Source organism: Mesorhizobium sp. M8A.F.Ca.ET.181.01.1.1 (genome assembly GCF_004792025.1).
In the GTDB taxonomy this organism is placed as follows: Bacteria; Pseudomonadota; Alphaproteobacteria; order Rhizobiales; family Rhizobiaceae; genus Mesorhizobium.
Genome location: NZ_SRTV01000001.1, coordinates 1535580 through 1591999, shown reverse-complemented (window position 1 = coordinate 1591999; position 56420 = coordinate 1535580). Strand labels below are relative to the sequence as shown.

Annotated in this window: 59 protein-coding genes (1 of these 59 only partly in view); 42 read left to right on the top strand and 17 right to left on the bottom strand. The window is 62.4% G+C overall.

Going from position 1 to position 56420, the window contains the following annotated elements; all coding sequences use genetic code 11:
* A protein-coding gene (glnA, locus tag EN824_RS07905) for a type I glutamate--ammonia ligase (RefSeq protein ID WP_127279623.1) crosses the window boundary here: on the bottom strand, positions 1–639 show its start. Its footprint begins 771 nt before the window's first position; the window shows 639 of its 1410 coding nt (coding positions 1–639); its start codon is at positions 637–639; its stop codon lies beyond the left edge, outside the window.
* A gap of 67 nt (positions 640–706) precedes the next feature.
* The gene (locus EN824_RS07900) at positions 707–1045 is read right to left on the bottom strand and encodes a P-II family nitrogen regulator (protein WP_006205430.1); all 339 of its coding nucleotides are present in this window, start codon (positions 1043–1045) and stop codon (positions 707–709) included.
* Positions 1046–1401: 356 nt separating this feature from the next.
* Here EN824_RS07900 and EN824_RS07895 point away from each other — a divergent pair, with 356 nt between their 5' ends.
* Positions 1402–2931, top strand: a complete 1530-nt coding sequence (locus EN824_RS07895; RefSeq protein ID WP_135932081.1) for an NAD(P)H-hydrate dehydratase — start codon at positions 1402–1404, stop codon at positions 2929–2931.
* 26 nt (positions 2932–2957) lie between these two features.
* On the opposite strand, the gene EN824_RS07890 is transcribed toward EN824_RS07895, so the two are convergent.
* Positions 2958–4490, bottom strand: coding sequence for an acyl-CoA carboxylase subunit beta (locus EN824_RS07890; protein ID WP_127869351.1), 1533 nt, complete (start codon positions 4488–4490; stop codon positions 2958–2960).
* 411 nt (positions 4491–4901) lie between these two features.
* On the opposite strand from EN824_RS07890, the gene EN824_RS07885 reads away from it, so the two are divergent.
* Positions 4902–6326, top strand: coding sequence for a DEAD/DEAH box helicase (locus EN824_RS07885; protein WP_127869350.1), 1425 nt, complete (start codon positions 4902–4904; stop codon positions 6324–6326).
* Between the two features lie 103 nt (positions 6327–6429).
* On the opposite strand, the gene EN824_RS07880 is transcribed toward EN824_RS07885, so the two are convergent.
* Both EN824_RS07880 and EN824_RS07875 read right to left on the bottom strand, forming a co-directional pair.
* Entirely contained in the window at positions 6430–7404 is a 975-nt protein-coding gene (locus EN824_RS07880; protein ID WP_135932080.1) for an alpha/beta fold hydrolase, read from the bottom strand.
* Between the two features lie 92 nt (positions 7405–7496).
* On the bottom strand, positions 7497–8318 hold the full coding sequence (locus EN824_RS07875; protein WP_127280474.1) for an SDR family oxidoreductase: 822 nt from the start codon (positions 8316–8318) through the stop codon (positions 7497–7499).
* 225 nt (positions 8319–8543) lie between these two features.
* Between EN824_RS07875 and EN824_RS07870 the strand changes: the two genes are divergently transcribed.
* The 6 genes from EN824_RS07870 to EN824_RS07845 all read left to right on the top strand — a co-directional run bounded on the left by EN824_RS07870 (position 8544) and on the right by EN824_RS07845 (position 13103).
* Positions 8544–9578, top strand: a complete 1035-nt coding sequence (locus tag EN824_RS07870; protein WP_135932079.1) for a cysteine synthase A — start codon at positions 8544–8546, stop codon at positions 9576–9578.
* Entirely contained in the window at positions 9578–10321 is a 744-nt protein-coding gene (locus EN824_RS07865) for an alanyl-tRNA editing protein (protein ID WP_127280902.1), read from the top strand. Before EN824_RS07870 ends, EN824_RS07865 begins: the two co-directional genes overlap by 1 nt.
* Positions 10322–10357: 36 nt before the next feature.
* A complete protein-coding gene (sseA, locus tag EN824_RS07860) occupies positions 10358–11224 on the top strand; it encodes a 3-mercaptopyruvate sulfurtransferase (RefSeq protein ID WP_127280901.1) in 867 nt (288 codons plus the stop codon).
* Positions 11225–11228: 4 nt separating this feature from the next.
* Entirely contained in the window at positions 11229–11792 is a 564-nt protein-coding gene (locus EN824_RS07855; protein WP_127280900.1) for a GNAT family N-acetyltransferase, read from the top strand.
* 98 nt (positions 11793–11890) lie between these two features.
* On the top strand, positions 11891–12448 hold the full coding sequence (locus EN824_RS07850) for an OmpA family protein (protein WP_127869346.1): 558 nt from the start codon (positions 11891–11893) through the stop codon (positions 12446–12448).
* A 187-nt stretch (positions 12449–12635) separates the two neighbouring features.
* On the top strand, positions 12636–13103 hold the full coding sequence (locus EN824_RS07845) for a DUF1203 domain-containing protein (protein ID WP_127869345.1): 468 nt from the start codon (positions 12636–12638) through the stop codon (positions 13101–13103).
* Positions 13104–13337: 234 nt separating this feature from the next.
* Here EN824_RS07845 and EN824_RS07840 read toward each other — a convergent pair whose 3' ends face one another.
* Positions 13338–14642, bottom strand: coding sequence for an outer membrane beta-barrel protein (locus tag EN824_RS07840; protein ID WP_127869344.1), 1305 nt, complete (start codon positions 14640–14642; stop codon positions 13338–13340).
* 215 nt (positions 14643–14857) lie between these two features.
* A complete protein-coding gene (gene ald, locus EN824_RS07835) occupies positions 14858–15973 on the bottom strand; it encodes an alanine dehydrogenase (RefSeq protein WP_019858003.1) in 1116 nt (371 codons plus the stop codon).
* A 156-nt stretch (positions 15974–16129) separates the two neighbouring features.
* Between ald and EN824_RS07830 the strand changes: the two genes are divergently transcribed.
* A complete protein-coding gene (locus EN824_RS07830; RefSeq protein ID WP_015317948.1) occupies positions 16130–16603 on the top strand; it encodes an Lrp/AsnC family transcriptional regulator in 474 nt (157 codons plus the stop codon).
* Here EN824_RS07830 and EN824_RS07825 read toward each other — a convergent pair.
* Positions 16600–17022 carry a hypothetical protein gene (locus EN824_RS07825; protein WP_127280884.1) on the bottom strand — a complete coding sequence of 141 codons (423 nt, stop codon included), beginning with the start codon at positions 17020–17022 and terminating at the stop codon, positions 16600–16602. The two genes, EN824_RS07830 and EN824_RS07825, sit on opposite strands and share 4 nt — an antisense overlap.
* A 196-nt stretch (positions 17023–17218) precedes the next feature.
* Positions 17219–17869 carry a 5-formyltetrahydrofolate cyclo-ligase gene (locus tag EN824_RS07820; protein WP_127280883.1) on the bottom strand — a complete coding sequence of 217 codons (651 nt, stop codon included), beginning with the start codon at positions 17867–17869 and terminating at the stop codon, positions 17219–17221.
* Between the two features lie 164 nt (positions 17870–18033).
* Between EN824_RS07820 and EN824_RS07815 the strand changes: the two genes are divergently transcribed.
* Together EN824_RS07815 and EN824_RS07810 are read left to right on the top strand one after the other, a co-directional pair.
* Complete coding sequence (locus tag EN824_RS07815; protein ID WP_135928752.1) at positions 18034–19299, top strand: NAD(P)/FAD-dependent oxidoreductase; 1266 nt, start codon at positions 18034–18036, stop codon at positions 19297–19299.
* Between the two features lie 151 nt (positions 19300–19450).
* Entirely contained in the window at positions 19451–21430 is a 1980-nt protein-coding gene (locus EN824_RS07810; protein WP_135928751.1) for a bifunctional 2',3'-cyclic-nucleotide 2'-phosphodiesterase/3'-nucleotidase, read from the top strand.
* A 181-nt stretch (positions 21431–21611) separates the two neighbouring features.
* Here EN824_RS07810 and EN824_RS07805 read toward each other — a convergent pair whose 3' ends face one another.
* A complete protein-coding gene (locus tag EN824_RS07805; RefSeq protein WP_127280092.1) occupies positions 21612–22868 on the bottom strand; it encodes a cyclopropane-fatty-acyl-phospholipid synthase family protein in 1257 nt (418 codons plus the stop codon).
* Positions 22869–23011: 143 nt separating this feature from the next.
* Positions 23012–23080, bottom strand: coding sequence for a hypothetical protein (locus EN824_RS36635; RefSeq protein WP_348629826.1), 69 nt, complete (start codon positions 23078–23080; stop codon positions 23012–23014).
* Between the two features lie 124 nt (positions 23081–23204).
* Here EN824_RS36635 and EN824_RS36535 point away from each other — a divergent pair, with 124 nt between their 5' ends.
* From EN824_RS36535 to EN824_RS07780, 6 genes are all read left to right on the top strand, one after another.
* Entirely contained in the window at positions 23205–23339 is a 135-nt protein-coding gene (locus tag EN824_RS36535) for a hypothetical protein (RefSeq protein WP_272482999.1), read from the top strand.
* 156 nt (positions 23340–23495) lie between these two features.
* Entirely contained in the window at positions 23496–23786 is a 291-nt protein-coding gene (locus EN824_RS07800; protein WP_127280091.1) for a Dabb family protein, read from the top strand.
* 138 nt (positions 23787–23924) lie between these two features.
* A complete protein-coding gene (locus EN824_RS07795) occupies positions 23925–24812 on the top strand; it encodes a VOC family protein (RefSeq protein ID WP_135928750.1) in 888 nt (295 codons plus the stop codon).
* Complete coding sequence (kdsA, locus tag EN824_RS07790; protein WP_127869339.1) at positions 24809–25669, top strand: 3-deoxy-8-phosphooctulonate synthase; 861 nt, start codon at positions 24809–24811, stop codon at positions 25667–25669. Before EN824_RS07795 ends, kdsA begins: the two co-directional genes overlap by 4 nt.
* Positions 25670–25754: 85 nt before the next feature.
* Positions 25755–25958 carry a dodecin family protein gene (locus tag EN824_RS07785; RefSeq protein WP_127281030.1) on the top strand — a complete coding sequence of 68 codons (204 nt, stop codon included), beginning with the start codon at positions 25755–25757 and terminating at the stop codon, positions 25956–25958.
* Positions 25959–26041: 83 nt separating this feature from the next.
* Entirely contained in the window at positions 26042–26407 is a 366-nt protein-coding gene (locus EN824_RS07780; protein ID WP_127281031.1) for a PRC-barrel domain-containing protein, read from the top strand.
* Between the two features lie 56 nt (positions 26408–26463).
* On the opposite strand, the gene EN824_RS36530 is transcribed toward EN824_RS07780, so the two are convergent.
* Complete coding sequence (locus EN824_RS36530) at positions 26464–26589, bottom strand: hypothetical protein (protein ID WP_127281032.1); 126 nt, start codon at positions 26587–26589, stop codon at positions 26464–26466.
* Between the two features lie 201 nt (positions 26590–26790).
* On the opposite strand from EN824_RS36530, the gene eno reads away from it, so the two are divergent.
* The 12 genes from eno (at position 26791) to EN824_RS07715 (ending at position 37373) form a co-directional block, all read left to right on the top strand.
* Positions 26791–28065 carry a phosphopyruvate hydratase gene (gene eno, locus EN824_RS07770; protein WP_135867754.1) on the top strand — a complete coding sequence of 425 codons (1275 nt, stop codon included), beginning with the start codon at positions 26791–26793 and terminating at the stop codon, positions 28063–28065.
* 152 nt (positions 28066–28217) lie between these two features.
* The gene (locus tag EN824_RS07765; protein ID WP_127280535.1) at positions 28218–28541 is read left to right on the top strand and encodes a septum formation initiator family protein; all 324 of its coding nucleotides are present in this window, start codon (positions 28218–28220) and stop codon (positions 28539–28541) included.
* 191 nt (positions 28542–28732) lie between these two features.
* Positions 28733–29770, top strand: coding sequence for a pyruvate dehydrogenase (acetyl-transferring) E1 component subunit alpha (pdhA, locus tag EN824_RS07760; protein ID WP_127869335.1), 1038 nt, complete (start codon positions 28733–28735; stop codon positions 29768–29770).
* Positions 29771–29784: 14 nt separating this feature from the next.
* Positions 29785–31185 (top strand): pyruvate dehydrogenase complex E1 component subunit beta, encoded by a 1401-nt coding sequence (locus EN824_RS07755; protein WP_127280533.1) that lies wholly within the window; start codon positions 29785–29787, stop codon positions 31183–31185.
* A gap of 12 nt (positions 31186–31197) precedes the next feature.
* Complete coding sequence (locus EN824_RS07750) at positions 31198–31485, top strand: hypothetical protein (protein ID WP_127280532.1); 288 nt, start codon at positions 31198–31200, stop codon at positions 31483–31485.
* 3 nt (positions 31486–31488) lie between these two features.
* A complete protein-coding gene (locus tag EN824_RS07745) occupies positions 31489–32889 on the top strand; it encodes a pyruvate dehydrogenase complex dihydrolipoamide acetyltransferase (protein WP_135932078.1) in 1401 nt (466 codons plus the stop codon).
* Between the two features lie 86 nt (positions 32890–32975).
* On the top strand, positions 32976–33317 hold the full coding sequence (locus EN824_RS07740) for a hypothetical protein (RefSeq protein ID WP_245520694.1): 342 nt from the start codon (positions 32976–32978) through the stop codon (positions 33315–33317).
* A gap of 4 nt (positions 33318–33321) precedes the next feature.
* Positions 33322–33957 (top strand): SGNH/GDSL hydrolase family protein, encoded by a 636-nt coding sequence (locus EN824_RS07735; protein WP_135918542.1) that lies wholly within the window; start codon positions 33322–33324, stop codon positions 33955–33957.
* Between the two features lie 15 nt (positions 33958–33972).
* Positions 33973–35418, top strand: a complete 1446-nt coding sequence (lpdA, locus tag EN824_RS07730; protein ID WP_135928745.1) for a dihydrolipoyl dehydrogenase — start codon at positions 33973–33975, stop codon at positions 35416–35418.
* A gap of 99 nt (positions 35419–35517) precedes the next feature.
* Complete coding sequence (locus tag EN824_RS07725; RefSeq protein WP_027142753.1) at positions 35518–35775, top strand: GlsB/YeaQ/YmgE family stress response membrane protein; 258 nt, start codon at positions 35518–35520, stop codon at positions 35773–35775.
* A 137-nt stretch (positions 35776–35912) separates the two neighbouring features.
* Positions 35913–36878, top strand: coding sequence for a lipoyl synthase (gene lipA / locus EN824_RS07720; protein WP_127872368.1), 966 nt, complete (start codon positions 35913–35915; stop codon positions 36876–36878).
* A gap of 36 nt (positions 36879–36914) precedes the next feature.
* A complete protein-coding gene (locus EN824_RS07715; protein ID WP_135928744.1) occupies positions 36915–37373 on the top strand; it encodes a type II toxin-antitoxin system RatA family toxin in 459 nt (152 codons plus the stop codon).
* Here EN824_RS07715 and EN824_RS07710 read toward each other — a convergent pair.
* Together EN824_RS07710 and EN824_RS07705 are read right to left on the bottom strand one after the other, a co-directional pair.
* Complete coding sequence (locus EN824_RS07710; protein ID WP_135932077.1) at positions 37349–37858, bottom strand: CinA family protein; 510 nt, start codon at positions 37856–37858, stop codon at positions 37349–37351. The genes EN824_RS07715 and EN824_RS07710 overlap by 25 nt on opposite strands.
* Positions 37855–39084: a bifunctional 2-C-methyl-D-erythritol 4-phosphate cytidylyltransferase/2-C-methyl-D-erythritol 2,4-cyclodiphosphate synthase gene (locus tag EN824_RS07705; RefSeq protein WP_135932076.1), complete on the bottom strand. Its 1230-nt coding sequence runs from the start codon at positions 39082–39084 to the stop codon at positions 37855–37857. The genes EN824_RS07710 and EN824_RS07705 overlap by 4 nt, the downstream gene beginning before the upstream one ends.
* Before the next feature lie 141 nt (positions 39085–39225).
* Between EN824_RS07705 and dusB the strand changes: the two genes are divergently transcribed.
* The 8 genes from dusB to hflX all read left to right on the top strand — a co-directional run bounded on the left by dusB (position 39226) and on the right by hflX (position 49355).
* Complete coding sequence (dusB, locus tag EN824_RS07700; protein WP_135932075.1) at positions 39226–40254, top strand: tRNA dihydrouridine synthase DusB; 1029 nt, start codon at positions 39226–39228, stop codon at positions 40252–40254.
* On the top strand, positions 40251–41393 hold the full coding sequence (locus EN824_RS07695; protein ID WP_127872374.1) for a nitrogen regulation protein NR(II): 1143 nt from the start codon (positions 40251–40253) through the stop codon (positions 41391–41393). Before dusB ends, EN824_RS07695 begins: the two co-directional genes overlap by 4 nt.
* Entirely contained in the window at positions 41390–42850 is a 1461-nt protein-coding gene (ntrC, locus tag EN824_RS07690; RefSeq protein ID WP_027142746.1) for a nitrogen regulation protein NR(I), read from the top strand. Before EN824_RS07695 ends, ntrC begins: the two co-directional genes overlap by 4 nt.
* Before the next feature lie 129 nt (positions 42851–42979).
* Positions 42980–45265: a PAS domain-containing sensor histidine kinase gene (locus EN824_RS07685; RefSeq protein ID WP_167531435.1), complete on the top strand. Its 2286-nt coding sequence runs from the start codon at positions 42980–42982 to the stop codon at positions 45263–45265.
* Entirely contained in the window at positions 45255–46616 is a 1362-nt protein-coding gene (locus EN824_RS07680; RefSeq protein ID WP_015317919.1) for a sigma-54 dependent transcriptional regulator, read from the top strand. The genes EN824_RS07685 and EN824_RS07680 overlap by 11 nt, the downstream gene beginning before the upstream one ends.
* A 96-nt stretch (positions 46617–46712) precedes the next feature.
* Positions 46713–47576, top strand: a complete 864-nt coding sequence (locus EN824_RS07675; protein ID WP_135917932.1) for a D-amino-acid transaminase — start codon at positions 46713–46715, stop codon at positions 47574–47576.
* Positions 47577–47720: 144 nt separating this feature from the next.
* Complete coding sequence (gene hfq, locus EN824_RS07670; protein ID WP_006202172.1) at positions 47721–47966, top strand: RNA chaperone Hfq; 246 nt, start codon at positions 47721–47723, stop codon at positions 47964–47966.
* On the top strand, positions 47967–49355 hold the full coding sequence (gene hflX, locus EN824_RS07665; protein ID WP_135932074.1) for a GTPase HflX: 1389 nt from the start codon (positions 47967–47969) through the stop codon (positions 49353–49355). It begins immediately after the preceding gene.
* A 62-nt stretch (positions 49356–49417) separates the two neighbouring features.
* Here the strand turns inward: hflX and mazG are convergent, their stop codons facing one another.
* Together mazG and EN824_RS07655 are read right to left on the bottom strand one after the other, a co-directional pair.
* A complete protein-coding gene (mazG, locus tag EN824_RS07660; protein WP_135932073.1) occupies positions 49418–50242 on the bottom strand; it encodes a nucleoside triphosphate pyrophosphohydrolase in 825 nt (274 codons plus the stop codon).
* 88 nt (positions 50243–50330) lie between these two features.
* Entirely contained in the window at positions 50331–51515 is a 1185-nt protein-coding gene (locus EN824_RS07655; protein ID WP_127872561.1) for an amino acid aminotransferase, read from the bottom strand.
* 129 nt (positions 51516–51644) lie between these two features.
* On the opposite strand from EN824_RS07655, the gene EN824_RS07650 reads away from it, so the two are divergent.
* From EN824_RS07650 to EN824_RS07630, 5 genes are all read left to right on the top strand, one after another.
* Positions 51645–52256: a histidine phosphatase family protein gene (locus tag EN824_RS07650; RefSeq protein WP_127281258.1), complete on the top strand. Its 612-nt coding sequence runs from the start codon at positions 51645–51647 to the stop codon at positions 52254–52256.
* A 102-nt stretch (positions 52257–52358) separates the two neighbouring features.
* On the top strand, positions 52359–52877 hold the full coding sequence (locus tag EN824_RS07645; protein WP_245511781.1) for a sigma-70 family RNA polymerase sigma factor: 519 nt from the start codon (positions 52359–52361) through the stop codon (positions 52875–52877).
* Positions 52874–53647 carry an anti-sigma factor gene (locus EN824_RS07640; protein WP_135932072.1) on the top strand — a complete coding sequence of 258 codons (774 nt, stop codon included), beginning with the start codon at positions 52874–52876 and terminating at the stop codon, positions 53645–53647. The genes EN824_RS07645 and EN824_RS07640 overlap by 4 nt, the downstream gene beginning before the upstream one ends.
* A gap of 24 nt (positions 53648–53671) precedes the next feature.
* Complete coding sequence (locus EN824_RS07635) at positions 53672–54388, top strand: Bax inhibitor-1/YccA family protein (protein ID WP_135932071.1); 717 nt, start codon at positions 53672–53674, stop codon at positions 54386–54388.
* Between the two features lie 190 nt (positions 54389–54578).
* The gene (locus EN824_RS07630) at positions 54579–55463 is read left to right on the top strand and encodes an aldose 1-epimerase family protein (RefSeq protein ID WP_135932070.1); all 885 of its coding nucleotides are present in this window, start codon (positions 54579–54581) and stop codon (positions 55461–55463) included.
* Between the two features lie 50 nt (positions 55464–55513).
* Here the strand turns inward: EN824_RS07630 and EN824_RS07625 are convergent.
* The coding region (locus tag EN824_RS07625; protein WP_245520957.1) for an agmatinase at positions 55514–56420 on the bottom strand (907 nt) is incomplete at its 5' end.

Here is a 56420-nt window from a genome sequence, read left to right as displayed (position 1 = left end):
ATGGTGATGCTTTTCGACGCGCACGCCCATTTCGGCCAGCACCGTCAGCATTTCGGAACGCATGTCCTGCGCCGAATCGATCGGCGGCACCGGAAAATAGCCGCCCTTGATGCGCGGCCGGTGACCGAGGTTGCCGGTTTCGTAGTCGGTGTCGTCGTTCGACGGCAGTTCGGTCGAATCGAGCTTGAAGCCGGTGTTGTAGGGATCGGCCTTGTACTTGACGTCGTCGAACACGAAGAACTCGGCTTCCGGGCCGACGTAGATGGTGTCGCCGATGCCTTCCGCCTTCATGTAGGCCTCGGCCTTCTTGGCCGTGCCGCGCGGATCGCGGTTGTAGGATTCGCCCGAGACCGGGTCGAGGATGTCGCACAGGATAACCATGGTCGACTGCGCGAAGAACGGGTCCATGTGGACCGTGTCCGGATCGGGCATCAACACCATGTCGGACTCGTTGATGGCCTTCCAGCCGGCGATCGAGGAGCCGTCGAACATGACACCGTCGGCGAACATGTCTTCCTCGACCTCGACGACATCCATCGTCACGTGCTGCAGCTTGCCCTTCGGGTCGGTGAAGCGCAGGTCGACGAATTTCACGTCGTTGTCCTTGATCTGCTTCATGATGTCTTTGGCTGTCGTCATGTCATGTATCCCTGTGTGCTGACGTTTTTTTGATGGATGACGTTTCTTAGAGGATGGCCGGGTCGGATCAAACCGCGTCCATGCCGGTTTCGCCGGTGCGGATGCGCACGACTTCCTCGATGTTGGAGACGAAGATCTTGCCGTCGCCGATACGGCCGGTCTGGGCCGCCTTGCGGATGGCCTCGATCGCGCCTTCCACGGCATCGTCGCCGAGCACGACCTCGATCTTCACCTTGGGCAGGAAGTCGACGACATATTCGGCGCCGCGGTAGAGTTCGGTGTGGCCCTTCTGGCGCCCGAAACCCTTGGCTTCGGTCACGGTAATGCCTTGCAGTCCGGCCTCCTGAAGCGCTTCCTTCACTTCGTCCAGCTTGAATGGCTTGATGATCGCTTCGATCTTTTTCATGTAAAAAGTGGCCTCCACTGCCAAAAAAACGGGTTGTGAGCCCCCGCTTGCGCCTCCATCAAGCACGAACTGTGCCAGTCGAAGGGAACTGAAGCGGTGTCATACGATTCCAAAGCCATGTCACCCCCAGATGCAAATTCGCGTCATTCGCTGCATTGGAAGCGGCATGAAGGACAACAGCCTATTCGGCGCCACTGTGCCTGTCTGCCCAATATCTGGGCAAAGTGCTCATATTGCGGGCAGCTTGGTGCCCGTGATCCTTGCGCCGATCGACGTGACCATGACAGCGCTACTCCTCCCCGTTTGCGTCGAGCCGAAAACTGGACAATGCTTGATCGAATGCGGATCGGCAATCCATGAGCCACGAACTTCTTACTTCCGCCGAGATGGGCGAAGCGGATCGGCTGACTATTGCAGCAGGTCCAACCGACGGCATTGGCTTGATGCGCCGTGCCGGGCAAGCCATCGCGGCGCAAGTGCTCAGGCGCTATCCCGCAGCGGCCCACGTCCATGTATTGTGCGGCCCGGGCAACAATGGCGGCGACGGTTATATCGTTGCCCAAGTCCTTGCCGGCAGCGGCGTCGCCACCACGGTCTGGGCGCATGGTCCGCCAAGGCCGGATAGCGACGCGGCACTCGCCGCCGCGGAATGCTCCGTCAGGCCCAGGCCGCTCTCGGACTTTAATGCCGGACCCGGCTCGATCGTGGTCGATGCGCTTTACGGCGCAGGGCTGTCCAAGCCGTTGTCCGGCGAGGCCGCCAGGGCGGTCGATCTCGTGAGCGACCTGCATCTGCCGGTTGTCGCGGTTGACCTGCCTTCCGGTATCTCCGGTGACAGCGGCAAGGTGCTCGGCACATCGTTCTCAGCCGACCTCACCGTGACCTTCGCGCGCAAGAAACCCGGCCATCTGCTCCTGCCCGGCCGGGAACGATGCGGCGAGATCGTGCTTGCCGATATCGGCATCGGCGCGCAGATCATCGCAACGCTCCAGCCCCGGACATTCGAGAACGGACCGGAGCTTTGGTTGCGCGGTTTGCCGGTGCCGGCCGTCGACGCGCACAAATACAAGCGCGGCCATGTCGGTGTCTTTTCCGGTGGACCCAACGCTACCGGCGCGGCGCGGCTCTCGGCGCTTGCCGCCGCCCGAAGCGGGGCAGGGGCGGTGACGCTTCTGTCGCCGGGCAACGCCATGCAGGTCAATGCCGCGCACCTGACCTCGATCATGTTGCGCAGGACCGACGACACTGCCGACATTGAGGCATTTGTCGGGGAACGTCGGCCATCGGCCTTTGTTCTCGGACCCGGCTTTGGCGTCGGTGAAAAAACCAAGGCGTTCGCGCTCGCGCTGCTCGCGTCGGGCAAGCCAGCGGCCGCCTCCACCGGAATTGACGGCCTGGTCTTCGACGCCGACGCGATCACGAGTTTTCGGGAGGCGCCAGACGTTTTGTTCGAAGCCGCCCGTGGGCCGGACGCGCCGGCGCTGGTGATGACACCGCATGAAGGCGAGTTCGCCAGGCTGTTTCCTGGTATCGCCGACGACAATGCCTCCTCGAAGCTGGACAAGGCACGCTCGGCTGCCGCGAATGCCAATGCCGTCATCGTCTACAAGGGCGCCGATACGGTGATCGCCGCTCCGGATGGCAGGGCGGCGATCAATTCCAACGGCGTGGCCTGGCTTGCCACAGCGGGGTCGGGCGATGTGTTGTCCGGCATCGCGGCCGGACTGCTTGCCCAGGGCATGCCGGCATTCGAAGCGGCCTGCGCGGCGGTCTGGATCCATGCCGAGGCGGGCAGTCGGTTTGGGCCGGGGCTGATCGCCGAGGACTTGCCGCTGGCGCTGGTGCCGGTGCTGCGCGACCTGGTGGCTGCAGGAGACGGGCGCTGATCAACCGCGATGCCCGCGACACCAGTTCACAGCGGAATGTTGTCGTGCTTCTTCCAGGGGTTCTGCATGTCCTTGTTGCGCAGCATGCGAAGCGCCCGGGCGATACGGCGGCGGGTCGAGTGCGGCATGATCACCTCGTCGACATAGCCGCGCTCGGCGGCCACGAAAGGCGACAGGAAGCGATCCTCGTAAGCCTTTGTATGGGCAGCGATCTTTTCGCCATCGCCGATGTCCTTGCGGTAGATGATCTCGACCGCGCCTCTGGCGCCCATCACCGCGATCTGCGCCGTCGGCCAGGCATAGTTCATGTCGCCGCGCAGATGTTTTGACGCCATCACGTCATAGGCGCCGCCATAGGCCTTGCGGGTGATGACGGTGATCTTCGGCACGGTCGCCTCGGCATAGGCGAAGAGCAGCTTGGCGCCATGCTTGATCAGGCCGCCATACTCCTGCGCGGTACCCGGCAGAAAACCGGGAACATCGACGAAGGTGACGATCGGGATTGAAAAACAGTCGCAGAAGCGCACGAAGCGTGCCGCCTTGCGGCTGGCGTCGGAATCGAGCACACCCGCCAGCACCATTGGCTGGTTGGCGACAAAGCCGACCGTGCGGCCCTCGACCCGGCCGAAACCGGTGACGATATTCTTCGCAAAGCTCTGCTGGATCTCGAAGAAATCGCCCTCGTCGGCGACCTTCAGGATCAATTCTCTGATGTCATAGGGCTTGTTGGCGTTGTCGGGGATCAGCCGGTCGAGCGACATGTCATGATCGGTGACCGACTGGTAGCATTCGATCTCGGGAATCTCTGATGTGTTGGAAGCCGGTAGCAGGTCGATCAGCCGGCGCATCTGCAGGAGTGCTTCGACGTCATTGTCATAGGCGCCATCGGCGATCGAGGATTTCGTCGTGTGGACGGAAGCACCGCCGAGGCTCTCGGCTGTCACCGTCTCGTTGGTCACGGTCTTCACCACGTCCGGCCCGGTGACGAACATGTAGGAGGTGTCGCGCACCATGAAGATGAAATCGGTCATGGCCGGCGAATAGACGTCACCGCCGGCACAAGGGCCCATGATGACGGAGATCTGCGGTATGACGCCCGAAGCGAGCACGTTGCGCTGGAAGATTTCGGCATAGCCGCCGAGTGCCGCCACGCCTTCCTGGATGCGCGCCCCCCCGGCATCGTAGAGGCCGATGATCGGCGCACGGTTGCGCAGCGCCATCTCCTGCACCTTGATGACCTTTTCGGCATGGGCTTCCGACAGCGAGCCGCCGAACACTGTGAAATCCTTGGCGAAGAGATAGACCGGGCGGCCATTGACCGTACCCCAGCCCGTGACGACGCCATCGCCTGCGATCTTGGTCTTCTCCATGCCAAAATCGGTCGAGCGATGCTCGACATACATGTCGAACTCCTCGAACGAGCCTTCGTCGAGGAACACCTCAATGCGTTCGCGCGCGGTGAGCTTGCCCTTCTTGTGCTGGGCGTCGATGCGGGCCTGGCCGCCACCCATGCGGGCGATGTCGCGCCGCCGCTCGAGTTCCTTCAGCACGTCCTTCATCGCTCGGTCCCCAGAAAACGGAAGCTGCGTTTGTGGTAATGATGCCCGACGGGGAGCGCAAGCGTCGGCTTTTTGGTCCGTTTTTGTTGCGCTGCAACATGGAGCCCTTGCATTTCGGGGCGAACTCAGCCATATGCAGCGGCATAGGCGCTTGGGCCGGACTCACCGGCCTTCTCGACGAATGAGACTGGTTGCGTCTGTTTTCCCTCTTTCCGGTATATCGGCCCCTCTTTCCGGTACATCACAAAGTGGCGAAAAAGCCCCGTGGCATGATGCCTGCGGGCACGACAGCGCAGCCGCGCGGACAATCCTGTCCGCCGCCTTGTCGTTCCATGACAGTTTATCCGACGGCAGGTTGCGCCCTGCCGCCATTGATGTTTGCGGCCAGAGGCCGCGTGAAAGAAGATTATTTTGACCAACGAAAACACTTTGCCCGGCAATGAAACCGCGGAACTCTCCGGTTTCGCGGCGCTGGGAATTACGGGTGCGCTGCTCAAGGCAACCCACAATGCCGGCTTCGCCGAACCGAAGCCGATCCAGATGCAGGCGATCCCGCCGCAGCTGGAAGGCCGTGACATTTTCGGCATCGCGCAGACCGGCTCCGGCAAGACCGCGGCCTTCGCGCTGCCGATCCTGTCGAAGATCATCGCGCTCGGCACCAAGCGGCGCGCCAAGACGACCCGTGCGCTGATCCTGGCGCCGACCCGTGAACTCGCCGTGCAGATCGAGGACACGATCAAGATCCTCGCCAAGGGCGCGCATGTCTCGACGGCACTCGTACTGGGCGGCGTCTCGCGCTTCAGCCAGGTGAAGAAGGTTGCTCCCGGCGTCGATATCCTCATCGCCACGCCCGGCCGCTTGACCGACCTCGTGCGCGAGGGCGACCTCATCCTCTCGGACACCAAATGGCTGGTGCTGGATGAGGGCGATCGCATGCTCGACATGGGCTTCATCAATGACGTCAAGCGCATTGCCAAGGCGACCGCGCCCGACCGCCAGACGGCACTGTTCTCGGCCACCATGCCGGACGAGATCGCCGAGCTCGCCAAGGGCCTCCTGAAGAACCCGGTCCGCATTGAAGTTTCGCCGCAAAGCACCGCGGCGGCCGAGATCGTGCAGGGCGTCGTCTTCGCCCGCACCAAGCAGAAGCGCCAGGTTCTGTCGACGATGCTCGCTGACGCGGCGATGAAGTCCGTCATCATCTTTTCGCGCACCAAGCATGGTGCGGACCGGGTGACCAAGGACCTCGAGCGCGACGGCTTCAAGGCCGCCGTCATCCATGGCAACAAGTCGCAGAATGCTCGTCAGAAGGCGCTGAATGACTTCCGTGACGGCTCGGTGCGCATTCTGGTCGCGACCGACATCGCGGCGCGTGGCATCGACGTGCCCGGCATCAGCCATGTCGTGAATTTCGACCTTCCGGATGAGGCGGAAAGCTACGTCCACCGTATCGGCCGCACCGGCCGCAACGGCATGGATGGCATCGCGATCACGCTTTGCGATCCTTCGGAGAACAGCAAGCTGCGCCAGGTCGAGCGGATCATCCGCACCAAGCTGCCTGTTGTTGCCGACCATCTCGGCAGCCCCGATCCGGCACGCAATCCGGCTGAGAAGAACGAGCGCTTCGAACCCGCCAACGATCGCAGCGACCGTAACGGCCGTCGCGACGGCCGGCGGCCGGGCGGCGAGAAGAAGCAGAACAACGGCTTCGGCAAGAAGCGCTTCGGCGACAAGCCGGCCTTTGCCGGCGAGCGCAAGCCCGAAGGCGCCAAGCCCTTCAAGGGCAACAACAAGCGCCGCTTCGGCGGCAAGCGTCCGGCAGCGCGGGCTGCTTGATAGGCCTCACGGACGCCTCCATCCCTGGGGTTGGCTGGTTGACCGGATAACAAAGAAGAGGGCGGCCGAGGCAATGCTTCGACCGCCCTCTTCTTCTTGAAGCCTATTTCGCCACCGCTTCGATCCAGACGGCAATCCGTTGCGCCAGGAACGCCGTGGTGGATGGCGACAGCGCGTCGCCGGCAATGACATGATTGTCGGGATCGCCGGTGCTTTCCATGGGCACCAGCTCATGCGCGCCGCCCCAGCGCGCGGCGATTTCGCGGGTGCGGTCGGGCCGTACTACCTTGTCGATATCCGAGAAGATGAACAGGGCAGGGATGGTCGCCTTCTCCACAGGCGCGCCATAGGCAAGCTCGGTCAGGGCCTGCATCGGCATCGTCGCGGCGATCGGATATCTGGTGGTCCACAATTTCTCATGCAGCGCATTGCGTGGCACCAAGCTGCGCTCCTTGCCGGCGACGAGTTCGGCGATCTGCTTGCCCCAGGGCATGGTCAGGATCTCGGCGCCGGATGCCGTCACGCCGAAATTGGGCGAGATGAATGCAATGGCCGCCACACCCTCGGATGCCCCGGGCTGCGTCGCCGCCCAGGCCGCCAGCGAGCCGCCGGTCGACGTCGAGATGACGATCACCTTGTCGCCGATTGCCCGGCCGATGGCGATCGCCTCCTCATAGTCGTTGATCCAGGCATTGACGCTGCCTTGCGTCATCGCTTCGCCGTCTTGGCCATGACCGGTGAGGCGGGTGTAGAACAGGTTGGCGTCGAGCTGGTCGGCCACGTCGTCAGGTAGCGGGCGCACCTCGCCCTTCGAGGCGGAAAAGCCGTGGATGTAGACGATCGACAGCGGGGTCTTGGCATGCACCATCGGGTTGGCCCAGACGATCTCCTTTTCCAACCCGTCTCGGATATTGGGTACGGTGGCCTCCACTTTTGCCACATAGGCTTGTGGGTCGTCGCCGATGACGGAAGGATCGAAGCGGATCGTGGTGTCGATCGCTACGCGTGGACCCAGTACGAAGGTCAGTGCAAGGATGGCGACCAGGCCCAGCACAGCAAGCACGATCCGTCGCCCCATCGCAGACTCCACGCAACAATATTCAACCTATGGCGGTGGCCATGGACAGGCAACGGCCGTTCAGGCAGCCATGCCAGCAATCCTGTGGGCATCTATTCGTTGGGCGGTTTGCGCTCGTAATGCAGCGGCCGTGCCTTCCAGCTGGTCGTCAGGATGATCACCCATCGGCATAAAGGCCTTGGCAGCATGCCAAGAATTTTCAGCGGCCAGCTCGTCCGGTAAGGGAACGTCACTTCGAAGCCACCGGACTTGATGCCCCGCACCATGCGGCGGGTCGCGCGGCCGACCGGCATCAGGCCCGGCATCGGCAGCATGTTCTTTTCGGTCAATGGCGTATCGACAAACCCGGGATTGATCACCTGAACGCGGATGTTCATCTTGTCGAAATCATACTTCAGCGACTCGGCCAGGATGTTGATGGCCGCCTTGGTGCCGCCATAGGCGGCCGTGGTCGGCCAGCCAAAATAGGCGGTCACCGAGCCGACCAGAACGACATGGCCGCGCGCGCGCACCCGCATATGCTCGACGACAGGCACCAGCCCATTGATGATGCCGAAATAGTTGACCTCGAAGGAGCGGCGGAAGTCCTTGACGACGAGGGATTCGCCGGGTGTCGAGATGTAATTTCCAGCATTGAATATGGCGAGCACGATCGGTCCGAGGTCCTTCTCGATCGCGGCGACCGTTCTCGCCATGCGCGGCTCGTCGGTGACGTCGCAGGGAAAGGACACGACCTTGCCCGGCATCTGCGCGGTCTCGACGATGAGCGTGTCGATCGGATCGTCGTCCAGCGCTGTCACCGCCACCGCATAGCCTTGTGACGCCAGGTCCCTGGCCAGCGAACGGCCAATGCCGCTGCTGCCGCCCGTGACCCAGGCGACGCCGTGTTTCGGATCGGCCCGATAGAGTGTCATGCTGCGCCCTGCCGAGTTGTTGGTGCCTTGCTCTAGCGGCGAAGAAATCGAATGAAAAGAGTGCTTTTCCACCACAGGTGCAAATGAACTGTGTGATATCGAGCCCGGTCGCGGCAAGGTCGGCACCCGCAGGGCCGGAAATGCGACTGGACCAGACGAATTCTTGCCTTGAAACCGCAGCGTTGGGTTTCTAGGGTTTCGGCGCATGTACACAAGGAATCCTGAATGGCCCGTTCTGTGATCGACGCGATCGGCAACACGCCTCTGATCCGCCTCAACAAAGCTTCCGAGGAAACCGGCTGCGAGATCCTGGGCAAGGCCGAGTTCATGAATCCGGGACAGTCGGTCAAGGATCGCGCCGGCCTGTTCATCATCCGCGACGCCGAACAACGTGGCCTGTTGAAGCCGGGCGGTGTCATCGTCGAGGGGACAGCCGGCAACACCGGCATCGGGCTGACGCTCGTCGCCAAGGCGCTCGGCTACCGCACCGTCATCGTCATCCCGGATACGCAAAGCCAGGAAAAGAAGGATACGATCCGGCTGCTCGGCGCCGAGCTGATCGAAGTGCCGGCCGTGCCCTACAAGAACCCCAACAATTACGTGAAACTGTCGGGACGGCTGGCCGAGCAGATGGCGAGGAGCGAGCCGAACGGCGCCATCTGGGCCAACCAGTTCGACAATGTCGCCAACCGCGATGGCCATATCCGCACCACGGCCGAGGAAATCTGGACCCAGACCGGCGGCAAGGTCGACGGTTTTGTCTCGGCGGTGGGTTCGGGTGGAACGCTGGCCGGTGTCGGGCTCGGATTGAAGGCCAAGAGCAAGAACGTCAAGATTGCGCTCGCCGACCCTCTTGGCGCCGCGCTCTACAGTTTCTACACCAGCGGTGAGCTGAAGTCCGAAGGCAGTTCGATCACCGAGGGCATCGGGCAGGGGCGCATCACCGCCAATCTCGAAGGTTTCACGCCTGACTTCTCCTACCAGATCAAGGACGAGGACGCGCTGCCGATCGTCTTCGACCTGATCCAGGAGGAAGGCCTGTGCGTCGGCGGCTCGACCGGCATCAACATTGCCGGCGCGATGCGGCTGGCCAGGGAATTGGGCCCGGGCCACACCATCGTGACCATCCTTTGCGACTACGGCACGCGCTATCAGTCGAAATTGTTCAACCCTGACTTCCTGCGCGACAAGAAGCTGCCGGTGCCGGGCTGGATGGAACTGCAGAGCAAGATCTCGGTGCCGTTCGAAAAGGTTGCGTGATGGCGCACAAGACGGAAGCGCTGTTTCGCGACGATGCCTATCTCAGGACGGCTGACGCCACGGTCGTCGCCATCAATGAGCGCGGCGGCATCATTCTCGACCGGACGATCTTCTACGCAACCTCGGGCGGGCAGCCGGGCGACACTGGTCATATCGAACGTGCCGATGGCAGCCGCATCGCGATCGCCGCCACGATCACCGGCGAGACCAAGGACGAGATCATCCATGTGCCGGCGTCGGAGCAGGCCATGCTGCGGATCGGTGAGCGCGTGAACCTGCAGATCGACTGGGAGCGCCGGCACCTGCTGATGCGCATGCACGCTGCCTGCCATCTGCTGACAGTCGTCTGTCCATTCCCGATCACCGGGGCGGCGGTCTCCGAGGACGACAGCCGTGTCGATTTCGACATTCCGGACGCCAGCTTCACCAAGGAAGAGGTGACTGCCGGCATGATGGACCTGGTGCAGGCTGATCATCCCATCTTTACCAGGCTGATCAGCGACGGGGAATTGGGCGCCAATCCCGGCCTGGTAAAATCCAAGAATGTCAGACCGCCTGTTGGCACGGGCAAGATCCGTCTCGTCTGCATCGGTGAGAACGCCTCGGTGGACAGCCAGCCCTGCGGCGGTACCCATGTGAAGAGCACCGGCGAGATCGGCGAAATCCACATCGGCAAGATCGAGAAGAAGGGCCGGGAAAACAGGCGCTTCCGCATCCGCTTCGGCCCGATGCCGGTAAATTGAACAGACAGACACCGTCAAAGAGCGGCAGGAGAAAAGATGGCCGAAGACAGCGCTTTCACCGTCGATGCGGACTGGCTGCAGGAGCGGTTGGGCCAGCCGGGCCTGACGATCGTAGACGCCTCCTGGTATCTGCCGGCGCAAAAACGCGACGCGCGCGCCGAGTATGATGCAGCCCATATTCCAGGCGCCCGTTTCCTGGACCAGGATGCCGTTTCGGACCCCGACGCCGCCTTGCCGCATACGCTCGCATCGCCGCAGCATTTTGCTCAGTATGTCGGCGCGATGGGCGTTTCTGCGGATGACACCATCGTCGTCTATGATGGCCCAGGCTTTTTCTCCGCGCCCCGGGCATGGTGGATGTTCCGCGTCATGGGCGTCTTCCAGACCTATATTCTGGACGGCGGCTTCGATGGCTGGAAGGCGTCCGGCCGGCCGATAACGGCCGAACCGACCAAGATCGCGCCAAGTGTCTTTCATGCCGATTTCGACGCTGGTCGCGTCGTCGGCCTAGCCGACATGCGCCGGATCGTCGATACGGGGGCAAGCCAGATTGCCGACGCGCGTGGGGCAGGGCGCTTTACCGGTTCAGAGCCCGAGCCCCGCGTTGGCATCCGCTCCGGCCACATGCCGGGGGCACGCAATATCCCCTATTCGGCGCTTTCCGAAAACGGCAGGCTGCTGCCGAAGGACCGTTTGCGCAAGGTGATTGAGGACGCCGGCATCGACCTGTCGAAGCCCGTTGTCACATCCTGCGGCTCCGGTGTCACGGCCGCGGTGGTCACGCTGGCACTGGAGACGGTTGGCCACACCGACAACAGGCTTTATGACGGCTCATGGACCGAGTGGGGCGGATTGCCCGATACGCCAGTCGTGACCGGCCCAGCCACTACCGGCAAGGAATGAATTGATGGAAAACGGAGTGCTGCAGGACATTGAAGTCACGGTGACTTTTCTCGAAATGCATGCACCTCCGGCCGCCTCGCCACCGGTGCCCTACAACCGCCAGGTCGCACTGCTGAAGACCAGGGACATCCCCTTGCATTTCTACCGCTACCTGATGGACCGGGTGGGGCGCAAATGGCACTGGGTCAATGTTCTGAGGCTGAATGACGATGAGCTGTCGGCCGGAATCCACCGCGAGGATCGCGACATCAGGGTGCTCTATCTCGACGGCTCGCCGGCAGGCTTCTTCGACCTCAAGCCGCATCTGCCTGAGGAAGTCGAGCTCGCCTATTTCGGCATGATGGAACACGCCACCGGGCAAGGCATCGGCCGCTGGTTCCTTGGCTCGGCGATTGCCGCGGCATGGTCGCATGGGCCGAAAAGGGTGACGGTGCAGACCTGCACGCTCGACCACCCCGCAGCCCTGCCGCTCTACCAGAAGCTTGGTTTCAAGCCGGTCGCGCAGAAGAAGGAAATCGTGCATCCCCTGCCTTTCGCCGAGCGCTCGGCAAGCGTCATGCGGCCGTAACTCCAGCCGGAATCTGAACCTTCCGTTCATCGGCGCTTCAGCCTGTCTTTGGCATGTTGCCCGCATTGCCAATGCGGCCGAGGCCGAAGGAGAAAGACATGCTGACCCGACGTACTCTTGCCGCCGCGCTGATTGCGGCGATTGCCATGCCGAGCCTTGCCGCTGCCCAGGCGACGACGCCCTCGGCCGCGACGATCGAGCGAAAGCTCGAGGCGGCACCCCGGGTCAAGCTGCGGCCGAACGAGCGCGTCACCATCCGTGAATTCAAGCGCCGGCCGGACCTGCGCCGCATGGCGCGCTCGATCGATATCCAGTCGATCAATTTCGCCTTTGGCTCCGCGGCGATTTCCAGTTCGCAGTATAACAAGATCGATAACATCGCCGATGCGCTGCGCCGCATCCTGCGTCGCGACCCCGGCGCGCGTGTGCTCATCGAGGGTCATACCGACGCTGTCGGATCGTTTCAGTCGAATCAGGTTCTTTCCGAACAGCGCGCCGCTTCGCTGAAGCGCACGCTGGTGCGTGAATTCGGCGTGCCCGGTTATGCATTGGAGACTGTCGGTTACGGCGAGGAATTCCTGCTGGTGCCGACTCAGAGCGAGAACTGGCAGAATCGCCGGGTGACATTGCGCCGCTTCGACGATTTCATCCGCTGAACGCAGGCGCCGATTCAAACTGATTAGCCGGCTTATATTGTCCCGGCTGGCAATATCGGCGCTTATCCCATTTGGTCTCGGGCCCGATTTGCCGACCGCAGGTCGGCCCTCGACTCTTGGCAGGAATCGGGTGGGAAGCATCGAAGGGGAAGCATAATTTCCGCTCAACCACACCGGAGATCATGCGATGACCATCCAGTTCAAAGCTCTGCCGACCGAAGATGTGCAAGCGCTGCAGGGGGGTGGGCCAGACGCCTATGGCAACACGCCCGAGCGCCAGGTTTCCGACGGTGACGGCATGCCTTGCCGGCATTGTTTGAAGAACATCGCCGCCGGCGATGACTACCTCGTCCTGGCCTACCGGCCGTTCCCGCAGCTTCAGCCTTATGCCGAGACGGGCCCCATCTTCCTGCACGCGCAGGAATGCGAACGCGCTGTTGAGGCGGAGATCATTCCCGAGATACTGGAAAGCGCCGACTATATCGTGCGCGGCTACGGCAAGGACGACCGCATTGTCTATGGCAGCGGCGGCGTCATCCCAACCGACGCTATAGTAGCGCGGGCGGAAACCCTGTTTGAGCGTGAAGACATTGCCTATGTGCATGTCCGCTCGGCGCGCAACAATTGCTACCAATGCCGGATCGAGCGCGCGTGAGGGCCAGGGATTGGCGATAGAAAGCTTCTGTCGCACTGCTGTCGCACGAACGCGCTAGAAAGCCATTGTCGATCGATTGGCCGACCGCGGATGAACCGGCGGCAATCTCGATATCGAGGAAGCGGGGCTTTGGCTCCGCTTTTTTGTTGCCCAGATTTCACCGCGCCATATCTCAAGCAACGAAAAAGCCCGCCGGCAACGCCGGCGGGCTTTTTGTAGGTTTGCCTGGAGGGCTTAGTTGAACTTGTACTTCGCGCCGATACGCACGGTATGGAAGGACGACGTAGAGGTAATGGAGTCGTCAGGCAGCCCCACCTCGGATGAGAAATCTTTCTTGGCGAATTGCGAGTAGCGATACTCAACACCCAAGGTAACATTGCTGGATATTGCCGTTTCCAGACCACCACCAACAGAGAAACCGCTGGAGCCCCAATCGAGGATGTCGCCGACCGGGTCCGAAGCGTTCAAGTCGAAATGCTGCCAACTGTAGCCAGCCAGCGCGTAGGCGAGGGTCGATTCATTCATTTTCATGCCGGCGCGGCCAAGCACATCGAAACCGTAGTCGGTATCGACATTGATCGATCCGCCGCCGAGGTCCAGCTTCGAGGTCATGCCGGAATAGCGGGCGTCCACCATGATGCCAGCGACCCAGCTGCCGAAGTCGTGGTCATAGCCGACATTCAGCTCGCCAAGCACGCCTTCACCGCCGAGGCCGTTGAACTTCGCGCCGCCAAGCGGTGGGATTTCGATCTGGTGCACCGACGCACCCGCGCCCAAACCGCCACCGATATAGAAGCCGGACCAGTTATAGGCGGGCGTTTCAAACGAAGTGGCGGCACCGTTCTGCGCCCCGAAGCGATAGCTGGCGGCAACCTGGAATGTGTGCCGCGACGTATCGAGATTGAGAAGGCCATCCGGAGCCCCGATAAGGCCGGCCTCGGAAAGGAGATCGTCCTTGGTGCCGAAGCGTGTATAGCGATACTCGGTCTTGATCGTCCAATTGCTGTTAATGGCCGTTTCGAGACCACCACCGACGAAATATCCGCTCTGGTCCCAATCGAAACCAAAGCCGGCGTTGGAATCAAGCTTGTACTTCTGCCAGGAATAGCCGCCCAGCACGTAGCCCAGCGTGTTCGGGGTAAGCAGATACCCTACGCGCAGACCAGCGTCGAAACCGTATGTCTCCTGGATCGAGGCGTTGAAACCACCGGCGTCGAGCTTGGTTTTGATGTCGCCGGCATGGACGTCCAGCAATCCGCCGAGTAGGAAGCGGGGCGAGACCATGTAGTCGTAGCCAGCGGTAAGTTCGCCGTAAACGCCTTCACCGCCAATGCCATTCAATGACAAGGGAGCAAAATCGCTGCTCAACTTATGGACGTTGGCTCCGGCGCCTACGCCGAAGCCGACATAAACGCCGCTCCAGTTAAAACCGGATGCCTCTACCGGCTGCACGACGTCGGCCGCATGAGCCGCCGACATCAAAGCCACGACAGAAACCGCGCCGAGAAGAATAGATTTCGCAGTAATGCGAACAAACATAGCCCGTACCCCTAATGAATAAACCCGGGGTGTTCCTAGCAGGGAGTCGGCCAATACAGGTATGACAAAAATGCAACAGCGGGAGGCTAAGTGCCCTTACGGCACACGCTTCGATGGATCCCCTGGGAAGCAGGTTTGGAGCATCATTGCCAAAAGAAAAAGCCCGCCGGAGCGAACCGGCGGGCAAAAGTGTAAGTTGACTTTTTCTGGGTGTATCAGGCCGCGAGCACGGCTTTCGGCTCGACCAGTTCGTAGCCGAGCGCTTCGGCGACCGCGCGGTTGGTGATCTTGCCTTTGTGGACGTTGAGGCCGTTGCGCAAATGATGGTCGTCGACCAGCGCCTTCAGGCCCTTGTCGGCGAGCTGCAGGCCGTAATGCAGCGTTGCGTTGTTCAGCGCATGGGCCGAAGTGACCGGCACAGCGCCTGGCATGTTGGCGACGCAGTAGTGGATAACGCCGTCGACTTCGTAAGTCGGCTCGGCGTGGGTGGTCGCATGAGAGGTCTCGAAGCAGCCGCCCTGGTCGATGGCGACATCGACCAGCACCGAGCCCTTCTTCATGCCGGACAGCATTTCACGGGTGACCAGCTTAGGCGCGGCCGCGCCCGGGATGAGCACGGCGCCGACGACGATGTCGGCCGAGAAGCATTCTTCCTCGAGCGCCTCGACGGTCGAGTAACGGGTGTGGACCCGGCCGGCGAAGAGGTCATCGAGCTGGCGCAGACGCGGGATCGAGCGGTCGATGATGGTGACATCGGCGCCAAGGCCGGCGGCCATGCGGGCCGCATGCAGGCCTACGACGCCGCCGCCGAGCACGGTGACCTTGCCTGGCAGCACGCCGGGCACGCCGCCAAGCAGCACGCCGCGGCCGCCATTGGCCTTCTGCAGCGCCGTGGCGCCGGCCTGGATCGACAGGCGACCCGCGACTTCCGACATCGGCGCCAGCAGCGGCAGCCCGCCACGATCGTCGGTCACGGTTTCATAGGCGATCGCCGTGACGCCCGAAGCGAGCAGGCCCTTGGTCTGCTCCGGATCCGGGGCCAGGTGGAGATAGGTGTACAGGATCTGGCCTTCGCGCAATTGCACCCACTCATTGGGCTGCGGCTCCTTGACCTTGACGATCATGTCCGACTTGGCGAACACGTCGGCGGCGGTCTTGGCGATGGTGGCGCCTGCAGCACGATAGGCGTTGTCGTCGGCGCCGATACCGGCACCGGCACCAGCCTCGACCAGCACTTCGTGGCCGTGGGCCACATATTCGCGGACCGAACCCGGCGTAAGGCCGACACGGTATTCGTGGTTCTTGATTTCCTTGGGGCAGCCGACGCGCATTTTCTTCTCCTGATCCGGGCCCTTTTGGGCTCACTCCCTGATTGTCGGAGTGAACCATGAATCGGCTCGCAAGTGTTTGCGAATGCGCTTGCGCGAACAGGAGGGTTTCGATAATCGTTGCGCGAAATAGCAGTATATTCGCAGGATTCACGAAGAATGCCGCTCGACAGGATTGATATCGCCATTCTGGAGACATTGCAGAAGGATGGCCGGATGCCGAATGCGGCCCTTGCCGAAAAGGTCGGCCTGTCGCAATCGGCCTGTTCGCGCCGGCTTGATAATCTGGAAAAATCCGGAACCATCCGCGGCTACCACGCCCGGTTGTCCAATGCGGCCCTTGGCCATCAGATGACGGCGATCGTCCACATATCCCTCTCCGGCCAGTTCGAGAAGACGCTGTCGGATTTCGAGGCGGCGATCAAACGCTGTCCGAACGTGCTGTCGTGCCACCTGATGTCGGGCGAGTACGACTATATCCTGCGGATCGCGGCCAAGGATCTCGTCGACTACGAGCGCATCCACAAGGAATGGCTGTCGGCGATGCCGCATGTAACGAAGATCAATTCGTCCTTCGCCTTACGTGAAATCGTCGACCGGACGGCCATGGGGCTAAAGCCGGAAATGGCTTAACGCCAAAGGCACACCCGGACGTCCTTCCCAATATAGCATGCGCCTTCGCGGTGAAGGTCTTCCCAACGTTCATCACCGTGAGTCGCGCGAATATCCGAGTTACCATAGCCGTCCCAAATATCGCCGTCCTTGTAGACGGCTGCCCAGTAATCCTCGGACATTTCACCAGCCCCACTATGCGTGTCAGGATAGTCGATACCCGCGAAAACTTGCCGGGGTCCCTGGATATTGAAATCGCCGCCCTTCTCGATTTGATAGGAGCATTTTCCGGATATGCGGGTCTGACCGTCAACAACAAGCAGGCAACGGCCCCATTTGTAACCGCTCGGCAAACGATGTCGTTGCGCGAGCGCGGGCGAAAAGGAAACAGCGATTGCAACGGCAGCCGCCATGGTACGCCCGATCATCTTGTCACCCATCGTGAAGCAGCCACTGTGAGGAGCGACCGGACAGTGTTGGTTCCCCAGGGCGCATGTCTAGGCAATCCTCCGCGGCACCGTGCTTTGAAAATCAGATTATTTATCGACCAAGTCGGATTTTTGTCACGTGACATTTGCGCTGCTTCCGCGCGGGGTAACCAGAAATCCGACCGGTCTCATTGGACCAAACAGGCTCTTACGCCTCCGTCACGATCCGATCCATCGGGATGTCGTGAGGTTGCGGATAGATGGTCGCGATGCGCTGCAATTCGTAGCCAACGCCGATGACCAGCGGCTTGAACGGCATGGCGGCCAGCGTGCGGTCGAAGAAGCCGCCGCCATAGCCCAGCCGATAGCTTGCCGGATCGATGCCGACAATGGGCGAGATGACGATGTCCGGCAGTACCGGATCGCCTTCGGCCGGGATCGGGATGTTCCAGACGCCTTTTTCCAACCGGTCGCCCGGTTTGTAGGCGCGGAAGATCAACGGTTGACCCTTTTCGACGACGATGGGCAGCGCGGTGCGGCCATCGCGTTCGTTGATAGACGCCATCCATGGCCGTAAATCCGGCTCGCCCCGAAACGGCCAGTAAAGGCTGACCATCCGGCCCGCTATGTCACCGATGATCGTGTCGAGGCCTTCCGCGATGCGCCGCGACATTGCGGTTCGGGCATCGGCGGAAACGGCAAGGCGCGCCGCGATCAGGCGTTCACGCTCGGCCTTTCGCCAGCGTCTCACGTCGGTCCAGTCGCTGAGTGGTGCCTGGAACGCGGGATCGAGTTCATGCATGAAGCAGGGCGGCGAAGAATACTGCGCCGGTCCTTCGTCCTCATGATCGTTGGTCATGCCTCACCTCATCTCGTGTTCGATGACGCTATACCTCGCGATACGATACAACATGTGCGTTCACGACATGGAACGACGAGTCTCGGGCACTGTCCTGCCATTGTTGCATTGCACAAAAACACCTACATCCAGGGCAGGCAATCTTGCCCATCAGGGGTGATGAAATGAGCGATGCCAGACATCATCTCGTCGTCGTCGGCGCCGGGTTCGGCGGCCTCGAATTCACCCGCGCGCTGGCTGGCGCGCCGGTGCGCATCACCATGATCGACAAGCGCAACCATCATCTGTTCCAGCCGCTGCTCTATCAGGTGGCAACCACGGCGCTGGCGACCTCGGAGGTGGCCTGGCCGATCCGCCATCTCCTGCGCAAGCGCAAGGATGTGACCACGCTGCTGGCCAATGTCACAGGAGTAGACCGGACCGGCAAACGTGTTGTGCTCGATGATGGCAGCGCCGTCGCCTACGACACGCTGGTGCTCGCCACCGGCGCGCGGCACGCCTATTTCGGCCATGACGAATGGGAGCCTTTCGCGCCGGGCCTGAAGACGCTGGAGGACGCCACCACCATTCGGCGCCGCATCCTTCTGGCCTTCGAGCAGGCGGAACGGGAACCCGACCCTGCCAGGCGCCAGGCGCTGCTGACCATTGCCATCGTCGGCGGCGGGCCGACCGGCGTCGAACTTGCCGGAACCATTGCCGAACTGGCGCATGACACGCTGCGCGGCGAATTCCGCAACATCGACACGCGCCAGACGCGCGTGGTGCTGATCGAGGCCGGCGACAGCATCCTGGCCAATTTCGCGCCGAAGCTCTCCAATTATGCCGGGAAGGCGCTGGAGCGGCTTGGTGTTGTGGTCGAGCTTGGCCGGGCCGTTACGCGCTGCGATGCCGAAGGCGTGGTTTTTGGCGATACCGTTCTGCCGGCCCGCACGATCCTGTGGGCAGCCGGCGTTGCCGCTTCGCCCGCCGCTGAATGGCTGGGCGCGAACGCGGACCGGGCCGGCAGGGTATTGGTCGAGCCTGATCTCAGCGTGCCCGGCAGCCCGGAGATTTTTGTCATCGGCGACGCCGCCCTTGTGCTGCGGCCCGACGGGCGGCCGGTGCCCGGCGTGGCGCCTTCCGCCAAGCAGGAGGGCCGCCATGTTGCCGCGACCGTCAGGGCCAGGCTTGCCGGCGACACGGGGCCGCGGCCTTTCCACTACAAGCATGCCGGTGATCTGGCGACGATCGGCAAGCGCGCCGCCGCGATCGATTTCGGCTGGATCAAGCTGACCGGCTGGCTCGCCTGGTGGCTGTGGGGCATTGCGCATATCTATTTCCTGATCGGTTTCCGCAACCGGCTTGCCGTTTCGCTGAGCTGGCTATGGATCTATGTCACGGGCCAGCGCAGCGCCCGGCTGATTACCCAGGGCGACGACGACAAGACCTGACTTTCTTCACCGAGCCTTTCATCCGGCCGTCATCTGTTGCTGATGGATTGGCGTGCCGATGCGCGCGACTTCTTGAGTGGACTTGAGCCGATTTCAGCGCGAAGTTCGCTTCGGGGCAGGGGCATGTCAGGTCGTCGAAGAAGGAGAAAACATGTCGCAACTGCTCCATCCCGTCTCTCGCCGTGGTCTCCTTGCGGGGGTCGCCGCCACAGGGGCGCTGATCATGCTTCATCCCTTCTCCGCCCGTGCGCAGGCCAACCAGGCGCATCTGAGGATCATGGAGACCACCGATATCCATGTGAACGTGCTGCCCTATGATTATTACGCCGACAAAGCCAATGACACGATGGGCCTGTCGCGCACGGCGTCCCTCATCGACGCGGTGCGCAAGGAAGCCGCCAATTCGATGCTGATCGACAATGGCGACCTTTTGCAGGGCAACCCGATGGGCGACTACATTGCCTATGAGAAGGGCCTGAAGGAGGGCGATCTCCATCCGATCATGAAAGGCATGAACCTGCTCGGTTACGAGTGTTCGACACTTGGCAACCACGAGTTCAACTACGGCCTGTCCTTCCTGGACAAGGTACTGGCCGGCGCCAATTTCCCGTTCGTCTGCGCCAATCTGATCCGGGGCACCGAGCTTGCCGCCAATCCGCGCGACGACAAGCTCTACCTCAAGCCCTACATAATCCTGGACAAGAAGATCAAGGACGGTTCAGGCACCGAGCAACCGATCAAAATCGGCATCATCGGCTTCGTACCGCCGCAGGTCATGGTCTGGGATCTCAAGAATCTCGAAGGCAACGTCAAGACGCGCGACATCGTCGAAGCGGCGAAGGCCTGGGTGCCGCAGATGAAGGAGGAGGGCGCCGACATCGTCATCGCGCTCTCGCATTCCGGCATCGACGTCAAGCAGGGTGACATGATGGAGAACGCCTCGTTCTTCGTCGCCGGCGTCGAAGGCATCGACGCGGTCTTCACCGGCCACCAGCACCTGGTCTTTCCCGGCAAGAAGGATTTCCAGGGGCTCGAGGGCGTTGATACACAGAAGGGTACGCTGCAGGGCAAGCCCGCCGTCATGGGCGGTTTCTGGGGCTCGCATATGGGCCTGATCGACCTGATGCTGGAACGCGATGGGTCGAAGTGGAAAGTGGTCTCGGCGACCTCGGAGGCGCGGCCGATCTTCGAGCGTGTCGACAACAAGAACAAGCCGACTGTCGCCGACGACAAGCGCATCATCGCTGCTCTCGAGCAGGACCACCAGGCGACGCTCGCCTATGTGCGCCGCCCTGTCGGCAAGACCTCGGCGCCGCTCTATTCCTATTTCGCGCTGGTGGCCGATGATCCTTCGGTGCAGATCGTCAACCAGGCGCAGAGCTGGTATCTCAAGGATATCCTGAAGAGCACCCAGTGGAAGGACGTGCCGATGTTATCGGCGGCGGCGCCCTTCAAGGCCGGCGGGCGCAACGGCGCCGACTACTACACCGACGTGCCGGTGGGCGATGTCGCAATCAAGAACGTCGCCGACCTCTATCTCTATCCGAACACGGTTCGCGCGGTTGAGATCACGGGTGCCCAGGTCAAGGAATGGCTGGAGATGTCGGCCGGCATCTTCAAGAAAATCGAGGCAGGAAAAGCCGACCAGCCGCTGATCGACACCGAATTCCCATCCTATAATTTCGACGTCATAGATGGCGTAACCTACAAAATAGATTTGTCGCAGCCACCGAAATACGATGCCAAGGGCGCCGTCGCCAATGCCGGTTCCAATCGCATTGTCGACCTGAAATTCGACGGCAAACCGATTGATCCAGCAGCGAAATTCGTCGTTGCGACCAACAACTACCGTGCCGGCGGCGGTGGCAACTTTCCCGACATCAATGCCTCGAAGATCATCTACGAAGCGCCGGACACCAACCGCGACGTCATCGTCCGCTACGTCGTCAGCCAAGGCACCATCAACCCGTCGGCGGATGGCAACTGGTCGTTCGCGCCGCTGCCAGGAAGCAGCGTCGTCTTCGAGACAGGCGTCAAGGCAAAGGACTTCATCGCCGATGTGAAGTCGCTCAAGATCGAGCCGGTGGGCGAGGGCGAATCTGGTTTCGCCCGATACCGCATCCTTCTCTGATCGACTATCAGGGCTGGATGCGGCCGGTCTTGGCCGCATCCCCGTGCGGAAGATGACCTCGCCATAGCGAGGGAGGAGCAGTCGGATCGCTCGGCACGGTCAAGAGCCTCATCCCCGCGGGTGCATGGACCTCGTGGATGGTCGATGTCCGGGTGTTGTCGATGAGATCGCTGTCCCCAGCCTACGCCTTGTAGACCACCTGGCGCACGTCGATATAGCTGGTGCGGAAACCGGCCTCGCAATAATGCAGGTAGAATTCCCAGAGCTTCTTGAAACGGTCGTCGAAGCCGAGCGGCACGATCTTCTCCCACGACCCCCGGAAACGCTGGCGCCATTCGGCAAGCGTGCGGGCATAGTCCTCGGGGAAAACGTGTTCGCGTAAATGGGCAAGGCCGTGCGCGGCGCCAAGCGACTTCAGGATGGACGGCGTCGGCAGCATGCCGCCCGGGAAGACGTAGCGCTGGATGAAATCCGGCCTGGCGCGATAGGTGTCGTAGGCGGCTTCGTTGATGGTGATGATCTGCAGGCCCGCGGTGCCGCCGGGCTTCAGGCAGGCCTTCATCTTGGAGAAGAATACCGGCCAGTATTTCTCGCCGACCGCCTCGAACATCTCGATCGAGGCGATGCGATCGTAGGTCCCGGTTTCATCACGGTAATCCTGCAACTTGATGTCGACCTTGTCGGCAAGCCCGGCCTTGGCGATGCGTGCCTTGGCGAAATCGTGCTGCTCGCGGCTGATGGTCAATCCGGTAACCCGGCAGCCGATTTCGCGTGCCGCGAACTCGGCAAAGCCGCCCCAGCCGCAACCTATCTCCAGCACGTGATCCTTTCCGCCGATGCCCGTATCCCTGGCCAGCGCCCGGTATTTGGCGGCCTGGGCGCTCTCGAGATCATTGGCGCCATTGGCGTAAAGCGCCGAGGAATAGGTCATGCTCGGGTCGAGCCATTCCTTGTAGAAGGCGTTGCCGAGATCGTAATGCGCCGAGATATTGCGCTTTGACCCTTTGCGTGTGTTCTCGTTGAACCAGTGGCGGATGCGCTGGGCCGTGTTGATGAGCCAACTGGCGCCGCCCGCGACGCGTTCGCCGATCGCCGAATTGACCACGAACAGTTCGAGGAAGCTGGTGACGTCAGGGCTTTCCCAATCGCCGTCCATATAGGATTCGGCAACGCCGATCGTGCCGCCGGAAAAGGCGCGGCCCGGCAGACGCCAGTTCTTGAGCACAAGTTCGGCGTCGGGGCCTGGCGCCTTGCCGCCGACGAGGACGGCACGGCCGTCCGGCATCCTGACTTTCAGCGAACCACGCGGCAGGTTCATGGCCGCCGACAGCACCATGCGCGCCTTGGCCGGCAGGCCCTTGACGATCTCGGCGAAATTGAATTCGTCGAGCCTGACCGCGTCGCCCGGCGCTATGCCATGATGTTCCCCGTGTGCCATTCCATGCCCCTGGATCTCCGTGCTGTCGGCGCAATTGCCAAGCCACGGTTCTCTTGGATCATCCGCCGGGTTCAAACACCGTTGCCTGGTCCCGGCAGCTGCGGGTTCGACGGCAGGCGGGCTCGAACGAAAGCGCGCGCCCCTTAGCAGAGCTTCAGCGCTTCCCAGTGAATGCCTGCCACAATCTTCCACGCCATGAGGGGGAACTTCAAGAGGCATGCCGAGAGCTGGACTGTGCCACGCGGCGCCCGGCATCTGCCGCCCTGCGTCAGGCCGCTGCGGCCCGAAATCAAAAACGCCTATGGCAGCCGCATCGCTTGTGCGATAGCTTTAGCCATGCGTTATGTAATCGTGATTGCCGCCATCGCGTTCTTCCTGATCTGGGACGGTCTCTACAATCAAGGCCGGTATCTCGACGTCGCGGTCAGGGAAGTTTCCCATGCGGTGCGCTACGTCACCGGCAAGGCCTAGACGTCCCTGGGCAGGCCGGCGCTTCATCCCTGATCCGCGCGAACCGAGGTCCAGCACCGATCGAGGCGCGTCGCAAGGACGCGTGGCGCCATGACCGGTTGACGCAAAGGGACCGCCGTCACAAAAGACCCCGACATTCAGATCGAGGAGGCGGGATTGATCCGGCATATCGTTTTCTTCAGCGCGCGGCGCAAGGAAGATGTGGAAGCTGTTCGTACCGGGCTGCTGGCGCTCGGCGACATTCCTCATTGCAGCCTCTTCGAGGTCACGCTGAACACCAAGGTCGACCCGCTGTCGGATGAAGTCGATGTCGTCGTTTACGCGGAATTCGCCGATGACGCGGCGCTGGCAGCCTACAAGGCGCACCCGCTCTATGCGCGGACCACCAGCAAGGTCAAACCATTGCGCGAGCTGCGTTATTCGGCCGATGTCGTGGCCGGACGCTGATCCGGCGCCTGCTCCAGAAGGTGCCGTTTGCAGCGGCGACTTTCCCGATAGAGCGTGCTGTGCGAACCATGCGCCGCCGCCGGCGGCATTGCGATCAAGTCTTGAACCGACCTTCGGAATGATGCACATCGCGCCTGCATGACCCCAACCACATCAGCCATTCATCCGCTCGATCATCTGGTTCTGCCGACGCAGACCGTCGACACCGCGCGGATCCGGCTCACCGCGCTGGGCTTCGTCGTCGCTCCGACCGGCATCCATCCCTTTGGCACGGAAAACTGCTGCGTGTTCCTTGCCGACGGCACCTATCTGGAGCCGCTCGCGATTGGCAGCGAACAGGCTGCGACGGAGGCTGCCGCCGAGGGCAACGTCTTCGTTGCGCGCGATCGCCTCTATCGCGAAAGCCTTGGTAACGAGGGATTTTCCGCGGTGGTTCTTGGCACTGACAATGCCGATGACGACCATGAACGCTATGTCGAAGCCGGCCTGTCGGCGGGAGACACGCTGAGCTTCTCGCGAGCCTTCACCGACACGGCTGGCAAAAGCGATACCGCCTCGTTCAAGCTCGCTTTTGCTTCGGCCAATCATGCCAGGGACGCTTTTCTTTTTGCCTGCCAGCGCATCAACGCGCCGAAAGTGGACCGCGCGGCCTTGCAGGCTCATCCCAACGGCGTCGATGGGGTCGTCGAGGTGATTGCAATCAGCAGTGCGCCCTCCGAACAGCACAGGCTGATCGCGGTGGCGGTCAATGAACCGTCCGCCGGCGGTCCGGACGGCGCGTTCGCCTTGCCGAACGCAACATTGCGTGTGCTCGATCCCGCGTCTTACGCCGCGCGCTTTGGCATCCCGACCGGCCCGGCGACGGAGCTTCGTTTCGCCGCCGTGGTATTTGCGATCCGAAGCGCCGATGCCGCTGCGAGGCTGCTTGCAGCCAACTCAATCCAGCACGATATAGCGGGCACCGACATTGTCGTGCCGCCGGCAGCCGGCCAAGGCGCGGCTTTCATCTTCCGGGAGACCAAATGAGCAAGTCCCAAGCACCAAATTCGACGGCGCCCAATTCTTCGGTAACGGTCGGCAATGTCATCTTCGACAATGCGGCACCCTTGGCGCTGATCGCTGGCCCGTGCCAGTTCGAATCGCGCCAACACGCCTTCGACATGGCCGGTGCGCTGAAGGAGCTGACCGGCAGGCTCGGCATCGGCCTCGTCTACAAGACCAGCTACGACAAGGCCAACCGCACCTCGCTGTCGGCGACGCGCGGTGCCGGCATGGACGCCGCACTTCCCGTGTTCGACGAGTTGCGAAAGGAATTCTCGCTGCCGGTGCTGACCGACGTTCACACGGAGGAGCAGTGCGCCATCGTTGCACCGCATGTCGATGTGCTGCAGATACCGGCCTTCCTGTCGCGCCAGACCGACATGCTGGTCGCCGCCGCGAGGACGGGCAAGGTCATCAATGTGAAGAAAGGACAGTTCCTCGCCCCCTGGGACATGAAGAACGTGGTCGCCAAGATCACCGGTTCCGGCAATGCCAATGTGCTGACCACCGAGCGCGGTGCTTCTTTCGGCTACAACACACTGGTGTCGGATATGCGCGCTCTGCCTATCATGGCCGAGATCGGCGCGCCGGTGATCTTCGACGCCACCCATTCGGTGCAGCAGCCGGGCGGGCAGGGCGGGTCGTCTGGCGGGGAGCGCCGCTTTGTCGAGACGCTGGCCCGCGCGGCCGTTGCCGTCGGCGTTGCCGGCGTCTTTATCGAGACTCATCAGGACCCCGACAATTCGACCTCCTCCGACGGTCCGAACATGGTGCCGCTGAAAGATATGCCGGCGCTGCTCGAAAAGCTGATGGCGTTGGACCGGGTAGCGAAGGGCCACTAATCCTAGGCTTTCTGCCCGTGCTTGTGGTTGCCAGGGGCCAGTTGTACGCTCGGCAGGCAAATGAGCGTTTTGGCAGGAGGAAGCCATGTCCGTCGCCCGCGTCACCGAAATCACCTCATCGTCGAAGAAGAGCTTTCAGGACGCCATCGAGCAAGGAATCGCCCGCGCCGCCAAAACCCTGAAGAATGTCGAAGGGGCCTGGATCCAGGATCAGAAGATCGTTGTCGTGGACGGCAAGATCGCGGCCTATCGCGTCAACATGAAGGTGACTTTCATCCTCGCGGAGTGATCGGGCAGCCGCCAAAAAGTCGGGAACTTTCGCCCGCGCGCCTCATTGTCAAAGTGCAGATTAACGACAACGAGGAGCAAACAATGACAACGCAAACAGGCCACACCGAAGCCATTGCCGCTTCGCGAGTGATCGGCACTACCGTCTACAATACCCAAGGCGACGGCATCGGCAGCATCGAGGACGTCATGCTCGATAAGACGTCGAACGGCATCATGTTCGCGGTGATCGGATTTGGCGGCTTTCTCGGTATTGCCGAGAAGTACCATGCCATTCCCTGGGCGAGCCTCGACTACGACGAGGACAAGGGCGGCTATGTCGTACCCTTCACCAAGGAACAGCTGAAGGCAGCGCCCGCCCATTCGATCAACGAGTTGGCCGGCGCCGATGGCGAGAGCGTGCGCGACGAGTCCTACGAATATTATAAGGTTACGCCCTACTGGCACTGACGCCACAACCGAAAAGGGGGCCGTTTCGACGGCCCCCTTTTCGATTCGAGGCAACGCTACTCGCTAATGTGCAAGGCCGGCAAAGGCGCAATGGCCTTTGGCGGTGGCTGCTGATTGTCGCACGACGTCAGGAACGCCGCCGCGATCAGGAACAGACTGACGATACCGCTCAACTCGGACATGGCGAAACTCCTCCTGTTTCGCCCCGCGCGACAACAGCCTTAACCCGGAATGCGCCCCTTGTGGCATGACTTATGATGACAGAAACTTGCGCTTCGTGAATCGCGCGGGCGGCAATATTCGGCCAGGGCCCGATTGCCTTTTGCGTCGCTTTGGCTAAGACGGGCGCGACGTTTTCTCCAGATCAAATCGAGGACATCGCAATGACCGCCATCATCGATATTGTCGGGCGTGAAATCCTGGACAGCCGCGGAAACCCGACCGTCGAGGTCGATGTCGTTCTCGAAGACGGTTCAATGGGCCGCGCCGCGGTACCGTCGGGCGCCTCGACCGGCGCCCATGAGGCCGTCGAACTGCGCGACGGCGGCGCCCGCTACCTCGGTAAGGGCGTGCTCAAGGCCGTCGAAGCGGTCAACGGCGAACTGTTCGAGGCGATCGGCGGCATGGAAGCCGAAAACCAGATCCATATCGATCAGATCATGATCGAGCTTGACGGCACGCCTAACAAGAGCCGGCTCGGCGCCAACGCCATTCTGGGCGTTTCGCTGGCGGTGGCGAAAGCCGCGGCCGATGCCGCCGGCCTGCCGCTCTATCGCTATGTCGGCGGCACAAAGGCGCATATCCTGCCCGTGCCGATGATGAACATCATCAATGGTGGCGCGCATGCCGACAATCCGATCGACTTCCAGGAATTCATGATCCTGCCGGTCGGCGCGCCGACGCTGCGTGAAGGCGTGCGCTGGGGTTCGGAAGTCTTCCACACGCTGCGCAAGAAGCTGAAGGATGCCGGCCACAACACCAATGTCGGCGACGAGGGCGGCTTCGCGCCGAACCTGAAGAGCGCGCCGGTGGCGCTCGATTTCATCATGGAATCGATCGAGAAGGCCGGTTTCAAGCCGGGCGAAGAGATCGCGCTCGGCCTCGATTGCGCCGCGACCGAATTCTTCAAGGACGGCAACTACGTCTATGAGGGTGAGAAGAAGACACGCGATCCCAAGGCGCAGGCCAAGTACCTCGCCAAGCTCGCCGCCGATTACCCGATCATCTCGATCGAGGACGGCCTTGCCGAAGATGACTGGGAAGGCTGGAAATACCTGACCGACCTGATCGGCAAGAAGACGCAGCTTGTCGGCGACGATCTTTTCGTCACCAACACGGCGCGGTTGCGCGACGGCATCCGCATGGGCGTTGCCAATTCGATCCTGGTCAAGGTCAACCAGATCGGCTCGCTGACCGAGACGCTCGACGCGGTCGAGACCGCGCACAAGGCAGCCTACACCGCCGTCATGTCGCACCGTTCGGGCGAGACCGAGGATTCGACCATCGCCGATCTCGCCGTCGCCACAAATTGCGGGCAGATCAAGACCGGCTCGCTGTCGCGCTCCGACCGCATGGCCAAATACAACCAACTGATCCGCATCGAGGAAGAACTCGGCAAGCAAGCGCGCTACGCCGGCAAGTCGGTGATCAAGAGCTGATCCGGCCGCGCATCTTTGGTATCGAAAGGGCGGGACATCCCGCCCTTTTTCATTTCAGGCTGGGCTGGGCCGCCGCCCGTAACCGTCCGTTAAGCACAATCAGGCGAAAAAGGCGTCGAGCCGTTTGAGTTCGCGGCCACGGGGAATCGGTCATGTGGACGCGTCAGCACAAGCAGAGAAATACCGGGCGGCTGATCATTCCTTCGCTGTGCGTGGTGTTCCTGGCCTATTTCGGCTTTCACGCTTATCACGGCGAATTCGGTATCAATTCCAAATACAAGCTGGAGGCCGAAACGGTCGCGCTGCAGGGTCAGCTCGAGGCGATCAGGGCGCGCAGGATGGAACTCGAACGGCGGGTCAAGCTCATGCATGATGGCACGCTGGAGAGGGACATGCTCGATGAGCAGGCGCGTAAAGCGCTTAATCTGTCCCAGGCCGACGAGATCACCATCATGCTGCCGGTTTCGGAGAAGTAACCGATTTTCGGTTAATCAGCAATATTTTCAATGATTTTAATCGCTTAGGCGCATGCCAGCTATGCAATTTCGACATGGCGGAACGCCTTTCTACGTGTTAGCCTCCCATAAATCGAAGGGGAGGGCGATCTCCCCGGAGCAGGTTGATCTTGCTCCAGTGTCCGCAAAGAGACGCCAACAGGGAGTGATGCATGGCCACCGCAGCCAGAAAAGCGCCTGCCAAATCGAAATCCGACGGCAAATCCGGCCTGTCAGCACCCAAGCCTGCTGACTTCACCAAGGACGAAGAGCTTGCCGCCTACCGGCACATGCTGCTCATCCGCCGGTTTGAGGAAAAGGCCGGCCAGCTCTATGGCATGGGCTTCATCGGCGGCTTCTGCCACCTCTACATTGGCCAGGAGGCGGTCGTCACCGGCATGAAGATGGCGCTGATCGACGGCGACCAGATGATCACGGCCTATCGCGATCACGGCCACATGCTGGCGATGGAGCTTTCGCCGCGTGGCGTGATGGCTGAGCTGACCGGACGCCGCGGCGGCTTGTCCAGGGGCAAGGGCGGCTCCATGCACATGTTCTCCAAGGAGAAGCATTTCTATGGCGGTCACGGCATAGTCGGCGCGCAGGTGTCGCTCGGCACCGGTCTGGCCTTCGCCAACCGCTACCGCGACAACAACAATGTCTCGCTGACCTATTTCGGCGACGGCGCAGCCAACCAGGGCCAGGTCTATGAGAGCTTCAACATGGCCTCGCTGTGGAAGCTGCCGGTGATCTACATCATCGAGAACAACCGCTACGCCATGGGCACCTCGGTGTCGCGCTCTTCAGCGGAGACTGACTTCTCGCACCGTGGCGCTTCCTTCAAGATTCCCGGCATCCAGGTCGACGGCATGGATGTGCGCGCGGTCAAGGCCGCCGGCGATCTCGCCACCGAATGGTGCCGCGCCGGCAATGGCCCGCTGATCCTCGAAATGCAGACCTACCGTTATCGCGGCCACTCAATGTCCGATCCTGCGAAATACCGGTCGAAGGAAGAAGTGCAGAAGATGCGCTCCGAGCATGACCCGATCGAGCAGGTCAAGGCGCGGCTGATCGAGAAGAAGTGGGCGACCGAGGACGAGCTCAAGACCATCGACAAGGAGGTTCGCGACATCGTCGCCGACGCCGCCGAATTTGCCCAGAACGATGCCGAGCCGGATCCGTCCGAGCTCTGGACCGATATCGTATTGTAAGGGAGGGCCAGGACATGCCGATCGAAATTCTCATGCCCGCTCTCTCGCCGACCATGGAAGAGGGCAATCTTTCCAAGTGGTTGAAGAACGAGGGCGACAAGGTCGTCGCCGGTGACGTCATCGCCGAGATCGAGACCGACAAGGCGACGATGGAAGTCGAAGCCGTCGACGAAGGTACGCTGGGCAAGATCCTGATCGCCGCCGGCACCGAAGGCGTCAAGGTCAACACGCCGATCGCCGTTCTGCTCCAGGACGGCGAGAGCGCCGCCGACGTCGGCAAGTCCGCGGCGGCTCCCGCCAAGGCGGAAGCACCGGCAAAGGCGGAAGCGCCGGCCGAGGACAAGGCGGAGGTGGCAAAGCCGGCCGCTGCACCAGTCGCGGCCGCACCGAAAACGGAAATCGCCGCCGATCCGGATATTCCCGCCGGTACCGAAATGGTCTCAACCACGGTGCGCGAAGCGTTACGCGACGCCATGGCCGAGGAAATGCGCCGCGACGGCGATGTCTTCGTCATGGGCGAGGAAGTTGCCGAATACCAGGGCGCCTACAAGATCACGCAAGGCCTGCTGCAGGAATTTGGGCCGCGTCGCGTCGTCGACACGCCGATCACCGAACATGGTTTTGCCGGCGTCGGCGTCGGTGCTGCGATGGCGGGCCTCAAGCCGATCGTCGAGTTCATGACCTTCAACTTCGCCATGCAGGCGATCGACCAGATCATCAACTCGGCCGCCAAGACGCTCTATATGTCCGGCGGCCAGATGGGCGCGCCAATCGTGTTCCGTGGGCCGAACGGCGCGGCCGCCCGTGTCGCCGCACAGCACTCGCAGTGCTATGCCGCCTGGTACAGCCACATTCCAGGCCTGAAAGTCGTGATGCCGTATACGGCCGCCGACGCCAAGGGCTTGCTCAAGGCGGCGATCCGCGATCCGAACCCGATCATCTTCCTCGAGAACGAAATCCTCTACGGCCAGTCCTTCGACGTGCCGAAGCTGGACGACTTCGTGCTGCCGATCGGCAAGGCGCGCATCCACAAGACGGGCAAGGATGTCACCATCGTCTCCTTCGGCATCGGCATGACCTATGCGGTCAAGGCGGAAGCCGAGCTGCGCGGCATGGGCATCGACGCCGAGATCATCGACCTCAGGACCATCCGTCCGCTCGATCTCGACACCGTCATCGCCTCGGTCAAGAAGACCAACCGGCTGGTCGTGGTCGAAGAAGGCTACCCGCAGAATTCGGTCGGCGACCATATCGCCAACCAGGTGTCGCAACGCGCCTTCGATTTCCTCGACGCGCCGGTCATCACCATTGCCGGCAAGGACGTGCCGATGCCCTATGCGGCCAACCTCGAAAGGCTGGCATTGCCGAATGTCGGCGAGGTCATCGAGGCCGTCAAAGCCGTCGCATATCGCTAGGGAGCAATGCGGATGCTGTCTTTCTGGACGTTGGCAGCCATCATTGTTCCCACTGTCGTGGTCGCCTTTCTCGTGCGATCGATGACGGGGAAGTTCGATGCGGTTCTGTTGATGCTCAGCGGTGCCGCGTCGCTGGTTCTTGCTATTGTGGCAACTGCTTCCGCAAAGGTCGACCAGACCGGCAGCATGATGACGCTCGAGATGGGCAAGGGTAGCTACCATTTCGGTGTCTTGCCACCTGTGTTCATCGTCGCCACGCTGACCGTCATGCGCGGCCTTTTCAAATTCATCCAGGAGTGAGCGATGCCTATCAACATCACCATGCCGGCCCTGTCGCCCACGATGGAAGAAGGCAATCTGTCAAAATGGCTGGTCAAGGAAGGTGACAAGGTTTCGCCGGGCGATGTCATTGCCGAGATCGAGACCGACAAGGCGACGATGGAAGTTGAAGCCGTCGATGAGGGCACTGTCGCCAAGCTGGTCGTGCCGGCCGGAACCGAAGGGGTCAAGGTCAACGCGCTGATCGCCGTGCTTGCCGCCGAAGGCGAAGATGCGGGCGCTGCCGCGAAAAGCGGTGGCGCACCGGCGAAAGCCGAGGCCAAGCAGGACAGGGCGCCAATCTCCCCACCCGTGGGGGAGATGTCGACGAAGTCGACAGAGGGGGGCGCTGTTCCTCCAGCAGCCAAGAGCGAGGCGCCCCCCTCTGGCCTGCCGGCCATCTCCCCCACAAGGGGGGAGATCAGCCAATCGGCCGAGCGCACCTTTGCGTCGCCGCTCGCGCGCCGCATCGCCAAGGAGGCGGGGGTCGATGTGTCGGCCGTGACCGGCACCGGTCCGCATGGCCGGGTGGTGAAGGCCGATGTCGACGCCGCGATCGCCGGTGGCGGCGCCAAGGCAGCACCGGCAGCCAAGGCTCCGGCTGGTGCGCCTTCCGCTGCTCCGGCTGTAAAGGCAATGTCGGACGATCAGGTGCTGAAGCTGTTCGAGCAAGGCTCTTACGAACTCGTCCCGCACGACAATATGCGCAAGACCATCGCGCGGCGCCTAGTCGAGGCCAAGACCACCATCCCGCATTTCTACCTGACGCTCGACTGCGAGCTCGATGCGCTGCTTTCGCTGCGCACGCAGCTCAATGCGGCGGCACCGGTGAAGAAGACCGACAAGGGTGAGGCGCCTGCCTACAAGCTGTCGGTCAACGACATGGTGATCAAGGCGATGGCCATGGCGCTGAAGGCGGTGCCGGACGCCAATGCCTCGTGGACCGAAAGCGCCATGGTCAAGCACAAGCATGCCGATGTCGGCGTCGCAGTCTCGATCCCCGGCGGCCTGATCACGCCGATCATTCGGCACGCCGATGAAAAGACGCTGTCGGTCATTTCCAACGAGATGAAGGATCTCGCGAGCCGTGCCCGTAGCCGCAAGCTGAAGCCGGAGGAATATCAGGGCGGCACCACGGCGGTGTCCAACCTCGGCATGTTCGGCATCAAGGACTTTGCCGCGGTCATCAACCCGCCGCACGCGACGATCCTGGCGGTCGGCGCCGGCGAGCAGCGGGCGGTGGTCAAGAACGGCGAGATCAAGATCGCCACCGTGATGTCGGTGACGCTGTCGACCGACCATCGTGCGGTTGACGGAGCGCTGGGGGCCGAACTCTTGGTCGCCTTCAAGAAGTTGATCGAGAACCCGATGGGCATGCTGGTCTAGGAAAGGGAAGGGCTGTGCGAATATTCTTCACCAGCCTTTTCGCTTTTTTCATTTCCGGGTTGGCTGGCGGTCTGATCGCGCAATGGTTGGCTGTCGCCACAGTCGCCGAGGAAGAATACATCCTCGTTTTCATGTTCTCGGTGCTGGTGACCTTGGTCGTCACCTTCGTCTTCTTCGTGGCGCAATTGACGAATGATCCGGTCGCGGTCGTGGCGAGGGCGGGCAAATGGACGCTGATTGTTTTTGTGCTGCTGCTCGTCCTCTTGGTCGCGCTGATCCTCTACAGCGACGGCAGCGCCGCGTTGGTCAGGAAAGACATGCCGATGGTTGCCGGTCTCGGTCTGCCGGGCTTGGTGACGATCATCATCCATTGGTTGTTCGTGCGCTGGCGCGTGAAGCGCGGCGTGGCCGACATAAAGGCGGGTTGAACGGATGAAGACGGTTCTTTGTTACGGTGACTCGCTGACTTGGGGCTACAATGCCGAAGGCGGGCGTCATGCGCTGCCGGATCGCTGGCCAAGCGTGCTGCAGGCCGGCCTCGGCGAAGGCGTTCAGGTCATCGCCGACGGCCTCAATGGCCGCACCACCGCCTTCGACGATCATCTGGCCGGAGCTGACCGCAACGGCGCGCGGCTGCTGCCGACGGTGCTGACGACGCATGCGCCGATCGACCTGATCGTCATCATGCTCGGTGCCAATGACATGAAACCATGGATCCATGGCAACCCGGTTGCCGCCAAGCAAGGCATCCAGCGGTTGATCGACATCGTGCGTGGCCACGACTATCCGTTCGACTGGCCGGCGCCGCAGATCCTGATCGTTTCGCCTCCTCTTGTCAGCCGCACGGAGAATGCCGATTTCAAGGAGATGTTCGCCGGTGGCGACGACGCCTCGAAGCAGCTTGCACCGCAATACGCAGCACTCGCCGACGAAGTCGGTTGCGGCTTCTTCGACGCTGGCACGGTGGCGCAAACAACACCTCTCGATGGCGTCCACCTCGACGCCGAAAACACGCGAAACATCGGCAAGGCGCTGACACCAGTCGTGCGCGTCATGCTGGAATTGTGATTGAAGGAGAAAACCGTGGCTGAGAACTACGACGTCATCATCATCGGCTCCGGTCCCGGCGGCTATGTCACCGCGGTCCGTTCCGCCCAGCTCGGCTTCAAGACGGCGATCGTCGAGCGCGAACATCTCGGCGGCATCTGCCTCAACTGGGGCTGCATTCCAACCAAGGCGCTGCTGCGGTCGGCCGAGATTATGCACTATTCGGATCACCTGAAGGATTATGGCCTGAAGCTCGACGGCAAGGTCAGCGCCGACACCGCGGCCGTGGTCGATCGGTCGCGGAAAGTGTCGCTCAGGCTCAATGGCGGCGTCGCCTTCCTGATGAAGAAGAACAAGGTCGATGTCATCTGGGGCGAGGCCAAGTTGTCGAAGCCCGGCGAAATCGTTGTTTCCAAGACGGCCAAGAAGCCGATGGAACCGCAGCCGCCGGTGCCGAAAGGCGTCAAGGGTGACGGCACCTATACCGCCAAGCACATCATCCTGGCGACCGGCGCCCGGCCGCGCGCGCTGCCCGGCATCGAACCGGACGGCAAGCTGATCTGGACGTACTTTGAAGCCATGGTGCCGAAGGAGATGCCGAAGTCGCTGCTGGTGATGGGTTCGGGCGCCATTGGCATCGAATTCGCCTCCTTCTACCGCACCATGGGCGCCGAGGTGACGGTGGTCGAACTGCTGCCGGCGGTCATGCCGGTCGAGGACGCCGAAGTCTCGAAATTCGCGCAAAAGCAGTTCGAGAAGCAAGGCATGAAGATCATCCTCGAGGCCAAGGTGACCAAGGTCGAGAAGGGGGCGAACTCCGTCACCGCGCATGTCGAGATGAAGGACGGCAAGGTCGAGAAGATATCAGCCGATCGCATGATTTCGGCCGTCGGCGTCCAGGGCAATATCGAGAATCTCGGCCTTGAGGCCCTCGGCGTCAAGACCGAGCGCGGCTGCGTCGTCATCGACGGTTATGGCAAGACCAATGTGCCCGGCATCTACGCCATCGGCGATGTCGCCGGTCCCCCGATGCTTGCCCACAAGGCCGAGCATGAGGGCGTCGTGTGTATCGAAAAGATCGCCAATTTTCCCGGTGTTCACGCGACGGACAAGCTCAAGATTCCCGGCTGCACCTATTGCAACCCGCAGGTTGCCTCGGTTGGCCTGACGGAAGCGAAAGCAAAGGCCGAAGGCCGGGATATTCGCGTCGGCCGCTTCCAGTTCGCCGCTAACGGCAAGGCCATCGCGCTTGGCGAGGACCAGGGCTTCATCAAGACCATCTTCGACAAGAAGACCGGTCAGTTGCTCGGCGCGCATATGGTCGGCGCCGAAGTCACCGAATTGATCCAGGGCTTTGTCGTGGCGATGAACCTTGAAACGACCGAGGAAGAGCTGATGCACACGATCTTCCCGCATCCGACGCTGTCGGAGATGATGAAGGAAAGCGTGCTCGACGCCTATGGTCGCGCCTTGAACGCATGATAGATTCGCCGCAGGGGACTCAGCTTCGAAGGCCGCGAGATCGCGACGGCGAGGCAGTTCGTTTCCGGATGCATTTTTACGCGCGCAAGGAGAAGGCATATGCACCTGAACGGCGTGGGCTGGATCGCAGCCATCATCATCGGCGGCCTGGCAGGCTGGCTCGCCGAAATGGTCATGAAGAGCAACACCGGCATATTCATGAACATTATCATGGGCATCGTTGGCGCGGTGGTGCTGAATGCCATCCTACAGGCGCTCAACATCGGCGTGTTCGGCGTCGGCTGGACCGCCTATCTGATCACCGGCTTCATCGGTGCCTGCCTGCTGATCTGGGTCGGTCGCCTGGTGCGCCGCTAGTCGATATCCTTCCCGGCTATGCGAAAACGGTTGTGGCGGCATGCGCCTCCGCAGCCTTTTTCTTTGTGTTGAAAAGTCCTAGATGACGTAAACGTGACGATCGCCGACGGGCGGTCGCGAGAAAAGCCAGGGTTCAGATGGTCACTGTCCTCGACACGATCGCCAACGCGCCGCGACTGCGGCATCCCGAGAAAGCGCACAAGCCCGACCAGGAGGTGTTGCGCAAGCCGGACTGGATCCGCGTCAAGGCGCCGGTATCGAAAGGCTATGCCGAGACACGCGAGATCGTCAAATCCCACAAGCTGGTGACTGTATGCGAAGAGGCCGGTTGCCCGAACATCGGTGAGTGCTGGGAAAAGAAGCACGCCACCTTCATGATCATGGGCGAGATCTGCACGCGCGCCTGCGCCTTCTGCAATGTCGCCACTGGCATTCCGACCGCGCTCGATCCGGACGAGCCGGCCCGCGTCGCGCATGCCGTCAAGCAGATGGGCCTTACCCATGTCGTCATCACCTCGGTCGACCGCGACGATCTCGCCGATGGCGGCGCGCAGCACTTCGCCGATGTCATCCGTGCGATCCGGGCGGCAACGCCTCTGACGACGATCGAAATCCTGACGCCGGATTTCCTACGTAAGGACGGGGCGCTGGAGATCGTCGTGGCGGCCAGGCCCGACGTCTTCAACCATAATCTCGAAACCGTGCCGTCGAACTATCTGAAGGTCCGGCCAGGCGCCCGTTATTTCCACTCGATCCGGCTGCTGCAGCGGGTCAAGGAACTCGATCCCTCGATCTTCACCAAGTCCGGCATCATGGTGGGACTGGGTGAGGAGCGCAACGAAATCCTGCAGTTGATGGATGATCTGCGTTCGGCCAATGTCGACTTCATGACCATCGGCCAGTATCTGCAGCCGTCGAAGAAGCACCACCCGGTGATCCGCTTCGTCACGCCGGAGGAATTCAAGTCCTTCGAGACGATCGGCAAGACCAAGGGTTTCCTGCTGGTGGCGTCGAGCCCGCTGACGCGCTCGTCGCATCACGCCGGCGACGATTTCGCCAGGCTGCGCGCGGCGCGCGAAGCACAGCTCGCGAAATCGCTCTGATGCGTCTTCGACGCGACGCCCTCTAGAGCCGGGTTCATGCCGAAATTCGAAGCCACCCGCCGCGTTGCTCACACGCCGCAGCAGATGTTCGCGCTGGTCGCCGACATCGAAACCTATCCGCAATTCCTGCCGCTTTGCGAGGCGCTGACGGTCCGCTCGCGCAAGGAACGGGATGGGCGCACCATCCTCGTCGCCGACATGAGCATCGGCTACAAGGCGATCCGTGAGACCTTCACGACCCAGGTGCTGCTGAAGCCCGACGAAAACGCCATCGATGTGAAGTACATCGATGGCCCGTTCAAATATCTGAGCAATGTCTGGCGTTTCGAGCCAGACGGCGCCGGCTGTGCCGTGCGCTTCTTCATTGACTATGAATTCAAGAGCCGCATCCTGGGCGCGCTGATGGGCACGATGTTCGACCGTGCCTTCCGCATGTTCGCCGAGGCTTTCGAAAAGCGCGCCGATGTCATCTACGGCAAGACACCGGCGGCCTGACTCTCGCCAAGCGCCCGCAAGCCAAGCTCGAGTGCATGGTTGACCGTTTCGCGGCGGATGAAGTCGCGACCATTGTCGGCAAACAGCCTTCGTTCAGCCGTCACGGGTTGGCCGTTCACGGCAACGCCGAACCAGACCAGCCCGACTGGCTTTTCCGCAGAACCGCCGCCTGGACCGGCAATGCCGGTGACGGCCAGGGCGAGGCCGGCGCGCGATCGGGCAAGCGCACCGGCTGCCATCTCGATCGCCGTCTCGCGGGACACCGCGCCATGCCTGTTGAGCGTGGTGACGCGAACGCCGAGCATGTCCATCTTGGCCTCATTGGAATAGGTGATGAAGCCGCGATCGACCACGGCGGAGGAGCCGGCAATGTCGGTCAGCGCGGCAATGATCATGCCGCCGGTGCAGCTTTCCGCCGTCGCCAGCATGATGCCGCGCTCGCGGCAGGCCTCAAACAGGGCGATTGCCAGTTCGCTGTTGGTCATTCCGGAACCTCGCCGGGAAACACCACGCTGGCGGTGGCGATCGCCGCTATGCCTTCCTCGCGGCCGACAAATCCGAGCTTCTCGTTGGTCGTCGCCTTGACCGAGATGCGGTCGGCGGAAATGCCCAGCATCTGCGAAAGGACTGACGTCATCGCCTCGCGGTGCGGGCCGACGCGCGGTGCTTCGCAGATTAGCGTGATGTCTGCATTGGCGATGCGCCCGCCGCGCTCGCGCACTAGTCTTGCCGCATGTTCGACGAATATCCGCGACGCAGCGCCTTTCCACTGCGGATCGGAGGGCGGAAAGTGCGTGCCGATGTCGCCGGCCCCGCAGGTCGCGAGCAACGCGTCGGTCAGAGCGTGCAGGCCGACATCGGCGTCGGAATGGCCCGACAATTTCCTGTCATGCGGGATGGCGACGCCACAGAGCGTGACATGGTCGCCGGGCTCGAAAGCATGGACATCGTAGCCATTGCCGGTGCGGATATCGGGGAAGTGTGCCCGTTCGCTGGAAAGCCGCTGGTGTGCCATGGCGATGTCCCGTGCCCAGGTGAGTTTGACATTGTCCGGCGAGCCGGGAACGAGCTTTACCGGCATTTGCATCCATTCGGCGATCGATGCGTCGTCGGTAAAGTCGGTCTTGCCTCTGTTGTAGGCTTCCTCATGCATCGTCATGATCGCGAGGAAGGGAAAGCCTTGCGGCGTTTGCGCCGCGTGCAGCCCGCTCCTGGGGACTGTTTCGCCGACGGTGCCGGTGGCCGATTCGCGTTTCAGCGTGTCGGCGACGGGCAGGGCGGGAAGCGCGCCCTCGCGTTCGCCGATCGCCGCGATGGTGCGGTCGATCAGATCCATGTCGACAAAGGGGCGCGCGGCGTCGTGAATGAGGACCTTGTCGGGCGCGTAGCTTCTCAGCGCCTGCAGCCCGAGCCGAACCGAATCCTGCCGGGTCGCGCCTCCGGCGATTGCCGTCACCCGATCGGCATCGGTGCCCACGGCTTGCCGAAAAAGCTCGCGGTCCTCCGCATGAATGGCCACGACGATCCGGCCGATGAGCGGGTGCGCGAGAAAAATATCGATGACGCGCGCGATGACGGCGCGCCCGCCAATTCGTTGATATTGCTTCGGGCCATCGGTCTGTCCGGCGCGCGCGCCGCGACCGGCCGCGACGATAACCACCGCGACTTTGCCACCCGGATCCGAAGCCTGATTTTCAGTTGCGCCAATCATCCAAGTCTGGTCCTAGTCGCGGCCAAGGCCGAAGGCCAGCATTTTCCCAATTGCGCCTCAATGTGGCGTCATTCCGCGTTGCACATTTCTCTCGATCTGGCTAGAGAATGTGCAACGAATGGACATGCTTGGTTTTTGTGCATGGTTAACTTGATCAGATTGGCCGCGCCTCTCGACGTCGGCGGCGTGAGAATCCGCAACCGCGTCTTCCTCGCGCCGATGTCCGGGATTACGGATGAAGCGTTCAGGCAGCGCGCCCATTCGCACGGCGCTGGCCTGGTCGTATCCGAAATGGTTGCCAGCGGCGAACTCGCCAAGGGCAGGGCTGGCTGCGACCTGCGCATACGTCATTCCGGCCTGCCCGTCCATATGGTGCAGCTTGCCGGCCGTGAGGCGATGCATATGGCCGAAGGCGCACGGATCGCCGCCGGCGAAGGCGCCGACATCATCGACATCAACATGGGCTGCCCTGCCAAGAAGGTCACCGGCGGCTATGCCGGCTCAGCATTGATGCTGGACCTCGACCACGCGCTCTCGCTGATCGAGGCCGTGGTCGGCGCCGTCAAGGTGCCGGTGACGGTCAAGATGCGGCTGGGTTGGGACGAGGCGGCACTCAATGCTCCCGTCCTTGCGCGCCGTGCCGAGCAGGCGGGCGTCAGGATGGTCACGGTCCATGGCCGCACACGCTGCCAGTTCTACCAGGGCAAGGCGGACTGGCGCGCCATTGCTCGCGTCAAGGAGGCCGTTTCCATCCCGGTCGTCGCCAATGGCGATGTCTGCTCCCCGGCTGAAGCCTCGGTCATTCTCGAACAGTCCGGCGCCGACGCCGTGATGGTCGGCCGCGCCCACTATGGCGCGCCGTGGGTCGCCGGCAGCATCGCTACGGCCGCCGCTGGGACATTTTCGCCCGGCGTTCCCGAGACCCGCCAAGCGCTCTCCGACTATATCATTGCTCATTACCAGGACATGCTGGCGCTTTACGGCATCGAGAGCGGCCTGCGCCAGGCGCGCAAGCATCTGGGCTGGTATCTCGATCGACATGCCGGGGGTGTCGCCGGCGACAGTAGAAAAGCGATAATTACCGCGTTCGAACCCGCTCGCGTCATTTCCTTGCTGCGCGATGTGTTTTCGCGCGATCCGCAAACCATGAACCTGCGGAGCGCCGCATGACCGCCACTGCTGGCCAAGGCACCGAAATAGCGGATGCCGCCCAGATCGTGCTGAATACGATCCGTCGCCCGGTGATCATGATCAGCGAGGAAGGGTTCATCATCTTCGCCAACGCCGATGCCGAGGATTTCTTTCGCTCCAGCGCGACCATGCTGGCGCGCAACACCTTGTCCAAACTCATACCTTTCGGCAGCCCATTGCTGACGCTGGTCGACCAGGTGCGCGAGCGCCGCGCGCCCGTCAACGAGTATCGGGTCGACGTCTCGTCACCGCGCCTCGGCATCGAAAAGGTCGTCGATCTCTACGTCGCGCCGGTGCCGGAATTTCCGGGCTCCGTCGTGGTCATGTTCCAGGAGCGGTCGATGGCCGACAAGATCGACCGGCAGATGACGCATCGGGGCGCGGCGCGCTCGGTGACCGGCCTGGCGGCGATGCTGGCGCATGAGATCAAGAACCCGCTGTCCGGTATCAGGGGGGCGGCCCAGCTGCTCGAACTGTCCGCCTCCGATGAGGATCGCGCGCTGACGCGGCTGATCACCGACGAGACGGACCGCATCGTGTCGCTGGTCGATCGAATGGAGGTGTTTTCCGACGAGCGGCCGATCGATCGCTATCCCGTCAACATCCACGTCGTGCTCGATCACGTGAAAGCAATCGCAAAGAACGGTTTCGCGAAGAAAATCAAGATATTGGAGGACTATGATCCATCATTGCCTCCAGTGTTCGCCAATCGCGATCAACTGATCCAGGTGTTCCTCAACCTGGTCAAGAACGCCGCCGAGGCGATCGGTAGCGATCCCCACGGCGAGATCGTGCTGTCCACCGCCTTTCGGCCCGGCATTCGCGTTTCGGTTCCCGGCACGCAGGACCGCGTATCGCTGCCGCTGGAGTTCTGCGTGCGCGACAATGGTTCGGGCGTCTCGGAAGATATCCTGCCGATCCTGTTCGATCCCTTCATCACCACCAAGCCGAACGGCTCGGGGCTGGGGCTTGCGCTGGTCGCCAAGATCGTCGGTGAACATGGCGGCATCATCGAGTGCGATTCGACGCCGCGCGCAACGACGTTCCGGGTGCTGATGCCGGCCTGGAAGGAAACGGCGCTAGGCGCCGATCAAGACGGCGAAGGAGATCGCAAATGACCGTTCGCGGCAACATTCTCGTCGCCGATGACGATGCGGCGATCCGCACCGTGCTCAATCAGGCCCTTTCGCGTGTCGGTCACGAGGTGCGCGTCACTTCCAACGCCTCGACCCTGTGGCGCTGGGTGGCGGCTGGCGAGGGTGACCTCGTCATCACCGACGTCGTGATGCCGGACGAGAACGCCTTCGACATGCTGCCACGCATCAAGAAGGCGCGGCCGGAACTGCCTGTCATCGTCATGAGCGCCCAGAACACCTTCATGACGGCGATCCGCGCTTCCGAAACCGGTGCCTACGAATATCTGCCGAAGCCTTTCGACCTGACCGAACTCCTCAACATCGTCAACCGCGCGCTGTCCGAGCCCCGGCGGCCCAAGATCGATGCCCGGCAGGAAGAGCAGCCCGAAACGATGCCGCTGGTCGGCCGTTCGGCGGCCATGCAGGACATCTACCGCATGCTGGCGCGCATGATGCAGACCGACCTGACGGTGATGATCTCGGGCGAATCGGGCACCGGCAAGGAACTGGTGGCGCGCGCGCTGCATGAATATGGACGCCGTCGTGGCGGTCCATTCGTTGCCATCAACATGGCGGCGATCCCGCGCGATCTCATCGAATCGGAATTGTTCGGCCACGAGAAGGGCGCCTTCACCGGCGCGCAGAACCGCTCGACCGGCCGCTTCGAGCAGGCAGAGGGCGGCACGCTGTTCCTCGACGAGATCGGCGACATGCCGATGGAGGCGCAGACGCGCCTGCTGCGCGTCCTGCAGCAGGGCGAGTACACGACGGTCGGCGGCCGCACGCCGATCAAGACCGATGTGCGCATCGTTGCCGCAACCAACAAGGACCTGCGCACGCTGATCAACCAGGGCCTCTTCCGCGAGGACCTCTTCTACCGTCTCAACGTCGTGCCGCTCAGGTTGCCGGCGCTGCGCGAACGCTCCGAGGATGTGCCCGACCTGGTGCGCCATTTCTTCAAGCTTGGCGAGATGGAGGGGCTGCAGACCAAGCGCATCTCTTCCGGCGGCATCGAGCTGATGAAGCGCTATCCCTGGCCAGGCAATGTGCGCGAGCTGGAAAACCTCGTTCGCAGGCTCGCCGCGCTTTATTCGCAGGACGAGATCTCCGCCGAGATCATCGAGGCGGAACTCAAGACAGGCGAGCGCCCGGTGGTACCGGGCGCCGGCAACCTCATTCCCGACGATCTTTCCATCGGCCAGGCGGTGGAGCACTTCCTGCAGCGCTATTTCGCCTCCTTTGCAGGCGAATTGCCGCCCGCCGGTCTCTACGAGCGCATTCTGTCCGAGGTCGAATATCCCTTGGTGCTGGCTTCGATGACGGCAACCCGCGGCAACCAGATCAAGGCCGCGGAGCTTTTGGGCCTCAACCGCAATACCCTGCGCAAGAAGATTCGCGAGTTGGGCGTCAACGTCTACAAGTCCTCCCGCCAGACCTGAGCCCGCGCCAAGCACACGATCTTTTCAGGGGACCGAACGGGGAAAGAGTCCCGCTGCTGTCACACTTGTTGCATAATCGCCACAATGCATTGCATAGATCCGACGCAATCACTGGCTCTAGACGGCGACATGGCTCCGCAGGCACCTGTACTCAACAAACCGCTTTTCAGCGAACCTGGCGCGCGCGACGGGCGCCGGCTGCTGGCGCTGCCCGGCGTGGTGGCGGTCGTCGGTGCCCTGGTCATGGCGGCTATCTCGTTCGCCATCCTGGTCGGAGCGACGCCGATTGCGCCTGACGCCAAGACGACCTGGGCGCTGATCGCGCTCAACGCCGCCTTCGTGCTCGTTCTCATCGCGTTGGTCGGGCGGGAGGTGCATCGCATCGTCATGGCGCGCCGCCATGGCAAGGCGGCTTCTCGGCTGCATGTGCGCATCGTTGCCATGTTCGCGCTGGTTGCCGCCATTCCCGCCATCATGGTGGCGATCATCGCCTCGATAACGCTCGATATCGGCCTTGATCGCTGGTTCGAGATTCGCACCAAGACGATCGTCAATTCTTCACTGTCGATCGCCGACGCCTATGTGCAGGAGAACGCCCGCAATCTGCAGGGCACGACGCTGTCGATGGCCTATGATCTCGATTCGTCCCGCACGCTCTACGGCCTCGATCGCACCGGCTTTCTCGACCTCATGAACAAGGAAGCCGTGGGCCGCTCGTTGGCGCATGCCGCGCTGATCAAGCCCGACGGCTCCTTCGTCATGAGCGCCAAGACCGATGCCGATTTCGCCATGCCGGAACCGCCGGAAGGAGCGGTTGCCACCGCCACAGACGGCAAGCCGGTGCTGATCGAGCCGCGCACGCGCAACATCATGGGCGCCATCGTCAAGCTGCGGGAGATCGAGGGCCTCTATCTCTACACTATCCGACTTGTCGACCCCGAGGTGATCAAGGCGCGGCAGATCGTCAGGTCCAACACCGACGAGTATCGCAATCTCGAGGATAACAGGCGCACCTCGCAAGTGGCATTTGCGCTGCCCTATTTGTCACTCACCTTGATCATCATCCTGTCGGCGATCTGGACCGGCATCGCTGTTGCCGACCGGCTGGTGCGGCCAATCCGTCAGCTGATCGGCGCTGCCGACGAAGTCGCGACCGGCAATCTCGACGTTGCGGTGCCGGTGCGGCCATCCGATGGCGATGTCGCCTCGCTTGGCGATACGTTCAACAAGATGCTGCTGGAGCTCAAATCACAGCGCAACGAGATTCTGTCGGCGAAGGACCTGATCGACGAGAGGCGGCGTTTTTCCGAAGCCGTGCTTGCCGGTGTCACCGCCGGCGTCATTGGCGTCGACCCTTACGGCATCATCACCATCGTCAACCGTTCTGCCGAATCGATGCTGGCCATTTCCGCCAGCGCGGCGCTCGGGCAAAACCTTTCCGCGGTCCTCCCGCATGTCGGCCGTGTCTTCGAGATCGGCCGCAAGTCCGGCAAACCTGTCTATCGCGAGCAGGTGACTTTCTATCGAGCCGGCGCCGAGCGGACCTTTAACGTGCAGGTCACCATCGAGGCAGGCGATGACGGCTCGGAGGAAAAATCCTATGTCGTGACGGTGGACGACATCACCGATCTGGTTCAGGCCCAGCGTTCGTCCGCCTGGGCAGATGTGGCGCGGCGCATCGCCCACGAGATCAAGAACCCGCTGACCCCGATCCAGCTTTCCGCCGAGCGTATCAAGCGCCGCTACGGCAAGGTCATCACCGAAGACCGCGAAGTTTTCGACCAGTGTACCGACACCATCATCCGGCAGGTGGAGGACATCGGCCGCATGGTCGACGAGTTCTCGGCCTTCGCGCGCATGCCAAAGCCCGAGATGAAAGCCATCGACCTGCGCGAATCGCTGCGCGAGGCCTCTTTCCTGGTCGAAGTCAGCCGTGCCGACATCACCTTCGAGCGGATATTCGGCAACGAACCGCTCAAGGGCACTTTCGACAGCCGGTTGATGGCTCAGGCCTTCGGCAATGTGATCAAGAATGCCGCCGAGGCGATCGACGGGCTGGAACAGAAGGACGGTTCGCACGGCATAATCCGGATTCAAGCCGGCCGCCAGAATGGCGCGATTCGCATCGACGTCATCGACAATGGCAAAGGCCTGCCGCGCGAGAATCGCCAACGCTTGCTGGAGCCCTATATGACCACACGTGAAAAGGGCACTGGGCTTGGTCTCGCTATCGTCAAGAAGATCGTGGAGGACCATGGCGGCAGGCTGGAACTCCATGACGCGCCCGCGGATTTCCATGGCGGGCGCGGCGCGATGATCAGCATCGTCCTGCCGCCCGCGACCGGCGCGCCGCCGCGCGGCGAAAGCAGGGCGGACCACGAAAGAGAAACTGAAAAGGTCGGTAATGGCGTCTGATATTCTCATCGTCGATGACGAGGAAGACATCCGTGAACTCGTCGCGGGCATCCTGAGTGACGAGGGTCATGAAACCCGTACGGCATTCGATGCCGACAGCGCCCTGGCGGCCATCGCCGATCGAGCGCCGAGGCTGATCTTCCTGGACATCTGGCTGCAGGGTTCGCGCCTGGACGGGTTGGCGTTGCTCGACGAGATCAAGACCATGCACCCCAACCTGCCCGTGGTGATGATTTCAGGCCATGGCAACATCGAAACGGCGGTTTCCGCCATCCGTCGCGGCGCTTATGACTTCATCGAGAAGCCGTTCAAGGCCGACAGGCTGATCCTCATTGCCGAACGCGCGCTCGAGACCTCGAAATTGCGCCGCGAGGTTTCCGACCTCAAGCTGCGCAGCGGCGAGACCTTCGACCTGATCGGCATGTCGTCGGCGATGAGCCAGTTGCGCCAGACCATCGAGCGCGTCGCGCCGACCAACAGCCGCGTGATGATCGTTGGCCCCTCCGGTTCGGGCAAGGAACTGGCGGCGCGCGCCATCCATACGCTGTCGACCCGCAAGGGCGGGCCGTTCGTGACGCTGAGCGCCGCCAACATCACGCCCGAGCGCATGGAGATCGAATTGTTCGGCACCGAATCGAACGGGGTCGAGCGCAAGGTGGGAGCGTTGGAGGAGGCCCATCGCGGCATTCTCTACATCGACGAAGTGGCCGACATGCCACGCGAGACGCAGAACAAGATCTTGCGCGTGCTGGTCGAACAGCAGTTCGAGCGGGTGGGCGGCACGAAGCGGGTCAAGGTCGATGTCCGCATCATTTCCTCGACCTCGCAGAACCTGGAGGCAATGATCGCCGACGGGCGTTTCCGCGAGGATCTTTACCACCGGCTCGCCGTGGTTCCGGTCATGGTGCCGGGGCTGGCCGAGCGGCGCGAGGACATCCCCTATCTCGTCGACAATTTCATGAAGCAGATCGCCCGCCAGGCCGGCATCAAGCCGCGCCGCATCGGCGATGACGCGCTGGCCGTGCTGCAGGCGCACAACTGGCCGGGCAACGTGCGCCAGCTGCGCAACAATGTCGAGCGGCTGATGATCCTGGCGCGCGGCGAGGACGTCGACGCGCCGATCACCGCCGATCTGCTGCCGTCCGAAATCGGCGATGTCATGCCGCGCACGCCGAACCAGTCGGACCAGCACATCATGGCGCTGCCGCTGCGCGAGGCGCGCGAACAGTTCGAAAAGGACTATCTGATAGCCCAGATCAACCGTTTCGGTGGCAACATTTCGAAGACGGCCGAGTTCATCGGCATGGAGCGTTCCGCCTTGCATCGCAAGCTGAAGTCGCTGGGCGTCTGACGCGGCGTCCATCAGCCGCGCCTGGGCCAAGCATTTGCCGGTTACGGCGGCGGCGGAATCGCATAAGAAAGCCCGAGAATTTTCCAGGGGTCGCCAATGCCGCGCATTGCCTATGTCAACGGGCGCTACGTCGCTCATGCTGACGCTTCCGTGCATATCGAGGATCGCGGCTATCAGTTCGCCGACGGCGTCTACGAGGTCTGCGAGGTGGCGCGCGGCTTCATCGTCGACATGCCGCGCCACCTTGCCCGCCTGAACCGCTCGCTGACCGAGCTGTCGATCGCCTGGCCGGTGACACGCAATGTGTTGCCGCTGATCCTGCGCGAGGTGGTCAACCGCAATCATGTCGTCGACGGTCTGGTCTATGTTCAGGTGACGCGCGGTGTCGCCAGCCGCGATTTCGTTTTTCCGTCGGCGGACACGAAGCCGGCTTTGGTGGTGACAGCCAGGAAGGCGGATCCTGCCGCCGGCACGAAACGAGCCGAGACCGGTATCGCGGTCATTACCGTGCCGGAGAACCGCTGGGACCGTGTCGACATCAAGACCGTCGGGCTGCTGCCCAACGTATTGGCCAAGCAGAAGGCCAAGGAAGCTGGCGCCCAGGAAGCCTGGTTCGTGGACACGGATGGCAACGTCAAGGAAGGCGGCTCGTCGAATGCCTGGATCGTTACCAGGGACGGCGTTCTGGTCACCAGGCCGGCCGAACATGGCATTCTGCGCGGCATCACGCGCACCACCATGTTCGAAGTCGCCGCAAAGCTCGGCCTGAAGATCGAGGAGCGTGGATTTTCCGTCGCCGAGGCCAAGGCGGCTCGCGAAGCATTCATCAGTTCGGCGACGACTATTGCCATGCCAATCGTGGCCATTGACGGTGATCCCATAGCCAATGGACACCCCGGCTCAATAACACTTTCGTTGCGGCAAGCCTTTTTTGACATTGCGGAAAAAAGTCCAGCCTGATAACCGCACAGGTGGAATGAACATCAATATATCTCGTTCTGCTTGTCGTTACTGACGGCAAGAGGGTGTTTGCGCGCTTGACATGTGCCCGCTAATTTGGCGCATTGGCTGCAAACCGAAGGGGATCGGCGAAAGACAAAAACAATGGCGGAACGATCGCAAAACCTTCAGGACCTGTTCCTGAACTCAGTTCGCAAGAGCAAGAACCCGCTCACCATCTTTCTCATCAACGGCGTGAAGCTGACCGGCGTGGTCACTTCCTTCGACAATTTCTGCGTCCTGTTGCGCCGCGACGGCCACTCCCAGCTCGTCTACAAGCACGCCATTTCCACGATCATGCCGAGCCAGCCGGTTCAGATGTTCGATGGCGAGGAAAGCCAGGGCGCCTGATTGGCACGTGAGAAGGACGCGGACGGCACGGTTGGCGGAAAACCAGCGCATCATCCCGGGGCGGCCGAAGCCCCGACCCGGGCCGTTGTCATCGTACCGGTGCTTACCCGCCAACCGCGTAATGACGATGACACGAGCCGTCCCCGGCTGACGCGCTCGGCCGAGGCGCGCCACGACGAAGCAGTCGGCCTTGCCCGCGCCATCGATCTTGATCTGATCCATACGGCCGTCGTGACCGTCAACGACCCGCGTCCGGCGACATTGCTGGGCAGCGGCAAGGTCGAGGAATTCGCCGAAATCGTCAAGGAGGGCCACGCGGAAGTGGTCATCGTCGACCATCCGCTGACGCCGGTGCAGCAGCGCAATCTCGAGAAGGAATTCAACGCCAAGGTGCTGGATCGCACCGGGCTCATCCTGGAGATTTTCGGCGAGCGGGCGCGCACCAAGGAAGGCACGCTGCAGGTCGAGCTTGCCCATCTCAACTACCAGAAGGGCCGCCTGGTACGCAGCTGGACCCACCTGGAGCGCCAGCGTGGCGGTGCCGGCTTCCTCGGCGGCCCCGGTGAAACGCAGATCGAATCCGATCGGCGTCAGTTGCAGGAAAAGATCATAAAGCTGAAGCACGAGCTGGAAACCGTGCGCCGCACTCGCGACCTGCATCGCGCCAAGCGCAAGAAGGTGCCGTTTCCGGTGGTGGCGATCGTCGGCTACACCAATGCCGGCAAGTCGACGCTGTTCAACAAGCTGACCGGGGCAGGGGTGCTGGCGCAGGACATGCTGTTTGCCACACTTGACCCGACACTGCGCCGCGTACGCCTGCCGCATGGCACGCCGATTATACTTTCCGACACGGTGGGCTTCATTTCGGACCTTCCGACGCATCTGATCGCTGCTTTCCGCGCGACCTTGGAAGAGGTGGTCGAGGCCGATCTCGTCATCCATCTGCGTGACATTTCCGATCCCGATACGGCGGCTCAGGCCGAGGATGTCGAGCGCATCCTCGCCGACCTCGGCGTCGATGCCGGCGACACCAAGCGCGTCATCGAAGTCTGGAACAAGATCGACCTTCTGGACGAAGGCAACAGGCACCGGCTGCTTGCCGACGGCGCCAACGGCAGCAAGGAACCGCCAATCGCCGTATCGGCGGTATCAGGCGAAGGCATCGATGTGCTGAAAGCGGTCATCGAAACGCGAATGGCCGGCGAGCTGCAAGACCTGACGGTGACGATCGAGCCGGCCCAGTTTGGCTTGGTCGATTGGCTTTATCGCAATGGTGACGTCGTTTCGCGGACCGACAATGACGACGGCAGCGCCACCATTTCACTGAAGGCCACGCAAAGCGCTCGCGAAGAGATCGAAAGCCGATTGCGGCGCAAAAACAACGGCTAACGCGCAGCAACTCCAGGAAAAGTGTATCGCGGTTTTTCGCCCGGCATTGCCGAGCTATAGGCTTACGTCGCGGTTTTCGCTTCCTGCCAGAGCGCTTCCATTTCCTCCAGGGTCGCTTCCTCCAGCGTGCCGCCGGATTTCTCCACGGCCTGCTCGACGTAGTGGAAGCGTGAGCGGAATTTCTCGTTGGTGCCGGCAAGCGCCGCTTCCGAGTCGAGCTTCAAGTGACGGCCGAGATTGACGACGGCAAACAGCGTGTCGCCGAACTCGTCCTTGATGTCAGCCGTTTCGCCCGTGGCCAGAGCCTCGCGCAACTCCCCGATCTCTTCCTCGATCTTGTCCAGGATGGGAACGGCCTCGCTCCAGTCGAAGCCGACACGGGCAGCCTTTTCCTGAAGTTTCAGCGCTCGCGTCAAGGCGGGCAGGGCGACTGGAACACTGTCCAGGAAGCCTTTGCCATTATCCTCGGGGTCGAGGCCACGCGCGAGGCGGGCTTGCCGCTTCTCGGCCTTCTCATGCGCCTTGATCTTCTCCCACATGCCCTTGGCCATGCCGGCGCTGCGAGCCTTCTCGTCGCCAAAGACATGCGGATGGCGGCGGATCATCTTGGTGGTGATGGCCTGGACCACGTCGCCAAACGCGAACTCTCCGGCCTCCTTCGCCATCTGAGCGTGGTAGACGACCTGCAGCAGGAGGTCGCCGAGTTCGTCGCGCAGGTCGTCGAGATCGCCGCGCGCGATGGCGTCCGCCACCTCATAGGCCTCCTCGATCGTATAAGGGGCTATGGTGGAGAAATCCTGCTCGATGTCCCACGGACAGCCGGTCTTCGGCGCGCGCAACGCCGCCATGATCTCGATCAGGCGTGAAATGTCTTTGGATGGCGTCATGCGGCGAATGCTATCGCGCGAACCGCCGCGCGGCCAACGCTGTCAGCCGGCGAGGGGACCTTGTCCACAGTTGCACGTACCCGTTTCGTCAGTCCAGCACGGAAACGATCGCCTTGGCGAGGTCATCCATGCCGTCCTCGGGCAGGCCGGCCACGTTGATGCGGCTGTCACCGACCATGTAGACGGCGTGCTCGGCGCGCAGCCGTTCGACCTGCGCTTCCGTGAGGCCAAGCCGGGAGAACATGCCGCGATGGCTGGCAACGAAGTCGAAGCGATCGGAATTGGATTGCCGGCGCAACGCCTCGGCGAACGCGACCCGAAGCCGCAGCATACGCAGGCGCATCTCTTCGAGCTCGGCTTCCCAGTCGGCACGCAGCGCGGCGTCTTCCAGCACGATGCGCACCGCGGCCGCGCCATGGTCCGGCGGCATCGAATACATGGCGCGCGCCGCCGACAGCATCTGGCTCATCGCCACGTCGGCCTGCGCGCCGTCCCTGGCCAGCACCATCGCCGCCCCGACACGGTCGCGGTAGACGGCGAAATTCTTCGAACAGCTCGACGCCACGACCATTTCCGGCACCTTCGCGGCCAACAGTCGCAAACCGAGTGCGTCCGCCTCGAGGCCGTCGCCAAAGCCCTGATAGGCGATGTCGACAAATGGCAGCAGGCCGCGCTCGACGACCAGATCCGTGACGGCCTCCCACTGAGCCGCGTCGAGATTGGCGCCGGTCGGGTTATGGCAGCAGCCATGCAGCAGCACCACGTCGCCGTTGTTGGCGCCCCGTAGCGCGGCCAGCATATCGTCGAAACGAACCGCGCCCGAGGCCGCATCGAAATAGGGATATTCGCGGATCTGCAGGCCGGCGGCACGCATCACCGGCATATGGTTCGGCCAGGTCGGGTCGGAGACCCAGACCGTCGCGTCCGACCGTGTGCGCTTGAGCAGTTCCGCCACCAGCCGCAGCGCACCGGAGCCGCCAGGCGCCTGTGCTGCCCGGATACGCGACAGGTCGGCACCCGGACCGAAGGCGAGCTTGGCCATCACCGTGTTGAAAGTGGTATCGCCCGCAAGGCCGAGATAGGTCTTGGTATCCTGTCCCTGCAGCAACCGCTTCTCGGCCTCGCGCACGGCGCGCATGACCGGCGTCTTGCCGTCGCGATCCTTGTAGACGCCGACGCCGAGGTCGACCTTGCCAGGGCGTGGATCGGCGCGATAGAGGCCGATCAGCGCAAGAATCTTGTCGGCGGGAGCTGGCTGCAGGTCTTCGAACATCATTATGGTTCCGTTGGCGCGGCGGAGTGATACGCAAATTGGCTACGTTTCACCAGCGGTTTCGGTGCGCCGGCATGAAAGGCGGCACTGTTGGTACAGCTTCCACCCACTTCAGAGAAAGCATGCTCCATGCTCGTCCGTCTGACCATGATCTGCGCCGGCGCCACGGCGGCGACCCGGAAAGGATCGTTTCCTTCGGATGAACCGCTGGAGCCACGATCGCTGACATTGGCAAACGCGATGCGCGGGACGCTGCGTCGCGCCGACCGTGTGTGGACAGCGCCGGCGCTTCGCGCCCGTCAGACCGCGCAGGCGCTATCGCTGGATGCATCTGTCGATCCGACGCTGGCGGACCAGAACTACGGACGATGGGCAGGCAAGAGCCTTGACGAGGTGGAGGCGCGACAGCCCGACGAGATCGGCGCCTGGCGCACGGATCCGAATGCGGCCCCGCATGGTGGCGAATCGCTGGCCGAGGTTGCCCAAAGGGCGGCTGGATTGATGGATCGATTGATCGCCGAACGTGGTCACACGATCGCAGTAACGCATGCCAGCGTCATCCGCGCCGCGATCCTGCATGTTCTCGGCGCGCCGCTTGCCGCCAGTTGGAAGATCGACGTCGAGCCGCTGAGCATCACGGATTTTCGCAGCGATGGCCACAGGTGGATGCTCCGCGCCTGCGGCGTAACGCTTCCCAAACCGGCAAAACACTTTGGACCAGAGGGCGCCTACGACAACTGAGCGAGGTGAGGGCAGCCGCCGACATATCCTCCAACGAAGAAAAAATGGCGCCAGCGGGATTAAAGTCCCCACATGCTCCGTAAACAGGGCATGAAACCGTCGATGCCACGCTTTGACATCATAGGACAGCTCGGGTCGCTGCGGCGCTATGCGCGCTCGCTGACGCGCGACGGCGTCGAGGCCGAGGATCTCGTGCATGACGCGCTGGTGCGCGCCTATGAGCGGCGCGGCACCTTCCGCTCGGGAGGAAACCTGCGGGCATGGCTGCTGTCGATCGTCCACAACACCTTCATCGACCGCGTGCGTTCGCGCCGTTCGGAAGCGGCGCGGCTGGAACAGGCCGGATATCTGGCCGACGGCAGCACGCCGGCGCCGCAGGAACATTCCGTGCGCCTGGCGCAGGTGCGCGAAGCCTTTTTCAGCCTGCCGGAAGAGCAGCGCTCGGCGTTGCATCTGGTCGCCATCGAGGGCCTCTCCTACCAGCAGGCGGCAAATGCCAGCGGCGTGCCGCTGGGCACGCTGATGTCGCGTATCGGCAGGGCGCGCGCGGCTTTGCGCCAGATGGAAGAGGCGCCCGCCCGTGGCAAAAATCATCTCAGGATCGTGGGAGGCGACTCATGACCGCTCTTGTCGACCCGGTTACGGACGCCGATCTCGACGCCTATGTCGACGACCAGCTCGACGTCACCCGCCGCATCGAGGTCGAGGCTTTCCTGGCCGCGCGTCCGGCGGCGGCCGCGCGCGTGATGTCCGATCTGCGCACCCGCGACGAACTGCGCGTGGCGTTGGCTGGCTCCGGTGGCATGGCGCGGCCAGCAACGGCCGATGCCGCACGGCGGCTGGAGAGGGGACTTGGCCGGGGCCGTATCTTCGGCGTGCTGCAACGCGCGGCGGCGGTTGCTGCTTTCGTTGCCGCCGGCTGGCTGGCCAACGGCATCATCGGGCCGATATCGGTGACAAAGGTCGTCGCTTCGCCGCAGCCGCCCGCCTATGTCGACGAGGCGGTACAGGCACATAGGACGACGCTGCTGCGCGAGAACATGCCCTCGCAGACCGAGGCGCCCAATTACAATGCCGGCGAGATCCGCGCCGCCACCGCCATTGTCATGCCATCCCTGCCGACGGACTGGAAAGTCCGCGACGTGCAGATCTATCCGTCGCGCTTCGGCCCGAGTGTCGAGATTGCTGTTGAAACGAAGGAGATGGGCCTGGTGTCGCTGTTCGCAATCCGGCCGGGCACTTTCGATGTGATCAAACCGACCGTCGCGCCCTCCGGCGACATCTCCTCGGCTTACTTCCAGATCGGCGATGTCGCCTACGCGGTTGTCGCGAAGAGCGAGGTTCATGATCTCGACCGCGCCGCCGAAACGCTCGCCAGAACGCTTTACTGACCGATCCACAAAGGAGACCTGAAAATGAATATGCCCAATCTTGGATACCGCGTGGGCACAGGCGCCCGGACCGGAGCCGTCTACGACGAGGGCCTGCGCCAGCACATGCTGCGCGTTTACAATTACATGGGCCTCGGCCTGGTGGTCACGGGCCTTGTCGCCTTGCTGGTGTCGTCGACGCCGGCTCTCTACGTGCCGATCTTTTCCAGCCCGCTGAAATGGGTGGTGATGCTGGCGCCGCTCGCTTTCGTGCTGCTGTTCTCGTTCAAGATGCAGACCATGTCGGCGGCAAGCGCGCAGGCAATGTTCTGGGCCTTCTGTGCCGTCATGGGCCTGTCGCTGGCCTCGGTGTTCCTGGTCTTCACCGGAACCAGCATCGCGCGCACCTTCTTCATCGCCGCCACCATGTTCGGCGCCACCAGCCTCTACGGCTACACGACCAGGCGCGACCTGACGCAGTTCTCGTCCTTCCTGATCATGGGCTTGATCGGTGTGGTGATCGCCAGCATCGTCAACATTTTCCTCGGCTCGACCGCGCTGCAGTTCGCCATCTCGGTGATCGGCATCGCCGTGTTCATCGGCCTGACCGCCTGGGATACGCAGACGATCAAGGAGCAGTATGCGGAGAATTTCGATGCGGAGTCGCGGCAGAAGCTCGCCGTCTTCGGTGCGTTCTCGCTCTATCTGAATTTCGTCAACATCTTCCAGCTGCTGCTGAATTTCACCGGCGAGCGGGAATAGTCCGAACCGTAGCAGGCAACACCTGGCATTCTGCCGTGGCCGGAGGAAACCTCCGGCCACTTTTTCATCCGAGACGACGCTTGGCCCGCGGCGCCGTCGATGTTCATAAATGCAAATGGGTCGGCGGCCTTGAGTTCGAGCCCGGCCATTTGCTAGCCTGCTGGCCACACCAGACAAACCGCGAGGACATATGGGACAGGACAGCCTGACGCTCGACGGTGACGGCATATCGGCAGCCATCGTCGCGGATGGCGCGGAACTGGTTTCGCTGCGGGATGCACGAGGATTTGAGTTCCTGTGGCAGGCCGGACCGGCCTGGCGGCGCCATTCGCCGGTGCTGTTTCCGATCGTCGGCCGGCTGAAGGGCGATCAGCTGCGCCATCGCGGCCAAACCTATCCGATGACGCAGCACGGCTTCGCGCGCGATAAGCCTTTTGTGTGGGCGGAGAGGGGCCCGCGGTCCTGCACGCTGGTGCTCACCGATGACGCGGAAACCCGAACGCACTACCCGTTCGCATTTCGCCTGGCCGTGACCTATACGCTGGGCGAGGGGCAACTCGACATAGGATTAGAGGTCACCAACACTGGCGACGACCCGTTGCCGGCCTCGATCGGGGCGCATCCGGCGTTCAACTGGCCGCTTCTGCCCGATGTAGCCAAGGATGCCTATCGCCTGACGTTCGCCGAAGCAGAGCGCGCTCCGATCCGCCGGCTGAAGGATGGCCTGCTCACCGCGACGCCGCAGCCAACGCCTGTCAAAGGCAATATCCTCGAGCTGTCCGAACGGCTGTTTGATGGGGACGCCGTGATCCTGGACCAGCCGGCCAGCAGCAGCGTTCGCTACAGCGCCGATCGCGGTCCGGCGATCGAGGTCTCATGGCAGGGATTTCAAGAACTGGGCATTTGGTCCAAACCCGGCGGCGCACCGTTCCTGTGCATCGAGCCTTGGCACGGTATTGCCAGCCCGCTGGATTTCGATGGCGAGTTCACCGACAAGCCGGGCCTGATGCTGATCGCGCCGGGCGCGAAGCGTTCGCTGAGTTACCGGATCAGGCTGGAGCAGGGGCCTCGGTAAAGTTTCCTGCAAGCCGGGGACCGGAGCCGTATTCGACCTCAGGTCGCGTTTCAAACCTGCCGGACCACGGCGCCGATCACATTGACGAGAAGGCGCGCGGCGATGACCGCCGACAGGCCGTCAATGTCGTTTGGCGGATAGAGCTCCACAAGATCGAATCCGGCGATCCTCGCCCGCTTGCCGAGGCCTGCGATGAGATCGATGATCTGCGTATAGGTGAGGCCGCCGGGCGTACGCGCGGCCACGCCAGGCATGATGCCTGGGTCGAGACTGTCGCAGTCGAAGGTGACGACGACCCGCGCGCCTTCCGGAATATGGCGCAGGGCGGCTTCGACACCCAGGGCGTGAACCTCGCGGGCGGTGACGAAACGGCTGCCATAGTGCCGGGCCGCTTCGATTTCCGTGAGGCGTGCGCTGCCGACGCTGCGCAATCCGACCTGCACCATGCCGGCGACATGCGCCATCTCGCTCGCCCGGCGCATCGGGCTGGAGTAGCCGTAGCGTTCGCCATGCACTTCGTCACGCCAGTCGATATGGGCGTCGATCTGCAGGATCCAGACAGGCCCGTGATCCGCGAAGCCTGCGAGGAAGGGACTGACCACGGAATCGTCGCCGCCGAGCAGGATGGGCACGGCCGGCGATGACAGGATCTCGCGCGTCTTCGCCTCGATCCGGGCACGGTTGCCGGCATTGTCATGCATGATGGTCAGGATGTCGCCGGCGTCGACGCAGCAGATCGGCCTGCCGTCGAACAGCGGGCCGCCGAGATCGAAATCCCAATGCTCGACGAGCGCGGCATCATCCTGGCTCGCAAAGCGGATGGCATCGGCGGCCAAGGCATGACCGCTGCTGTCTTTGCCGGGATAGGTGCTGCCGTGACCAGCTCCGAAGATTACCGCGCGGGGCGCCGTGCCATCGGCGAGGCGATCGGGCAAGCCTAGAAAGGAAGATCGAGTG

Coding starts and splice junctions, on each gene's coding strand:
- EN824_RS07900 (WP_006205430.1), bottom strand. CDS start 1,045: ATGAAAAAGATCGAAGCGATCATCAAGCCATTCAAGCTGGACGAAGTG.
- EN824_RS07895 (WP_135932081.1), top strand. CDS start 1,402: ATGAGCCACGAACTTCTTACTTCCGCCGAGATGGGCGAAGCGGATCGG.
- EN824_RS07890 (WP_127869351.1), bottom strand. CDS start 4,490: ATGAAGGACGTGCTGAAGGAACTCGAGCGGCGGCGCGACATCGCCCGC.
- EN824_RS07880 (WP_135932080.1), bottom strand. CDS start 7,404: ATGGGGCGACGGATCGTGCTTGCTGTGCTGGGCCTGGTCGCCATCCTT.
- EN824_RS07875 (WP_127280474.1), bottom strand. CDS start 8,318: ATGACACTCTATCGGGCCGATCCGAAACACGGCGTCGCCTGGGTCACG.
- EN824_RS07870 (WP_135932079.1), top strand. CDS start 8,544: ATGGCCCGTTCTGTGATCGACGCGATCGGCAACACGCCTCTGATCCGC.
- EN824_RS07865 (WP_127280902.1), top strand. CDS start 9,578: ATGGCGCACAAGACGGAAGCGCTGTTTCGCGACGATGCCTATCTCAGG.
- sseA (WP_127280901.1), top strand. CDS start 10,358: ATGGCCGAAGACAGCGCTTTCACCGTCGATGCGGACTGGCTGCAGGAG.
- EN824_RS07855 (WP_127280900.1), top strand. CDS start 11,229: ATGGAAAACGGAGTGCTGCAGGACATTGAAGTCACGGTGACTTTTCTC.
- EN824_RS07850 (WP_127869346.1), top strand. CDS start 11,891: ATGCTGACCCGACGTACTCTTGCCGCCGCGCTGATTGCGGCGATTGCC.
- EN824_RS07845 (WP_127869345.1), top strand. CDS start 12,636: ATGACCATCCAGTTCAAAGCTCTGCCGACCGAAGATGTGCAAGCGCTG.
- EN824_RS07840 (WP_127869344.1), bottom strand. CDS start 14,642: ATGTTTGTTCGCATTACTGCGAAATCTATTCTTCTCGGCGCGGTTTCT.
- ald (WP_019858003.1), bottom strand. CDS start 15,973: ATGCGCGTCGGCTGCCCCAAGGAAATCAAGAACCACGAATACCGTGTC.
- EN824_RS07830 (WP_015317948.1), top strand. CDS start 16,130: ATGCCGCTCGACAGGATTGATATCGCCATTCTGGAGACATTGCAGAAG.
- EN824_RS07825 (WP_127280884.1), bottom strand. CDS start 17,022: ATGGGTGACAAGATGATCGGGCGTACCATGGCGGCTGCCGTTGCAATC.
- EN824_RS07820 (WP_127280883.1), bottom strand. CDS start 17,869: ATGACCAACGATCATGAGGACGAAGGACCGGCGCAGTATTCTTCGCCG.
- EN824_RS07815 (WP_135928752.1), top strand. CDS start 18,034: ATGAGCGATGCCAGACATCATCTCGTCGTCGTCGGCGCCGGGTTCGGC.
- EN824_RS07810 (WP_135928751.1), top strand. CDS start 19,451: ATGTCGCAACTGCTCCATCCCGTCTCTCGCCGTGGTCTCCTTGCGGGG.
- EN824_RS07805 (WP_127280092.1), bottom strand. CDS start 22,868: ATGGCACACGGGGAACATCATGGCATAGCGCCGGGCGACGCGGTCAGG.
- EN824_RS36535 (WP_272482999.1), top strand. CDS start 23,205: ATGCGTTATGTAATCGTGATTGCCGCCATCGCGTTCTTCCTGATCTGG.
- EN824_RS07795 (WP_135928750.1), top strand. CDS start 23,925: ATGACCCCAACCACATCAGCCATTCATCCGCTCGATCATCTGGTTCTG.
- kdsA (WP_127869339.1), top strand. CDS start 24,809: ATGAGCAAGTCCCAAGCACCAAATTCGACGGCGCCCAATTCTTCGGTA.
- EN824_RS07785 (WP_127281030.1), top strand. CDS start 25,755: ATGTCCGTCGCCCGCGTCACCGAAATCACCTCATCGTCGAAGAAGAGC.
- EN824_RS07780 (WP_127281031.1), top strand. CDS start 26,042: ATGACAACGCAAACAGGCCACACCGAAGCCATTGCCGCTTCGCGAGTG.
- EN824_RS36530 (WP_127281032.1), bottom strand. CDS start 26,589: ATGTCCGAGTTGAGCGGTATCGTCAGTCTGTTCCTGATCGCGGCGGCG.
- eno (WP_135867754.1), top strand. CDS start 26,791: ATGACCGCCATCATCGATATTGTCGGGCGTGAAATCCTGGACAGCCGC.
- EN824_RS07765 (WP_127280535.1), top strand. CDS start 28,218: ATGTGGACGCGTCAGCACAAGCAGAGAAATACCGGGCGGCTGATCATT.
- pdhA (WP_127869335.1), top strand. CDS start 28,733: ATGGCCACCGCAGCCAGAAAAGCGCCTGCCAAATCGAAATCCGACGGC.
- EN824_RS07755 (WP_127280533.1), top strand. CDS start 29,785: ATGCCGATCGAAATTCTCATGCCCGCTCTCTCGCCGACCATGGAAGAG.
- EN824_RS07750 (WP_127280532.1), top strand. CDS start 31,198: ATGCTGTCTTTCTGGACGTTGGCAGCCATCATTGTTCCCACTGTCGTG.
- EN824_RS07745 (WP_135932078.1), top strand. CDS start 31,489: ATGCCTATCAACATCACCATGCCGGCCCTGTCGCCCACGATGGAAGAA.
- EN824_RS07735 (WP_135918542.1), top strand. CDS start 33,322: ATGAAGACGGTTCTTTGTTACGGTGACTCGCTGACTTGGGGCTACAAT.
- EN824_RS07725 (WP_027142753.1), top strand. CDS start 35,518: ATGCACCTGAACGGCGTGGGCTGGATCGCAGCCATCATCATCGGCGGC.
- lipA (WP_127872368.1), top strand. CDS start 35,913: ATGGTCACTGTCCTCGACACGATCGCCAACGCGCCGCGACTGCGGCAT.
- EN824_RS07715 (WP_135928744.1), top strand. CDS start 36,915: ATGCCGAAATTCGAAGCCACCCGCCGCGTTGCTCACACGCCGCAGCAG.
- EN824_RS07710 (WP_135932077.1), bottom strand. CDS start 37,858: ATGACCAACAGCGAACTGGCAATCGCCCTGTTTGAGGCCTGCCGCGAG.
- EN824_RS07705 (WP_135932076.1), bottom strand. CDS start 39,084: ATGATTGGCGCAACTGAAAATCAGGCTTCGGATCCGGGTGGCAAAGTC.
- dusB (WP_135932075.1), top strand. CDS start 39,226: ATGGTTAACTTGATCAGATTGGCCGCGCCTCTCGACGTCGGCGGCGTG.
- EN824_RS07695 (WP_127872374.1), top strand. CDS start 40,251: ATGACCGCCACTGCTGGCCAAGGCACCGAAATAGCGGATGCCGCCCAG.
- ntrC (WP_027142746.1), top strand. CDS start 41,390: ATGACCGTTCGCGGCAACATTCTCGTCGCCGATGACGATGCGGCGATC.
- EN824_RS07685 (WP_167531435.1), top strand. CDS start 42,980: ATGGCTCCGCAGGCACCTGTACTCAACAAACCGCTTTTCAGCGAACCT.
- EN824_RS07680 (WP_015317919.1), top strand. CDS start 45,255: ATGGCGTCTGATATTCTCATCGTCGATGACGAGGAAGACATCCGTGAA.
- EN824_RS07675 (WP_135917932.1), top strand. CDS start 46,713: ATGCCGCGCATTGCCTATGTCAACGGGCGCTACGTCGCTCATGCTGAC.
- hfq (WP_006202172.1), top strand. CDS start 47,721: ATGGCGGAACGATCGCAAAACCTTCAGGACCTGTTCCTGAACTCAGTT.
- mazG (WP_135932073.1), bottom strand. CDS start 50,242: ATGACGCCATCCAAAGACATTTCACGCCTGATCGAGATCATGGCGGCG.
- EN824_RS07655 (WP_127872561.1), bottom strand. CDS start 51,515: ATGTTCGAAGACCTGCAGCCAGCTCCCGCCGACAAGATTCTTGCGCTG.
- EN824_RS07650 (WP_127281258.1), top strand. CDS start 51,645: ATGCTCGTCCGTCTGACCATGATCTGCGCCGGCGCCACGGCGGCGACC.
- EN824_RS07645 (WP_245511781.1), top strand. CDS start 52,359: ATGCCACGCTTTGACATCATAGGACAGCTCGGGTCGCTGCGGCGCTAT.
- EN824_RS07640 (WP_135932072.1), top strand. CDS start 52,874: ATGACCGCTCTTGTCGACCCGGTTACGGACGCCGATCTCGACGCCTAT.
- EN824_RS07635 (WP_135932071.1), top strand. CDS start 53,672: ATGAATATGCCCAATCTTGGATACCGCGTGGGCACAGGCGCCCGGACC.
- EN824_RS07630 (WP_135932070.1), top strand. CDS start 54,579: ATGGGACAGGACAGCCTGACGCTCGACGGTGACGGCATATCGGCAGCC.